Origin of the sequence: Pseudomonas caricapapayae (assembly GCF_001400735.1) — a bacterium.
GTDB lineage: Bacteria > Pseudomonadota > Gammaproteobacteria > Pseudomonadales > Pseudomonadaceae > Aquipseudomonas > Aquipseudomonas caricapapayae.
In genome coordinates, this window is record NZ_LJPW01000121.1 from 1 (window position 1) to 55,601 (window position 55,601).

Sequence of the window (55,601 nt, forward strand, 5' to 3'; positions counted from 1 at the left end):
AGTGCCGCACGGTGCTGAATATGCCGCTGCATGCGCCCGTTGCGCGGTTCGTAGGCACTGAATTCGATGCTCGCCAGAATCAGCCTCGGCCGTGGTTGCAAGTCATCGATCAGGCGTTCCGGCAGCTTCGGCTTTTGCTCGACAGGCTTTTCCATTTCCTGCTGGTGCGAAGCCAGCGCCGCTTGCAGCAGTGGCCGGTTCTGCGGGTCCTGCAGGAAATGCAGCGCGGCGACGCAATGTTTGCAGTCGTTGCGGACCGGGCAGGTGCATTTGCAGGTCAGGTAATTCTTGTAGCGATCCGGGTCCTTGAACAGCAGGGTCTGGGTATAGATTTCCAGATCCGAGCCACGGCATGCGGTACGGATGATCTGCGGGCTGGAGTCTTCCAGCACGATGCGTTTTTGCCGGGCGTAGTCAAGCCCTCGCTCAAGCGTTCGATCGTTGAATAAGTCTGTCCAGGCCGAGGCCAGGACTTTTTCGAGAATGGACGACAAGTTTTAAAAGGCCCTACGCCGCAGCGATGCTCAAAAGAAAGGGGGCGCCTTGGCGTCCCTTGCGTACGTAAAGATCAAAGAGGAGAAACTTTGATCAGCAACGCGAGGTTGCCATTGTCCAGATAAGTCAGCTCACCGTTTTTTACCCGGGCGGTCTGCTTCAATCGTTCACTGCTGATGACCACGCCATGCGGGTCCAGCTGGTTGACCCAGAATTGTGCACCAATATCGGTAAAGCGTGCCATCGCCAGACTCACGGTGCCCTCGATGGGGAAGTGGCCGAGCCGCTCTTCACCACTGGTAATGGCGACCTTGCCGGGCTCGGTGCCGATGGTCTGCTGCCAGGCGCGCTGCATCAGTACTTCATAGTTGCCGCTGCCTTGCAGCTTGCTGGCCAAGTCGTTGAGGGCAGGGCTTCGCTCATCGTTCGCGTCGATCTTCTGCGCGCCCTTGTCCCAGTTTTCCGGGACAAGCTGGCGGGTAGAGGCAGGTTCGCCGTTCTGGCGAAACAGCAGAATCTCGACCTGATAGACACCGTCCGCAAACGCAGTCGGCGCGATCAGCGTCAGCAGCAGGGTCAATGAACGAAGCAAACGCATGCGTGAATCCTTCAAGCAGTTTTCGGGGTCAGGCGCTGAAGCAGCGCTTCGATCGTGTTGAAGCGCTCTTCCGGGCGCTCCATGGGGACCAGGAATTTGAACAGCGTGGCACCTTCGAACTTGTAACGGTTGGGCTGGCTCTGGATCAGCTTGATCAGGGTCAGTGGGTCAACCGGCGTATCGGCCGCGAATTCGATACGGCCACCTTGTGGGCCACCGTCGATTTTCTTGATGCCCAGCTGTTCGGCGTGCAATTTGAGCAGCGTGATACGCACCAGGTTCTTGGTCGGCTCCGGCAACAGGCCGAAACGGTCGATCATTTCCACCTGAAGATCCTTCAAGGCCTCTTCGTCAGCCGCGTTGGCAATGCGCTTGTAGAGAATCAGGCGGGTGTGCACGTCGGGCAGGTAGTCTTCCGGGATCAGTGCCGGCACGCGCAGGTTGATTTCCGGTCCGCCGCCCAGCGGCTGATCGAGATTGGGCTGTTCGCCCTTGCGAATCGACTTGACCGCACGCTCGAGCATTTCCATATAGAGGGTGAAGCCCACCGCCTGGATCTGGCCGCTCTGGCCGTCGCCGAGCAACTCGCCCGCGCCACGGATCTCAAGGTCGTTGGTGGCAAGCACAAAGCCCGCACCAAGGTCCTGTGTGTTGGCAATCGCTTCCAGACGCTTTTCGGCGTCGGGAGTGATCTGTTTGCGTGGCGGGGTCAGCAGGTAGGCGTAGGCCTGATGGTGACTGCGCCCGACGCGCCCGCGCAGCTGGTGCAGCTGGGCCAGGCCGAATTTGTCGGCACGTTCGATGATGATGGTGTTGGCACTGGGTACGTCGATGCCGGTCTCGATGATGGTCGAAGCGATCAGCACGTTGAAGCGCTTGTGATAGAAGTCGCTCATCACCTGTTCGAGCTCTCGCTCGCGCATCTGCCCGTGGCCGATGCCGATACGGGCTTCCGGTACCAGCTCGGCCAGGTCCGCTGCGCATTTCTCGATGGTCTTGACGTCGTTGTGCAGGTAATAGACCTGCCCGCCGCGCAATAGCTCGCGCAGCAGGGCTTCCTTGATCGTGGGCTTGTTCTGCTCCATGACAAAGGTGCGCACCGACAGCCTGCGCGCCGGTGGCGTGGCGATGATCGACAGATCACGCATGCCCGACACCGCCATGTTAAGGGTACGCGGGATCGGCGTAGCGGTCAGGGTCAGAATATCGACCTCACTGCGCAGCGCCTTGAGCTGTTCTTTCTGACGTACGCCGAAACGGTGTTCTTCGTCGATGATTACCAGACCAAGATTCTTGATCTTGACGTCATCCTGCAGCAGTTTGTGCGTGCCGATGACAATGTCGATCTTGCCCTCGGCCAGATCGGCCACGGCGGCGTTGACTTCCTTGGCCGATTTGAAGCGGCTCATCACTTCTACCGTCACCGGCCAGTCGGCGAAGCGGTCGCGGAAGCTGTTGTAGTGCTGCTGGGCGAGCAGGGTGGTCGGCACCAGAATTGCGACCTGACGCCCGCCGTGCACGGCAATGAACGCGGCACGCATGGCCACTTCGGTCTTGCCGAAGCCCACGTCGCCACACACCAGGCGATCCATTGGCTTGGGTGCCAGCATGTCGGCGCGTACGGCTTCGATGGTGGTCTGCTGATCCGGCGTTTCCTCGAACGGGAAGCCCGCGCTGAAGGTGGCGTAGTCGGCTTTCGGGTCGGCAAAGGCATAACCCTCACGGGCTGCCCGGCGCGCGTAGATATCCAGCAGTTCGGCCGCCACGTCGCGAACCTGTTCGGCAGCCTTGCGCTTGGCTTTCTGCCAGGTTTCCGAACCCAGCCGGTGCAGCGGCGCGGTCTCGTCGTCGCTGCCGGTGTAGCGGGCGATCAGGTGCAGGTTGGCGACCGGGACGTACAGCTTGGCGTCCTCGGCGTAGGCCAGCATCAGAAATTCGGCGACCTGATTCTCGACTTCCAGCGTCGCCAGCCCCAGATAGCGACCGACGCCATGGTCGATGTGCACCACCGGCGCGCCTTCGCGCAGTTCGGTAAGGTTCTTGATGACGGCGTCGTTGTTGCCGCCATCAGTGCGTTTTTCGCGACGACGGCGCTGCATGACACGCTGGCCGAACAATGGGCTTTCAGCGATCAGCGCCAGCGCCGGTTGTTCCAGCAGCAAGCCTTCGTCGAGCGGCGCAATGGTGATTGCCAGTCTGTCCTTGCCGTCGACGAAGTCCAGCCAGCTGTCGACAGTCTTCGGCCGCAGCTTGAGGCGTTCCAGCAACTCCAGCAGCACTTCCCGGCGTCCGGCGGACTCGGCAGTGAACAGCACGCGACCGGGGAAATCATCGAGAAACCCAGACAATGCCGCCAATGGCTGACTGGCCTTGGCTTCAATGGACAGGTCCGGCAAGGTCTGCGCTGGAAAACGCTCGCGCCCGCCACCGGCGTCGACATCCTGTTGGCTGGCAACCACGCGCGGCCAGTTTTTCAGGCGCGCAAAACAGTCTTCCACCGGTAAAAACAGCTCGGCCGGTGGCAACAGTGGCCGGGCTGGATCGACTCGGCGTTCTTCGTAGCGGTTGCGCACGTCGTTCCAGAAGTTTTCTGCGGCCTGTTCGATACCAGGCAGGGAAAACACCTGGGTGTCCTGCGGCAGGTAATCGAACAGGGTCGAGGTTTCCTCGAAGAACAACGGAATGTAGTACTCGATGCCAGCTGGTGTGATACCGCTGCTCAAGTCCTGGAAAATCGGGCTGCGCCGAAAATCCACATCGAAGCGTTCGCGAAAGCGCGCCTTGAAGCGCGTGACTTCCTCTTTCTGCAGTGGAAATTCGCGGGCAGGCAACAGGCGTACCGACTCGACCTTGTCGATGGAGCGCTGCGTGTCCGGATCGAACGTGCGCAGCGTTTCGATTTCGTCGTCGAACAGATCGATGCGGAACGGCAGCTTGCTGCCCATCGGGAACAGATCAATCAGTGCGCCGCGTACGGTGAACTCGCCATGCTCGTAAACCGTATCCACATAGCGATAGCCGCTGGCTTCCAGGCGCGTACGCATCGCCTCCACATCGAGCTTCTGGCCGACATCCAGCACCAGACTGCTGCCAAGCAGGAATTTGGTCGGCGCAAGTCTGTGTAGGGCGGTCGTGATGGGAACTACCAAAACGCCATGTTCCAGCTCAGGCAGGCGATAGAGGCTGGCGATGCGCTGGGAAATAATGTCCTGGTGCGGCGAAAACAGATCGTAGGGCAGGGTTTCCCAGTCCGGGAAGTGCAGAACCGGCAGCGTGGGCGCAAAAAACTTCAGCTCCTGCTCCAGCCGCTCGGCGCTCTGGCTGTCGGCGGTCAAGAGCAGGGTGAAGCGCTTGGCTGCGCTGGCAGCCTCGGCAATGGCCAGGCTCAGTGCGGCACCGGGCAGATTGCCCCAGTGTTGTTTGCCTGCAGCGGCAGAAAGATGCGGTAGACGCAGAACTGGCACGGGAAGGTCGGGCTCCAGGCGTTGCAACAGGGGCGGCGATTGTAACGGGGGAAGGCGGTGGCTGTCAGTTTTCCAGAGTATTACCTCGTGTTTACGGGCGAAAATTATGTAGTGCCCGTCGATATGACAGTCGCGCATTGCTCATAAACAAAGGCGCGGTCATAATGTAGCCCCTTTTTTCAGCCCCTACATGTGGAAGGTTCCCGTGACTCAGAAGCCCGACCAGTGTCTTGGTGAATGGATCGATCGTGAAGCCCTCGCCGAAGCGATGATCCCGCTCATCGGTCAGCTCTACCGCAATAACAATGTGGTGAGTTCGATCTATGGCCGCAGCCTGATCAACCGTTCAGTGATCGCGATTCTCAAAGCTCACCGCTTTGCGCGTCATCGTCAGTCCGATGCAGTTGAGTTGTCCGTACATGAGACGTTTCCGCTTGTAAAAGCGATGAGCGAACTCAAGCTGGGTGCCGCTTCGGTGGACCTGGGCAAGCTGGCCGTGAAGTTCAAGACCGAAGGCAACGGCCGCACGCCAGAGCAGTTCGTACGTGAAGAACTGGCCACTGTAGTGGGGCAGCAGGGCACCAGCCCACGCAAGGGTACTGATGTCGTGCTTTACGGTTTCGGTCGTATCGGTCGCCTGCTGGCGCGGATCCTGATCGAGAAGACGGGTGGTGGCGACGGCCTGCGTCTGCGTGCCATCGTGGTCCGCAAAGGTGCGGAAAACGATCTGGTCAAGCGTGCCAGCCTGCTGCGCCGCGACTCGGTACATGGTCCGTTCGACGGCACCATCACTATTGATGAGGCCAACAGCACCATCACTGCCAATGGCAACCTGATTCAGGTCATCTATGCCAAGAACCCGTCCGAGGTGGATTACACCCAGTACGGTATCAAGGATGCTCTGCTGGTAGACAACACCGGTGTATGGCGTGATGCAGACGGCCTGGGCCAGCATCTGGCCTGCCCTGGCATCGACCGCGTCGTCCTGACCGCGCCGGGCAAAGGCAAGCTCAAGAACATCGTGCACGGCATCAACCACGGTGAAATCACCGCAGACGACAAGATCGTTTCCGCAGCATCCTGTACCACCAACGCCATCGTGCCGGTGCTCAAGGCTGTCAACGACAAGTTCGGCATCACCAACGGTCACGTCGAAACGGTTCACTCGTACACCAATGACCAGAACCTGATCGACAACTTCCACAAGGGCGATCGTCGTGGCCGCAGCGCCGCGTTGAACATGGTCATCACCGAAACCGGTGCAGCCACCGCTGCCGCGAAGGCACTGCCCGAACTGGCCGGCAAGCTGACCGGCAACGCGATCCGCGTTCCGACACCGAACGTGTCCATGGCCATTCTCAACCTCAACCTCGAGAAGCCGACCGCTCGTGAGGAAATGAACGAGTACCTGCGCTACATGGCGCTGCACTCGGACCTGCACAAGCAGATCGACTTCGTGAACTCGCAGGAAGTGGTCTCCACGGACTTCGTTGGCTCGCGTCACGCCGGTGTGGTGGATGCCGAAGCCACCATCGTCGACGATAACCGCGTTGTGCTGTACGTCTGGTACGACAACGAGTTCGGTTACAGCCACCAGGTGGTTCGCGTGATGGAAGACATGGCAGACGTCAATCCGCCAGCCTTTCCACAATAAGCGCTTGAATCGCCCGGCCTGACCGGGCAATCAATAAACGGGCCGAACCTTGCGCAAGCAGGCTTCGGCCCGTTTTGTTTTGAAGCGCGTCGTGAGAGTCTGTCAGTCCCAGCCCATTCCGATAACGGAGCAGTCAAGGATGAGCAGTTCAGCCATGGATGGTTTGCAGTCACCTGTTAAAAGCAGTTTGTTCTTGCTGTTTCTGACAATTTTCATCCCCTTTGGCCTGGGGCATTTCGTTTCCTACCTGTTTCGTACCGTCAATGCGGTGATCTACGTCGATCTGCAAACCGACCTGAGCTTGCCCGCCAGCAGTCTGGGTTTGCTGACCGGCGTGTACTTTCTCACCTTCGCAGCCGCGCAGATTCCGCTCGGGGTGATGCTCGACCGTTATGGCCCGCGCAGCGTGCAGGCGCCGATGCTGTTGTTCGCGGTCGCCGGTTCGGTCATTTTCAGTGTCTCCAGTACCGAGACCGGGCTGTTGATCGGGCGTGGTCTGATCGGCCTGGGGGTGGCGGGTTCGCTGATGAGTGCGATCAAGGCGTGTGCCATCTGGTTGCCGGTCGAGCGTTTGCCGCTGAGCACCGCTTGCCTGCTGTCGATTGGCGGGCTGGGCGCGATGGCGTCGACCACACCATTGCATGCGTTGCTGAGCTGGTTGACCTGGCGAGAAGCGTTTCTGGTTCTGGCGCTGCTGACCTTTTGTGTGGTTGTGGTCATACATTTCAGCGTTCCCAAAGCCTACGAGAGCAAAAATACTCGATACAGCGATATGTTTGCTGCGGTCGGCAAACTGTACTCGTCGTGGACGTTCTGGCGTCTGGCGTTGTACTCGGTGTTCGCACACGCCATCTACATGTCGGTGCTGTCATTGTGGATGGGGCCGTGGTTGCGCGACATGGCAGGTTTGAGTGATTCCGCTATGGCCAGTGTGCTGTTGTTCGGGGCCATCGCGATGGTGGCGGGGTCTCTGACGTTCGGCGCAATCACCGATTACCTGCGCAGGTACGGCGTACAGCCGATCATGATCTGTGGCACCGGGATGGTCATTTTTATCGGCTTCCAGGTGTTGATGGCCAGCGGCTTGCCGGTATCGCCTTATCTGATTGCCATGGGCTTCAGCTTCTTCGGCACCTCGACGACCATGAACTACGCCATCGTGGCGCAATCTGTGTCGCCAGAACTGGCGGGCAGGGTCAGTTCGTCGTTCAACCTGGTGGTGTTCGTGCTGGCGTTTTTTCTTCAGTGGCTGATGGGCGTGGTGCTCAATCTGTGGCCTGCGGCGCAGGGTGCCGGTCATCCGCTTGAGGCCTATCAGTGGTCGCTGGGCCTGATGGTGGCGTTGCAATTGCCCGGCGTGTTGCTCTGGCTTGGCTTCCGACCCTGGAAGCGCGCTGTCTGAAAAAGCAAAACCCCGGCCGAGTTTAACTCGTTCCGGGGTTTTCGTTCACCTGTGACAGATTACCGATGCCGTCCTTAATCAAGCGGTGGCAGTGGCTCCGGGGGCCTCAAGCTTTTGCCCGCCCTTGCGGAACAGCACCAGCGTCGCAACCAGACCCAACACAGCTGCACCGGTCAGCCAGATGCCTGGCGCTGCCTTGTTGCCCAGTTCGTGGATCAGGTACGTACAGGCTGCAGGCGTAAAGCCACCGAAGGTCGCGGTTGCCAGGCTGTACGCCAGCGAGAAGCCGGTGGTACGGACTTCGACCGGCATGATCTCGGTCAGCGCCACGACCATGGCACCGTTGTATGACCCGTACAGGAACGAGAACCACAGCTCGACCATCAACAGATGACTGAAGCTGGGGTGCTCTACCAGCCATGACAGCGCAGGATAGGCGGTGGCGATAGCCAGCACGGTTGCCGCGACCAGCAAAGGCTTGCGGCCGATACGGTCCGAGAAGGAACCCATGATCGGCAGCCAGATGAAGTTCGAGACGCCGACACAGACCGTCACCAGCAGGCTTTCCAGATCAGTCAGGTTCAGTTCGTTCTTGCCGAAGGTCGGGGTATAGGCCGTGATCAGGTAGAACGACACTGTCGTCATGACCACCAACGCCATGCCGCCCAGCACCAGGCCGAAGTTCTGGCTGATGGAGCGCACGACCTCACGCAATGTCGGGCGATGTGTGCGGGCTTCGAACTCGGGTGATTCTTCCAGCGAGCGGCGGATGATGAAAATCGCCGGCACGATCAGGCAGCCGATCAGGAACGGCACGCGCCAGCCCCATTCGCCCATCTGCTCAGGGCTCAGCCAGTGGTTAAGGCCGACGCCCAGCAGGCCGGCGAATACCACGGCCGCCTGTTGGCTGGCGGACTGCCAGCTGACGAAGAAACCTTTGCGACCCGGCGTCGAAATTTCGGCGAGATACACCGAAACGCCACCCAGCTCGACACCCGCCGAGAAGCCTTGCAGCAGGCGACCGAGCAGCACCAGCAAGGGTGCCACGACGCCCAGCGTGGCGTAACCCGGCACGCAGGCAATCAGCAAAGTGCCCATTGCCATCATTGCGAGGGTGATAATCAACCCTTTGCGACGTCCGTGACGGTCGATGTAGGCACCGAGAAAGATCGCGCCCAGCGGGCGCATCAGGAAGCCTGCGCCAAAGGTCGCCAAGGACAGCATCAACGAAGCGAATGCGCTGTCGGAGGGGAAGAAGGTCTTGGCAATGGCCGTGGCGTAAAAGCCGTAGACCATGAAATCGAACATCTCGAGGAAGTTACCGCTGACAACGCGAAAGATCGCTTTGCCCTTACTTGTTGTGGAGGCCATTTAGTTACTCGCTCAGGCTCGTCGGCTTGGAGTCCGTTGTCGTTGTTATCCCGTTTACATCGCCATTACGTGTGTGCGACTGGCGATGCACATTTGTAACAGTATGTGTAACAGGGCTCAAAGACAACCGTTTCGGCGATTTGCTATCAGTTAACAGACGCTTGACAGGTGAGAGGCTTGAGCGTCGTACGGCGTGTTGACTGGATGAAACCGGATGAGCAGACATGCTGCGCGGGAACCATAAGTGCGTCGTCGACCACTCAATATTTTGCTCTGCCTCGTATCGGGATGGTTGATCGATTATCCGGGCGGGCTTTCAGGGACAGTTTTCTGGCTTGACCGTTGATCACGGCAGGTCACTCGGAATGGTTTTTATAGTGCGGGGCATGGGTTTGCGTGGGTTTGGCAGGGTTACAGGATGCCTCGTGTTGCTGGTGTGCGGCGGTTGCGGCCAGGAGCGCAAGCTTGAAAGCTTCGGTGGGCCAGCGATGGGCAGCCACTATTCGGTGGTGTATGTGCGTGCCTCCGGGCAGCCTGAGCCTGCGGTCGTGCGCCCGGAGGTAGAGGCCATTCTGGCCGAAGTCGATCAACAGATGTCGCTCTGGCGCAGTGATTCGGACATCGAACTCTTTAATGCATTGCCTGCCAATAGCTGCCGGACCATGCCTGAAGCGGTTCTGAAACTGATTGATGTGGGCGAGCAGTTGTCGCGGGAAAGTCACGGAGCCTTTGACCTGACGGTCAAACCGCTGATGGACCTGTGGGGGTTGGGGGCTCATGCGCTGTTCGAACAAATGCCGCTGGTTCGCCAACTCTCACGAGCCCGGGCGATGGTGGGCTATCGCAGTCTGAGCATTGTCGGGCAACAGTTGTGCAAGAGCGCCGCTGTGCAAGTGGACCTCAACAGCATTGCCGCCGGTTATGCGGTCGATCGCATCAGCGAGCGCATGGAAGCGCTCGGTCTGCACGACTATCTGGTGCACGCCACAGGTGAGCTGAAAGTCAATGGACTCAAGCCCGATGGTTCGCCCTGGCGGGTGACCCTCGATGCGCCGCGCGATGATGGCAATGTCGCGCAAAAAGTATTCCCTCTGAATGGCTATGCGCTGTCTACCTCGGGGGATTACCGTCGCTATCTGGACGGTGAGGGCGGGCGCAGGCGTATTTCCGACACACTGGATGCCGTGACCGGCCAGCCCGTCCACCATGGCCTGGCATCGGTGACGGTAATTCACCCCTCGGCGCTGATGGCCGACGGCCTGTCATCGCTGTTGTTGATTCTCGGCCCGCAGCGGGGCTGGAATTATGCGCAAGAACATAAAATCCCTGCTTTTTTTGTGATTCGTGCCGATAAGCGCTTTATCATCCGCAGCAACGCGTCGTTTGATCGTCTGGCTGTGGAGCAGCCGCGGTAATTGAATCGCCCGGTTGCTCGCCCGATACAGACAAAAATTGGCCTTCGACGCGACCAAGGGTTAATGTTCGCCGCCTCGGTGCAGCGCTAGACTGCGCCGCGTGATTTAGCCAGAGATGCCAGAGTGGCGCCTCGGTCTGTTTAAAGGAGTACGCATGGCTGTCTACAACTACGACGTAGTGGTACTGGGTTCCGGCCCTGCCGGAGAAGGCGCGGCAATGAATGCCGCCAAGGCGGGGCGCAAGGTCGCCATGGTCGACAGCCGTCGGCAAGTGGGCGGCAACTGCACCCATTTGGGCACCATTCCGTCCAAGGCTCTGCGTCACTCGGTCAAGCAGATCATTCAGTTCAACACCAACCCGATGTTTCGTGCCATTGGCGAGCCGCGCTGGTTTTCGTTTCCGGATGTATTGAAAAACGCCGAGATGGTCATTTCCAAGCAAGTGGCCTCGCGCACCAGTTATTACGCCCGCAACCGGGTCGACGTTTTTTTCGGCACTGGCAGTTTCGCCGACGAGACCAGCATCAATGTGGTCTGCAGTAATGGCGTGGTGGAGAAGCTGGTTGCCAACCAGATCATCATCGCCACCGGTTCGCGCCCGTACCGGCCTGCCGACATTGATTTCAGTCACAAGCGTATCTACGACAGCGACACCATTCTCAGTCTGGGGCACACGCCGCGCAAGCTGATCATTTACGGTGCGGGCGTGATCGGCTGCGAATACGCTTCGATCTTCAGTGGTCTGGGCGTTCTGGTCGAACTGGTGGACAACCGTGACCAGTTGCTGAGCTTCCTGGATTCGGAAATCTCTCAGGCACTGAGTTATCACTTCAGCAACAACAACGTGATGGTTCGCCATAACGAAGAATACGAGAAGGTCGAAGGTCTGGACAACGGCGTTGTTCTGCACCTCAAGTCCGGCAAGAAAATCAAGGCGGACGCGTTGCTGTGGTGCAATGGCCGTACCGGTAACACCGACAAGCTGGGTCTGGAAAACATCGGTCTCAAGGCCAACGGTCGTGGCCAGATCGAGGTTGACGAGAACTACCGCACCAGCGTGTCCAACGTCTATGGTGCGGGTGACGTCATCGGCTGGCCAAGTCTGGCGAGCGCCGCCTACGATCAGGGCCGTTCGGCGGCTGGCAGCATGGTCGACAATGGCAGCTGGCGCTATGTCAACGACGTGCCGACCGGTATCTATACGATTCCGGAGATCAGTTCGATCGGCAAGAACGAACATGAGTTGACCCAGGCCAAGGTGCCGTATGAAGTAGGCAAGGCGTTCTTCAAAGGCATGGCCCGTGCGCAGATTTCCGGGGAGCGGGTCGGGATGCTTAAAATCCTGTTCCACCGCGAGACGCTCGAGGTGCTCGGTGTGCATTGCTTCGGGGACCAGGCGTCCGAGATCGTGCACATTGGCCAGGCGATTATGAGCCAGCCGGGTGAAGCGAACACGATGAAGTATTTCGTCAACACCACGTTCAACTACCCGACCATGGCCGAAGCCTATCGGGTTGCTGCATACGACGGCCTCAACCGGCTTTTTTAAGCGACTCCGGCCGGTGGCCTGAGCCGGCCGGGGAGACCGATTTCAGCGATTCCCGAGCGTGGCGGTGGCCAAACCGGGAAAGTCTGTAATCAGGCTGTCGACGCCGAAATCAGCCAGCCTGCGCATCAGTGCAGGCTCGTTGACTGTCCACACTGACACATGCAGGCCCTGACGCTGTGCTTTCTGCAGGCGCTCCGGGGTACACAGTGTCCAGTTCAATGCCAGAATTTCACAGCCGTAACTCTGCGCGACCTTCAAGGGATCGAGCCAGGCATATTCGGCCACCAGTCCTCGCGAGATGTCCGGCGTCAGGTCCAGGGCTGCGCGCAGCACTTCACGTGAGCTGGAAGTGATAGTGATCTTGTCCAGCAAGCCATGACGCTGGGCCATTTCACGAATCGCCAGCACGGTGTTGGCTGCGCGGGTACGGGATGCGCTTTTGACTTCCAGTTGCCAGTGCTCGAAATCACACCGCTCGAAGAGTTCTTCCAGACGCGGAACAGGGCAGGGCGAGACCCAGCCAGGTCCGCCCTTGCGTGCGTCATAGGTCACCAGATCGGCGGCAAGATGCTCATTGACCTTGCCGCGCCGGTCGGTAGTGCGTTTGAGGGTCGGGTCATGAATGACCATCAACTCGCCGTCCCTCGACAGGTGCAGGTCCAGTTCACAGCGGCGTACGCCATGCTTGAGGCATTCCTGAAAGCTGGTCAGGGTGTTTTCCGGTGCTTCGCCCTTGGCGCCGCGGTGGCCGTAGATAAGGGTCACGTTTACTCCTGGCCGTTAAGGCGCTCACTGCTGGTGTGTAGTGATGAGGTGAAACAGGGTATTTCGAGCGCTCAGTTGCCGGATGGCTGTCCTTGTTCAAGGGCTTGACGTCGATGCTGGGCCTGCCGCTGCAGCACATGGCGTGCGAGCAACTGGCGTTGAGCGTCCGGAAGGTGGACGAAATCGGTGCTGACGTCAAAACCGCCATCTGCGCGTGCGTCACACTGGCTGACCCTGGCACGCAACATCAGGCCTGCGGCCTGAGGCATCAGTACCATTTTGAGCGACAGTTGATCGCCCACGGCAAAACCTTGTTGCGAATTGAATTGAATGCCGCCTTCGGACAGCTTTACCGGCTGCGGAGCCCCCAGTTTGCCCAGCGCAGTGTGTGCGACCACTTCGCCCAGCAGGTCGATACGCTTGCTCAGCGATTTGAGAAAACTGTTCAGCACCCGGTCGCGCTCATCGAGCTGGCGCATCAAATGCTGTGATTCGAACTCGCTGACATGCAGCTCGCTGAGCAGGTCGAACAGCGTCGAAGTATCCTGCATGGCGTCCTGGCTTGCCTGGTCGGCACCGGACAGGGGGTGAATTTCCAGTGCGACGCTGTCGTCGATACGGTAGTATTCGCGGCGTCCTGCTTCATCTAATGTCGACATGGCGAACCCAAGCTAGCGGCGGTGGTCAGAGAGTTTCGAGTGTAAAGCTGCACGTCAAGGCCCGCCACATGGACGTCCTCATTCCTGCGAACAAATTCCTACATGTTCAGACCTCTTTTTGTATTTATAGGCACGCGCTACACACGTGCGAAGCGACGCAATCATTTTGTTTCCTTCATTTCCCTGACGTCCATGATCGGCCTCGCCCTTGGCGTTGTAGTGATGATAGTCGTGTTATCGGTGATGAATGGTTTCGATCACGAGATGCGTACCCGTGTGCTGGGCATGGTGCCCCACGCGACCATCGAATCCGCTGACCCGATCACCGACTGGCGTGGCCTGGCCGCGAGGGTTCAGGAGAGCCCCCAGGTGCTGGCCGTTGCGCCGTTCACCCAGATGCAGGGTTTGCTGACCCATGACGGCAAGGTCCAGAAGGTGTTGCTCAATGGCATCGATCCGACCGAAGAGCGCAAGGTATCGATCATTGACCACTTCATCAGGCAGGGCCAGCTGGACAGCCTCTCTCCGGGAAGTTTCGGCATCATGATCGGCGACAAGGCGGCTGCCAAACTGGGCGTCGTGGTAGGCGACAAACTGACCTTTGTTGCGCCTGAAGTCACTGTCACGCCGGCGGGCATGTTTCCGCGCATGAAACGTTTTGAAGTGACCGGCATCTTTCACGTTGGCGCCGGCGAAATCGATGGCTTTCTGGGATTGACCAATCTCGACGATCTGGCCCGCCTGCATCGATGGAAGCCCAATCAGGTGCAGGGCCTGCGCCTCAAGTTCGACGACCTGTTTGCGGCACCACGTACCTCATGGGAGATCGCCCGGAAACTGGGCGAGAACACCTTCTATTCCCGTGACTGGACGCGCACCCATGGCAACCTCTATCAGGCCATCCGCATGGAAAAAGCCATGATCGGTCTGTTGCTGCTGCTGATCGTGGCTGTCGCGGCGTTCAACATCATTTCCACGCTGGTCATGGTGGTCAATGACAAGAAAGGCGACATCGCCATCTTGCGTACACTGGGCGCTACACCACGGCAGATCATGGCTATCTTCATGGTGCAGGGCACGGTGATCGGTGTGGTCGGCACGCTGATCGGCGCGGCGCTGGGCATCCTCGCAGCGCTTAATGTCAGCGCTGCCATCTCCGCGCTTGAAGGGTTGATCGGCCACAAGTTTCTCAACGCCGATGTCTATTTCATCGATTACCTGCCTTCGCAACTGATGGCCCAGGACGTGTTCCAGGTCTGCGGTGCGGCGTTGGTCCTGAGTTTCCTCGCCACCCTGTATCCCGCCTGGCGTGCTGCGCGCACCCAGCCGGCGGAGGCGTTACGTTATGAGTGAGTCGGGCATGTCTGATAAAGCAGTATTGAGTTGCCGCAACCTGGGTAAATCCTACGAGGAAGGTCCGGAGTCGGTCGTGGTGCTGTCCGGCTTGCAGCTGGAGCTGCATCCTGGCGAGCGGGTCGCGATTGTCGGCAGTTCGGGCTCGGGCAAAAGTACCTTGCTCAATCTTCTGGGCGGTCTGGACACGCCCTCCGAAGGCAGTGTCTGGCTGGCAGGCGAAGAACTGTCGGCGCTGGGCGAAAAGGCCCGCGGCCTGCTGCGTAACCGGGCGCTGGGTTTTGTCTATCAGTTTCACCACCTGCTGCCCGAATTCACGGCACTGGAAAACGTCTGCATGCCCTTGCTGATCGGCAATACCGCAATTCCCGAGGCACGCAAACGTTCCACTGCATTGCTGGAACGTGTCGGTCTCGGCCATCGTCTGGCGCACAAGCCTTCGGAGCTTTCCGGTGGTGAGCGGCAGCGTGTGGCAATTGCCCGTGCCTTGATCAATCAGCCCGGCCTGGTAATGCTTGACGAGCCGACCGGCAACCTTGACCACCACACAGCCCAGGGTATTCAGGACCTGATGCGTGAATTGAGCACTTCATCGCGCACGGCGTTTCTGATCGTGACCCACGACATGAGCCTGGCCAGGCAAATGGACCGTGTCCTGCGTCTGGAAGACGGCCGCCTCGTCGAGGCCTGATTGACCGGCCCGGCGCACTTCATCGCCCCGGGTTCTACGTTTTTATACGGTTTTTTTCCCCACGGTGCTTCGCGAATGTTCAGACCGTTACCCATCTTCATCGGCATGCGCTACACCCGCGCCAAACGCCGTAAAAGCTTCATATCGTTCATTTCGATGACCTCGATGATCGGTCTGGCACTCGGTGTGCTGGCGATGATCGTGGTGCTGTCGGTCATGAATGGTTTTCAGCGGGAAATGAGCTCGCGGATTCTGGGCATGGTGCCGCACGCGGTCATCGCGGGTGCCACGCCGGTAGACGACTGGAAGCCGCTGGCCGACGCTGCGCTGAAAAATCCTGAAGTCACCGCCGCCGTGCCGTTCACCGACATGGAGGGCATGCTCTCCTACAAAGGCTCGATGCAGCCGATCCAGATCAGTGGTATCGACCCGGCGCTGGAGCATGAGGTGTCGATCGTCACTCGGCACATCACGCGCGGAAGCCTCGAAGACCTCAAGCCGGGCGAATTTGGCGTGGTACTTGGCGATATCACCGCGCGCCGCTTTCGCTTGAGCATCGGCGACAAGCTGACGCTGATCGTGCCCGAAGTCAGCAGCGCCCCTGGCGGCATCACACCGCGCATGCAGCGTCTGACCGTCGTAGGTATTTTCAAGGTGGGTGCCGAGCTGGACGGCTCGATGGGGTTGATCAACATTGCCGACGCGGCGCAGATGCAACGCTGGCAGCCCGATCAGGTTCAGGGCGTACGGCTGGCGCTCAAGGACCTGTACAAGGCACCTCAGGTGTCTGCGGCGATCGCTGGTGCACTGGGTGCCGGCTACCACGCCGACGACTGGACCCATACCCAGGGCAGTCTGTTCAGCGCCATGAAGATGGAAAAAACCATGATCGGTCTGCTGCTGTTGATGATCGTTGCAGTCGCTGCGTTCAACATCATTGCCACGTTGATCATGGTGGTCAACGACAAGGGCGCGGACATCGCCATTCTGCGCACTATCGGCGCTACACCACGGCAGATCATGGCCATTTTCATGGTCCAGGGCACCGTGATCGGTATCGTCGGCACCCTGATCGGCGGCGTGCTGGGCATCATTGCTGCGCTGAATGTCAGCAGTCTGGTGGGCTGGGTCGAGCGGGTAAGTGGCCAGCATATATTCAGTTCCGACGTCTACTTCATCAGCAACCTGCCTTCCGAGCTGCAGGGCGGTGATGTACTGCTGATCTGCAGCGCCGGTTTTATCCTGAGCTTTCTGGCCACCCTCTACCCGGCCTGGCGCGCCGCGCAGATCCAGCCTGCGCATGCGCTGCGTTATGAGTGATCAGGCCTGAATGGCGTTCGCCCGGGTTGCGTTGCGGCCTACGATGGCAGCGGGCTGAGGCGGATTTTCGCTGAAAGCCCGACGCAAACGCTATAAACTCGCCGCGTTAATTCATGATCCAGGTATCGCCATGCATCCCGCAGCCGAACACTCGCCGCTGGGCAAGTCCAGTGAGTACATCGCCACCTACACACCGTCTCTGCTGTTCCCTATCCCTCGTGCCGCAAAATGGGCCGAGCTAGGGCTGACGGCTCAGACGCTGCCTTATCAGGGTGTCGATTTCTGGAATTGCTACGAGCTGTCCTGGCTGCTGCCCTCCGGCAAGCCGGTGGTGGCCATCGGTGAATTCAGTATTCCGGCCGAATCGCCCAATATCATCGAATCGAAGTCGTTCAAGCTGTACCTCAATTCGCTGAATCAGACAGCTTTCGCGAGCGTCGAACAGCTGAAAACCACCCTTGAGCAGGATCTGTCGGCTGCTGCGGGCAAGCCGGTAGGCGTGCGTATTCGCAGTCTGGCGGCGATCGAGGAAGAAGGTGTCGCGGCGTTGCCGGGCATGTGTATCGACGACCTGGACATCTCTGTCAGCAGCTATGATCGGCCGCAGCCCGAGTTGCTGCGATGTGATGAGTCGCGCGTTGTCGAAGAGAGCGTGCACAGTCATTTGCTCAAATCCAACTGTCCGGTCACCAGTCAGCCTGACTGGGGCAGCGTGGTGGTCGAATACCGCGGCGCGGCGCTGGATCACAGCAGTCTGCTGGCGTATATCGTCAGCTTCCGCCAGCATTCGGATTTTCATGAGCAATGCGTGGAAAGAATCTTTCTCGACCTGCAGCGCTTGCTCAAGCCAGAGAAGCTCACCGTGTATGCGCGTTACGTGCGCCGCGGTGGGTTGGACATCAACCCGTACCGCAGCACTGAAACATTGGCCGTGGATAATCGCAGGCTGGCGCGCCAGTAGGATGTGTGGTCATCAGCGCCGGTGCAATGCGTCGGCGCCCACTGGCTGACGTTTCCAGGTTCAGGATTATTATTGTGCCGACGCTCCGCGTCGGCATGCCTTGAGTGACGCTCTACGTCACAACTCTGCGTTGCACCGCGCATCGGTGCCGAACGCAGAGCCGGCAGAACGGCATCTCCCAATCAGACCCCGATATTGCCCAGCGTCTGCACGATGTTGCGCAAGGTGCCAGCGATGGTCGGGTGCTCCAGCTCGAAACGCTCTACGGCCAGATTCACGCCATCAGCCAGGCTGCTGTCCTGTTCGTGAGTGGCCTGTTCCAGCTGAATTTTAGTTTCAATTTGTTGCATGAGCTCGTGCAGGTTCTCTCGCTCGGACTCTGACATCGGCGGATTATGCTCCAGTTGCTCGCGCAGGGTATCGAGTTGTTCTTGCAGTTCGCGGGCGGGCATGACGTGCTCCTTGATTGATAAGGCTGTCTCATGGACTTCGCCGGAGCGCTAAAGGTCCACGATCACTCAAGACTAATCCAGTCGGCAGCCTGCTGCATATGTATCAGGGCTTTTCACCTTTGCTGCGCCGCAGGGCGATATCGGCCAGGCAGGACTCCAGGTCGCCCAGGTGATCAATTACCGAGTGCACACCGAGTGAATAGAGTTTCAGTGTGGCCTGTGCGCGCCGTTGCTCGCGTTCGGCATTGCTCAGTGCGTGCCATTGTGAAGGCGAGAGCCCGCACAGTGGTCCGCAGGACGCCAGTCCGATGGTCCACAGGCCCGCGTTCAGCCCGGACTGCAACAAGCGCGGGTCGCCGCTGATCAACACGCAGCCGTCCAGTTGGCTGACTTTCAGTGCCATCAGTGCCATCCAGCAGGCATCCGGTGCTGGCCAGCCGGCGATTGGGCGAGGGGCGGGGATCATCCAGTCTTTCACCGGTGCAGCCAGTGTGGCACTGACGGCCTCAGGCAACTCATCAAGCCAGGCGCACGGCATACTCTGCTCACGAAGAGTCTGCAGAATATTCAGCGCACCGGGTGTGAGCTGCGCGTGCTCGTGCTCCGGGTTACGTGCGCTTGCGGCCTGTGCACCGAAGTCCACCAGGCAGCCGCTCAGGCCGAACAGCAGTGCGGGGAAGGTTGGCAGAGGCGTAATGACCGGCGCGAGCATGGGGATCTCTCTGAAATATCCAGAAACGCTACCGGTCTTTTGTGACACTTGGATGAATGTGCGATGACGAGGTTTATCCGAAACCCTTTGCTGACAGACCTGCCTTATTCGTGACAGAAGGCTTTATACTCCCTGTCCTAGCGTGTGGGGCGTAGCACCCGCGTCATTATTTCGATATCTCGATCAGGAGTGTCAGCTATGCCCGTGACTGGTGCAGGCTTTATCAAGCGTTTGGTGCAATTGTCCCTGTGTGCCGGCATGGCGCTGGTTCCGGTGGCCGTTCAGGCCGCCGAAGATGATCCGTGGGAAGGCATCAACCGTTCCATTTTCAGCTTCAACGATACGCTTGACGCTTACACGCTCAAGCCGCTGGCCAAGGGGTATCAGTACATCGCTCCGCAATTCGTCGAAGACGGCATCCATAATTTCTTCAACAACATCGGCGACGTCGGCAACCTGGCAAACAATGTGCTGCAGGCCAAACCTGAAGCGGCCGGTGTCGATACTGCGCGTCTGATCGTCAACACCACGTTCGGCCTGCTGGGTTTCATTGATGTGGGTACCCACATGGGCCTGCAGCGCAACGATGAAGATTTTGGCCAGACACTTGGCTATTGGGGTGTGCCTAGCGGTCCGTTTGTGGTGATTCCGCTGCTGGGTCCCAGCACCGTGCGTGACGCTATCGCCAAATATCCGGACACCTACACCTCTCCGTACCGTTACATCGATCATGTACCGACCCGCAATACGGCACTGGGCGTCAACCTGATCGATACGCGCGCCAGTCTGCTGTCTGCCGAGCGGATGGTCAGCGGTGATCGCTACACGTTCATCCGTAATGCCTACCTGCAGAACCGCGAGTTCAAGGTCAAGGACGGGAAGGTCGAAGACGATTTCTAATCGCTATTTTGTATCGGTATGAATCCATAAAGGCGACCCTGGGTCGCCTTTATTATTTTGTGAAAGTGTGAACCGGTTCCGCCCGTGGTCAGCTCATCGAGATGATCGAAAGCCCCAGTTTCTGTCCGCCGCCTTCTTCGTCATTCACCCACACAACCTCGGTTTCAGTCTCAAGGCCTTTGAGTGCCGGGTGGTCAGAGTCAATGCGCACGCTGAGTCTGTCTCCGACCTGGAACGAGCGTGGCGCCTGAACCTGCATGCCCGAGCTGGAAAGGTCAATGCATACGGCGGGAATCACCTGACCTGCGTGAATCAGATTGACGTCTGCATCGACGCGCATGCGGATGTAATCCCGTTTTTCCTCGTAGTCGCGATCATTTCGACTCATGTACAGTCCTTCGTTTTAGTTGCTGATTTGTGAGTTCTTATAACTCCGGGTGATTTGCGATGTAAAGAGCGCAAAGTGAGGGTAGGAGCATGCTTGAAACACCCGTCGGATGGGAGTACCGTCTGCGCCTTGAAGGGCACCTCTGAAACACGATAGGCACATTCAATTGTCGCGTGTTATTACAGAGAGGCTAGAAGCGAATCCAGTAAGCGGGTTCCGGTAATACCGGGCCGCCTACGCCAACCTGATCTGGCGCCGTTTGCCCCCATGCCAAAAACCAGTGCCAAGCTGCTGATTATCGATGACGACGATGTAGTGCGTGCAAGCCTCGCCGCCTACCTTGAAGACAGTGGCTTCAGCGTTCTGCAAGCGACTAATGGCTTGCAGGGAATTCAGATGTTCGAGCAAGAGAATCCCGACCTGGTGGTCTGCGATCTACGCATGCCGCAGATGGGCGGGCTTGAGCTGATCCGTCAGGTCACCTCCATCGCTCCGCAGACGCCTGTCATCGTTGTATCCGGTGCAGGCGTGATGAGCGATGCGGTTGAGGCGTTGCGCCTGGGCGCTGCCGATTACCTGATCAAGCCCCTCGAGGACCTTGCCGTATTGGAGCATTCAGTGCGCCGCGCACTGGATAGGGCTCGTTTGCTCACTGAAAACCAGGTTTATCGGGAAAAACTGGAAAAGGCCAATCGCGAGCTTGAAGCCAGTCTTCACCTCTTGCAGGAAGACCAGGATGCAGGTCGGCAAGTGCAGATGAACATGTTGCCGATTACGCCGTGGTCGATTGACGAGTTCAAGTTTGCTCACCAGATTATCCCGTCACTGTATCTTTCCGGCGATTTTGTCGATTATTTCAGGGTCGACGAACGGCGTGTCGCTTTCTACCTGGCAGATGTTTCAGGTCACGGTGCATCCTCGGCATTCATTACGGTGCTACTGAAGTTCATGACCACGCGCCTGCTGTTTGAGTCCAGGCGCGGTGGTACGCTTCCGGAATTCAAGCCGTCGGACGTGCTGGGGCACATCAACCGCGGACTCATCAGTTGCAAGCTGGGCAAGCATGTCACGATGGTCGGCGGTGTGATCGATGAAGAGTCAGGTAAACTGACGTACGCAGTGGGTGGTCATTTGCCATTGCCGGTGTTGTATTCCGAAGGGCAGGCACGCTATCTGGAAGGCCGTGGTCTTCCGGTCGGGCTGTTCAACGAAGCGACCTATCAGGATCACGAAATCGACCTGCCAGGGTCCTTCAGTCTGACCATGTTGTCTGATGGCATACTGGACCTCTTGCCCGGTGATACACTCAAAGAGAAAGAAGCCGTCCTTCCCGAGTTGGTCAAGACGGCTGGCGGCAGCCTGGATGGCTTGCAGCAGGTTTTTGAATTGGCAACGCTAGGGGAGATGCCGGATGATATCGCCTTGTTAGTGTTAAGCAGGAATCTTGAATGAGTACCGGTAGAATCCAGTTCGCCGAGCAGGAAGGCACCTTCGTTCTCAAGTTCGTGGGTGAAGTGCGGTTGACGCTGTGTTCGGCCCTGGATGCGACTATCGAGCGCATCTTCACTGCGTTGAATTTCTCGGCGGTGGTCATCGACCTTACCGAGACACGCAGCATTGACAGCACTACGCTTGGCTTGCTGGCCAAGCTGTCCATTTTGTCGCGTCAGAAGGTGGGGCTCTTGCCGACGCTAGTGACCACTCACGAGGACATCACGCGCCTGTTGCAGTCGATGGGCTTTGATCAGGTGTTCAACATCGTTGACCGGCCTCTGCCGCGTCCCGAGTCCCTTACCGACCTGCCTTCACAGGATCAGTGCGAAGAAGTGGTCAAGGCCAAGGTGCTTGAGGCGCACAAGATTCTCATGGGCCTCAACGACTCGAATCGTGAAGCGTTCCACGATCTGGTCAATGCGCTGGAAGGTCAACGCTAGACGTTCGTCGCGTCTGTCCCGTCGATCATTTCCTTGAACGACAGACAGCAAAAAGGGCGACACCCGTTAAGGTGTCGCCCTTTTTTATTTTCAGGCTTTTTTGGCGGAGAGCAGCGCTTCCAGTTTTTCCTGATCGCGAGCGAACTGACGAATGCCTTCAGCCAGTTTTTCAGTGGCCATTGCATCTTCGTTGGAAGCCCATCGGAACTGGCTCTCGTTCAGGCTCTGGCGGGCTTCACCGGCGTTGCCCGGAGCAAGCTTGCGTTCCAGCGTGCCGGTGTCCTCCGCCAGTTTGTTAAGCAGCTCTGTGCTGATCGTCAGGCGGTCGCAGCCTGCCAGCTGTTCGATCTGGTTCAGATTGCGGAAGCTGGCACCCATGACCACTGTCTTGAAATCATTGGCCTTGTAGTAGTTGTAGATGCGCGTCACCGACTGTACGCCTGGGTCTTGCGCGCCGGTGTAGTCGGTGCCTGAAGACTTTTTGTACCAGTCGTAGATACGACCCACAAACGGCGAGATCAGGAAGACGCCGGCTTCGGCACAAGCCACCGCCTGAGCGAAGGAGAACAGCAGGGTCAGGTTGGTCTGGATACCTTGTTTCTCGAGGTGTTCTGCGGCGCGTATGCCTTCCCAGGTAGCAGCGAGCTTGACCAGTACGCGGTCGCGGCTGATGCCTGCCTTGTCGTAAAGGCCCATCAAGCGCTCGCTGCGTTCGATCAGCGCGTCTTTATCGAAAGACAGTCGTGCATCCACCTCGGTGGAAACACGGCCTGGGACGACCTTGAGAATCTCCTGGCCGATGGCCACGGCGAAGCGGTCACAGGCCAGTCCAATGTCGCCTTTGCTGCCACTGAATGCCTCTTCGAGCATAGCCTTGTTGCTTGCGTTCGAGGCCGCCTTGAGCAGCAAGGAAGGGTTGGTAGTGGCGTCTTGCGGCTTGAGGCTTTCTATAGCGCCGAAGTCGCCGGTGTCAGCAACAACGGTAGTGAATTTCTTGAGTTGATCCAGCTTGGAAGTCATGAGCGTGCTCTGTCCTGTGCGGTTGGATGACATTACCCGAGCGCTGCCGACCACTCAAGGCCGCAGCGTTTCCTGCTGCCGATGATAGGCCCTGAGGGGCGGCATTGTCGTGAATACCTTTGTCTAGACTGTTTTTGAGCCTCGCGCGGACTGCTTGTTCCCTTGATATGCATTTAACGGTTATCAGGCAGCCTGCAGCCTGCGAGATTCAAAGCGACCACTTCAGCGAGACCATCAGGTTGCGCGGGTCACCGTATACGCCGCTGCCGGTGGCCGTAGGAATGCCTTGCCAGTATTTTTCGTCGAATACGTTGTTGAGATTGATCCGCGCATCCCAGTGCTCGTCGAAACGGTAGCCTGCCATCAGCCCCACAACAGCGTAGGCGTCCTGCGCGGAATGACCGTTGCCGACTCTGTTGTATGTATCGCTTTGCGCCAGGACGTCTGCGCCCACGCGCCAGTGATTCAAATTACCGGGCAGGTGATAAGAGGTCGCCGCCTTGAACAGATGCTTGGGCTGATTGGGTGCGAACAGGTCGCCCTTGTCATTGTTCCGGTCTTTGACGTACTGGCTCAGCACCAGCGTGTAGGAGGCTGATGCCTGCCAGTCCGGTGTCAACTGGCCAGTGATCTCGGCATCGACCCCCCTGCTGCGCACTTCGCCCGCCGCTTCGTAACAAGTGCGATTCTGCTGCTGGCAGGTGACTGGCGGATTGACGATGGCGTACGCGCGGTTTTCCTGAGTCATGTCGAACAGCGCCAACGATGCATTCAGACCACCGTCGAAGTACTCGCCTTTCAGGCCGATTTCGTAGCTTTCGCCCGTCATCGGCTCAAGCACGCCGCCTCCTGCGTCCAGCTGGTTCTGCGGCTTGAAGATTTCGGTGTAGCTGGCGTAGGCGGAATAGGTGTCGTTCAGGTCATAGACGATGCCGGCATAGGGCGTCACCTCCCGAATGACCTTGTAGTCGCCATTGCTGGCCGAACGGTTCTGGTAGTCGTACCAGCTAACGCGGCTGCCGACGATAACGTGCAACGGATCAATCGGGTTGAAGCGCGCGGCAGCGTAGACGCCTTCCTCGGTGGCTGTGTTCTGGTTGACGTAAGCAGTACGCGTGGCAGGGTCAGGTTTTGCAATCAGTTTGGGGTTGAAGTTATAGATGTCGACCGGCGTGGAGCCATAAAAACCACCTTTCTGGTCAAACTTTTCTTCGCGACGACTCACGCCGAGCATCAGCTCGTGTTGTCGGCCAAGTAGCTGGAATGGACCGGACAGTGAGCCGTCCAGGCTGGTCTGCACGTCTGTGGTGTCGTACTGACCGGCCGCCTGGCCATAACCGGTGCCAAGGGCGGTCAGGTAGTTGGAATACATATCGGACTCAGCCCAGATTCTGGTCGCTGCCAGCTTGCTGCTCCAGCCGTTGTCGAAACGATGGGTCAGGTCAGTGAAGATACTGACGTTATCCTTGTCCCAATACGCCCAGTCGTTACTGAGGAACGTGGAGCGCGGCAGATGAAGGTTCTCACCGTTAGGACCTGACGGCAGGCTGCCCCAGTCGGAGGTCGCGTCATCGCGTTGTTTCGAGGCTCCGATGGTCCAGGTCGTCGATTCGTTGAGGTCGGCTTCCAGAACGCCATAGAACGTCTGACGTTCTTTATCGCGCTCATCGACAAAACTGTTGCCTGTTTCATAGGCTGTCACCACGCGGCCGCGCAATGTTCGGGCATCGTTGAGCGCGTTTGATGCGTCTACCTCGGTCCGGTAGCGGTCCCAGCTTCCGGCGCTGGCGGTCACACTCACCTGGGGAGTCGCAGTCGGGCGCTTGCGGATCAGATTCAGCGTTGCCGACGGGCTGCCTGCACCGGTCATCAGCCCCGTCGCGCCGCGGACCACTTCGACGCGGTCGTACAACGCCAGATCAGCGCCGGAAATGGTGTCCAGTGTAAAGGTGCTGACAATCGTCGGCAGGCCGTCATACATCAGATTATCGATGGTAAAGCCGCGTGCCAGAAACTGCTGACGGTCCGAGCCGAATTTGCGCAGTGTCACGCCGGGTGCATATTTAACGACATCATTGAGGTCGTTCATGCCCTGATCTTCGATTCGCTGACGGGTGATCACGCTGACCGACTGTGGTGTCTCGCGAGCCGAAAGGGGCAGTCCGGTTGCGCTGTTCATCGAGCCCGTGGTGTACGAACCGCTGCCTTCTGTGGTGGCCATTCCGGCGATGCCGGTCTGGGCGCTGATGTCCACGTTGCCCAAGGTCATCGAGCCACCGCTGGCAGGCAGGAATACCTTCGCAGCATTGCCCTGTACCTGTGCATCAAGGCCGCTGCCCAGCAAAAGCTGATTCAATGCCTGAGCCGGTTCAAGGCTGCCTTTGAGGGCCGGTGCCTGCTTGCTCGCAAGCAACTGTTCATCAACCGATATCTGCATGCCGCCCGCCTGACTCAGTTGTGCGAGCGATCTGGAAAGCGGCTGTGCAGGCAGATCGAGTTGAACGGAACTGCCCAGGGCTGCGGCTGACAGGCCGAGTGCTACAAGGCCGGTCAACGAAGGTAGAAACGGACGAAGCATTAGGATCATTCCTGCTGAGACTGGGGCGTGACGGGAAAGCGGGTTGACGGTGCACTGCCTGATAAGTCGTGACGGGCCGCGGCGGAGGGCGAGGTTAACAAAATTTTCACAAAATAATAAATGCTAATCACTATCAGTTACATTCTCATACATATTTGTAGCGAAGGTTCGCTGGTGGCGTTGAGCAGTGCATTGGGGTAAAGATACGGTTCAACTCGCGATGATCTGAAGGAACCAGCATGCATTCACGACGCTTTCCCATCACTGCCGCTATCGGATTTTCCCTGCTCTGCATGGGGGCCAGCGCCGCCGAACCGTCATCCGGTCAGTTGCTGAAAAAAGCCCAGGCCGAACAAAAGCCCTACCTCGAAACCGTCCGGCAACTGGTGGATATCGATACCGGTACCGGCCAGGCAGCTGGTCTGAAAACCGTCAGCGCAATGCTGGTCGAGCGTCTCAAGGCGCTTGGTGCCCAAGTCACTACCTCGCCGGCAGATCCCTCAGCGGGTGACAACATCGTCGGCACGTTCAAAGGTAATGGCACCCGGTCTTTTCTGTTGATGGTCCACTACGACACGGTATTTGGACCGGGCACTGCCGCCAGACGTCCGTTCAGGCTCGACAGCGAACGCGCCTATGGTCCCGGAGTGGCAGATGCCAAGGGGGGCGTGGCGATGATTCTGCACTCGCTGCAATTGCTGCAGGACCAGAACTTCAAGGATTTCGGTACGATCACCGTGCTGTTCAATCCGGACGAGGAGACCGGCTCCAGCGGATCGAAAAAAGTCATCGCCGAACTCGCTCGCCAGCATGATTACGTGTTCTCGTACGAACCCCCTGATAAAGACGCCGTAACCGTCGCCACCAACGGCATCAATGGTCTGCTCCTCGATGTCAAAGGCAAATCGTCACACGCAGGTTCTGCTCCCGAAGCAGGGCGCAACGCGGCCATCGAGCTGGCGCATCAGTTGCTGCAACTCAAGGACCTTGGCGATCCGGGCAAGGGGACGACCGTCAACTGGACCCTGATCAAAGGCGGGGAGAAGCGCAATATCATTCCTTCCAGCGCTTCAGCCGAAGCAGATATGCGTTATTCCGATCTGAGCGAAAGCGACCGGGTGCTCGCTGACGGTCAGCGGATTGTGAAGAAGATACTCATCGACGGTACCGAAGTGACCTTGCGTATGGAAAAAGGCCGTCCGCCGCTCGCCAGGAACCCTGGTTCCGAACACCTGGCGAAAACTGCACAGGCGCTTTACGAGAAGATTGGTCGCACGATAGAGCCTATCGCCATGCGTTTTGGTACGGATGCGGGCTACGCCTATGTACCGGGTAGCGCAAAGCCTGCCGTGCTTGAAACAATGGGCGTGGTCGGCGCTGGCTTGCATGCCGATGATGAATACATCGAACTGTCGAGCATTGCGCCCAGGCTCTACCTGACAGTGGCATTGATTACGCAGCTGTCGGGAGGAGGTGAGGCACCTTGACAGTCAGCGAGCGATAGCCGTGCGCCCTGTCGAGTCCGCGCCATTGGTCGAAGCGTCAGGCATTCGAGATTGACCTGAAGCCTGATAAACGATTAACTGTATATGCATACAGCTAATCATAAAAGGCCCGTCTCATGAGTGTCACTTTCCTTGGCCCGTTGTCCGCAGGGGGCATCAAGCTCCCGCTGCTATCCCTGTCATCCGTTGGCTCCAGGTCGCCAGTGGTCGAGAAACATGTCTCTATCGCAGAGCTTTGTGAGGTCCGTGAGCCCCACGTCTATCTGGCCAGGGTCGAGGATGAGGGCATGCAAGGTGGCGGCATGCGCAGGGGGGACATGCTGGTTGTCGACCGCAGCCAGTATGCCGAGCACGGTGACGTCGTTGTCGCTTCACTCAACACGCGGCAGCTGTGCCGACGTTTGCACATGCGTGGCGATGTCGTGATCCTCAAGTCCGAAAACCCGGATTATCCGTCGCTGCATGTCACTGATCACGATGATCTGATCATTCTCGGCGTGGTGACTTACAGCCTGAAAAACCTTCTTGAAGGCCGCACCGCATCTTCAGCTCATCGATGAACAGGCGCCTGGCCTTGCATTGCAAGCGCTCGCGTGATCTGCTGCCGACCCTATGGTTTTTACCCGGAAATTGAGCGCATGCAGGAACTACTTGACCAGTTACGACTTCCCAAGGCTGTCCAGGGGGCTGTCAGTGATCTGGTAAGAGCGCTCGACGCAACCAGTACCCGCGCTGACGTGGAAGCCGAAGGGGCATTGCAGATCGAATACATTCACGGTCTTGAGACAAGCAAAAAGTTGCGACCTGCTGATGCCGAGGCGCTTTACATCATTTTTGACGACGCAGTTCAGGCGCGTTTGCAGGCGCTTGTCGATTGACTCGGGACTCGGCCAATCCTCCAGCCTGCGTGAAGTTTATCTAACAGAGTATTTCCGTCGTTTTGATCGGAATCAGTGTTTAACTCACCCCGTGAATCTGTAATTTGCGGGGATATTTCCAGGTTTGAATTGCTATGCGGTTATCGGGCTTTATCCTTGAGAATATCGAGCCTATCGTGCGGGAATGGACCGATTTTGCGCGCACCATGTCCGCGTTGAGCGAACCTCTGGATACCCGAGAGCTCAGGAATCACGTCGAGCGCATGCTCAGGGCCATTGCCACTGATCTGGGAACGGATCAGTCGTCGCAGCAACAGGTCGAAAAATCACAAGGTCAGGTGGTGTCGCAAGAAGACACCGCAGCGAAAAGCCACGCGATCACGCGACTGATGTCAGGCTTCACCATTGATCAGGTGGTCTCGGAATTCCGGGCACTACGGGCGAGCGTCATCAAGCAATGGATGACCCGAGAGACCTCGGACACTCAACAGCAGATCGAGGACATGATCCGCTTCAACGAAGCAATAGACCAGGCTCTCGCGGAATCCATCTCAAGTTACACCGGCGCGGTTCAGGCTTCGCGCAATATTTTCCTCGGGATCCTCGGACACGACCTGCGTACTCCGTTAAGCGCCATATTGCTGGGTGCGGATGTGCTGTTACGCACCAATGACCTTGGCGCGCGACCGACCAAGGTGGCGTCAAGGATCTATTCAAGCGTGAAAAGGGCCAACCAGATCGTCGGCGATCTGCTGGACTTCACACGCTCACAGATCGGTCCCGGCATACCGTTGAAAAAGACCCGGACGGATATCCAGCCGATTTGCGCTCGGATCGTTGACGAATCCCGTACGGTCAATCCAGAGGCGGATATCCACCTGACCTCTGACTATCCGGTTATAGGCAGCTTTGATGGTGATCGGCTGGAGCAGGTCTTTTCCAACCTTATCGGCAATGCCGTACAGCACGGCAACAGCCGCGATCCTGTCGAGGTAACGCTGGCAGTCTCCGAGGGTGCGCTGCAGTTCGTCGTGCACAACACGGGCAGTCCGATTGCCGAAGACGTGCTTCCGTTCATCTTCAACCCGATGGACCGCTACTCGCCCGAAAAGATGACAGACAACGGGCCTTATTCAAGCCTGGGACTGGGTTTGTTCATCGTCGCCAAGATCGTCGATGCTCATGGCGGGCATATCGACGTGACGTCAAAAGCGGACCTTGGCACTACGTTTGCCGTGTCTATTCCTCTGAATGCGGAGTGATGCTTTGTCAGTTTTGGTCTTGGCTTGAATCCAGGCGAGCCTGACTCAAGCTGAACCGCCGCTTTCGAACGAACCCTCTGCCGACAGCTCGCCAGATCGATGCCATGTCAGTTCGTCCAGAGGGCTCAGGTCCTCGTGCTACAGCGTTGGCGAGTACGGCACAACTGAGGGAGGGATGTTTGACGGCTGCAGATGATGGAACCTGCGGTCAGGCATTGGCCACTCATGCATATCCGGCGGCAGTCGACTTGATAGCCATGGCTATAACGTTGCGTGACGCAGATTGTTGATACGTTTGCCTCATAAATATTGAGATGTATCAGCCCTCAAGATGTTTCCTGTCGTTTAACCAAGGTGACCCTGCTTCTATGCCTTGGTGAAATAAATTTAAATAGTCTTGTAAAAACATCGGTTTACTATTGGGCGCTTTGGCTATTCGCTGCGTTACATCCACAAGACGGAGGTGAGCAAGCATGAAGATGCTGATGCTACTCGGGATTTTGCTGTCCGGTGTGCCGGCGTATGCCGCACAGTTGAACCTGGCTCTGGAGCCGGAGAGCAGCAGTAAAGTCTTGCAGAGCGAGGCATTGCTCAAGCATCCATTGGCACAGACCATTACCGTTCCTGATGACGTTTCCTATAAACGGGATATGGTCTATCGCGCAGTGCCCCTGGCATCGTTACTGACAGGCATAAAACCAGAGGATCACCTGCAAATTGTAGCGTTGGACGGCTTTGCGGCTGAGTTATCGGCGGCGCCGCTGCTCAGCGCCCAAGGGGCCCGTGCCTGGCTCGCCATCGAGGACCCGTCCGAACCCTGGCCTGCGCTGCCCGGACGCCAGCAGAGCGCTGGGCCCTTCTATGTGGTGTGGACCAATCCGCAGGCTGGCGGCGTGGGCCCTGAACAATGGCCATTTGAAGTGTCCAGTATCAAACGCATTGCCCTCTTGTCCGAGCGGTTTCCGGTCCTGCTGCCGAGCCCCGAGCTAACGGCAGACGACCCCGTTAACAAGGGGTTTGCATTGTTTCAAAAGAACTGCCTTGCCTGCCATCGAATCAACGGTGCGGGCGATGCTCAGGTCGGACCGGACTTGAACATCCCGTACAGCCCAATCGAATACTTTGGCGTAGACGTTCTCAAGCGCTACATTCGTAACCCGCAAAGCCTGCGCCAATGGCCACAGGCAAAAATGCCCGGATTTTCGTCAGACGTGCTGCCGGATGAAGACCTTGACCTGCTGTTGAGTTACCTAAAACATATGTCAGGCCGAAAGGTTCAGCCGTAATAGATGATTGGGTGTCAGCGCCACTCATATCACCTATTGACCGGGTGGCGGGACCAGCCATCAACCTGCTGCGGATCGAGGAAAACCTCCGCAGCTGGCAGCGTTTGACAGGTACGTACGTGGAAAGCCTGCCGTGGCTTGAGTGCGACTAACGCTACGACCGGCGTCACACCTTCCATCAATGGACCGGCCTTGCTTGCAGATGGCCGGGTACGGTGTGGATTTCCCATTCGAGAATTATGGGCGGATGGCGTGATTTCATGCGACGTTGCAAGGCAAGGTGATGATGACCATCTCTAACTCATCAAAACATCGGTCGATCACCTGCTTGATGCTGACGCTTTTGCGAGTTATGTGTTTCATTGCACCGCGCGTTGTTAGCTCGGCTTCACGTCGTTTCATCCAGGCCTGACCAACCTGCTTGCGGTCGAAGGTTTGGGTTTCCTGATAAACTCGCTGGCCGCTTCGATTAAACCGTATCCTCGTGCAGTAAGCAGTACTGTTACCCCTGCGTTTACGTGGTGTGGTTGTGCCCGTTTCGAATGGGTACGTTTCTGATTTTGGTTTGTATACCCTGCCATCCACTTTCAGAAAACAAGCAAAAATGACCATAAACCGCTGTATAAAAAATCAGTATTGATGAGCACCGAAAAAACAGAAAGCCCAGTAAATACTGGCAAATCAAGCCCTGTACTATCCCGACGCTTCTCCGTTGCGCCGATGATGGACTGGACTGATCATCACTGTCGCTACTTCCTGCGCCTGCTGTCCAGGCACGCATTGTTGTACACCGAAATGGTCACTACCGGTGCCTTGCTCCACGGCGACCGTGAGCGGTTCTTGCGTCATGACGAGACCGAGCACCCGTTGGCGTTGCAGTTGGGCGGTAGCACGGCGGCGGACTTGGCGGCGTGTGCGCGGCTGGCTGAGGAGGCGGGTTATGACGAGGTCAATCTGAACGTCGGATGTCCGAGTGATCGGGTGCAGAACAACATGATTGGCGCGTGCCTGATGGCGCATCCGGAGTTGGTCGCTGATTGCGTGAAGGCCATGCGCGATGCGGTGGCTATTCCGGTTACGGTCAAGCACCGTATCGGTATCAATGGTCGTGACAGCTACGCCGAACTGTGTGATTTCGTCGGCAAGGTCCATGAGGCGGGGTGTGAGAGTTTTACGGTTCACGCGCGCATCGCGATTCTGGAAGGGCTGTCACCCAAGGAGAATCGCGATATTCCGCCGCTGCGCTACGACGTGGTTGCGCAGTTGAAGTCTGATTTTCCCGATCTGGAGATTGTGCTCAACGGCGGCATCAAGACGCTTGAGCAGTGCAATGATCATTTAAAGACGTTTGATGGCGTCATGCTGGGCCGTGAGGCCTATCACAACCCCTATCTGCTGGCCCACGTCGATCAGCAATTGTTTGGCAGCACAGCACCGGTCATAAGCCGCCATGCTGCGCTGGAGGCGATGCGGCCTTACATCGCGGCGCATATTGCAAGCGGCGGTAACATGCACCACGTCACCCGGCATATGCTCGGGCTCGGCCTGGGGTTCCCCGGCGCACGACGTTTTCGTCAGTTGCTGTCGGTTGATATCCACAAGGCGGAAAATCCGATGATATTGCTGGATCAGGCCGCGGCGTTTCTCGAGGGGCATTAGTCTGAACAAACGCGTTGAACGGGTGGCTTTGGCAGGCTGATCTATGCTCAGGTCTACTGTCCATAAGGCCGCCCTCCACCATGTTGAATCGACGAAACTTTCTCGAGTTTTCTTCGATATCTGCTCTGTTGTTCGTATCAGGTATCCCTTCTTCCTCACAGGCCGACGAGCGGTTGAAAATGGGTGATGTCGAGCCCTTTTCTTTTGATTTGTTGGTACAGCGCGCACGCGAAGCGGCCTCTCAACCGTACATTGTCCCGTCCAGCCCCTCGGCGGACGTGCTGGCGAAACTGGACTATGACGCTCACGGCAAGATCCACTTCAAGCCTGAGTACGCTTTGTTTGCAAAGGGGCCGGGGCAATTCCCGGTGACCTTTTTTCATTCGGGTAAATTCTTCCCCAAACCGGTACGGCTCTATGTAGTCGATAAAGGTGCTGCCAAAGAAATTCTCTACGATCAGGCCTATTTCGATATGCCTGACGACAGCCCTGCGCAGCAGTTGGCGAACGGGGGCGGTTTCGCTGGCTTTCGCTTTCAGGAAAGCCGCACGGTGGGCCAGCAAAAGCTCGATTGGCGCGACAACGACTGGGTCGCGTTTCTCGGTGCCGCCTACTTTCGTGCCATAGGCGAGCTGTATCAATACGGTCTTTCCGCGCGAGGTATCGCGCTGGATGTTGCGCAGGCCGAGCGTCCGGAAGAGTTTCCCGACTTCACCCACTTCTGGTTTGAAACGCCGGACAGCGAAAAATCCGATGCCGTTGTTGTGTATGCGCTGCTCTATGGGCCAAGTATCTGTGGGGCCTATCGCTTTGTCATACAGCGTGGCAAAGGGGTCGTCATGGATGTCGAGGCAGTGCTGTTCATGCGCAGTGAAGTGCAGAGGTTCGGCATCGCGCCGATCAGTTCGATGTACTGGTTCAGTGAGCAGTTAAAGAAGACCGCCGTTGACTGGCGGCCCGAGGTCCACGACTCCGATGGCCTGGCGATCTGGACCGGATCGGGTGAGCGTATATGGCGACCGCTGAACAACCCGCCGAGAACCATGGCATCGGCGTTCAGCGACAATAATCCGCGCGGCTTTGGTCTCCTGCAGCGGGATCGCAATTTCGATCATTATATGGATGGCGTGCATTACGAGCGGCGGCCGAGTCTGTGGGTCGAACCGCTGGGCGATTGGGGGGAGGGTGCCGTGCAGTTGGTTGAAATCCCTACCGACGATGAGATTCACGACAATATCGTTGCCATGTGGGTGCCCAAAAAGCCGGCAGGTCCTGGGACAGATTATCGCCTGCGTTATCGTCTGCACTGGCTGGCCGATGAGCCATACCCCGGCGAATTGGCGCATTGTGTGGCGACGCGTCTCGGTAATGGCGGTCAGCCCGGACAGCCCCGGCCGCAAGGCGTGCGCAAGTTCATGGTTGAATTCCTCGGCCGCTCTCTGGAGCAACTGCCGTCCGGTGTTTTTCCGGAAGCGGTGTTGTCCAGCTCACGAGGCCGTTTTTCCTATATTTACACCGAGGCAATATCCGACGGTCTGGCAGGGCATTGGCGGGCACAGTTCGACCTGATCGTAGAGGGTACAGACGCGGTGGACATGCGCCTGTATCTGCGTCTGGGTGATCAGACACTGTCCGAGACCTGGTTATACCAATACCATCCTTTCTGATGGCGTGGGTCAGGCAGGTCAGCTCGATGTATTGAGCGTTGCAGCAGGTGGACACCTATTGTCCTGAATCAACAAGCTGCCGTTCAGCAGTGGTTGCCTGCCAGCCAACGGATTATATTGATCGCACACCTCATCAAGGAAAACGCACATGCACAAAGTCCTGGTTCCTTTCGACGGCTCCGAGCACGCCATGCGCGCTCTGGGCTATGTCATCGAGCTGTCTGGCGACCTCACCAAGGCGCTTGAGGTGCATGTGCTGAACGTGCAAGCCAGCCCCATTGATTACAGCCTTTATCTGGCGCCGGACATGATCGATGGCGTGAAGGTCGGGCTGACCAATGAGGGCAAACGGGTGCTGGATGATGCGATAGCGCTGCTGACCGCTGCGGGCGTGCCGTTCCAGGCCCACGTCGATCTGGGCAACGTTGCCGAGCAGGTTGAAGCCGAAGTTCAGCGGCTTGGTTGCGATGCAGTGGTCATGGGCACTCGCGGGCTTGGCAACTTCGGTGGTCTGTTGCTGGGCTCGGTGGCCACGCGCGTTATCCACGAGGTGTCAGTGCCAGTGACGCTCATCAAATAAACCCTGCGCCTCACGGCTGCGCGGGCACCCGTGTCTGGCGCAGCAACTCGATGTTTTCCGGCGGCACCAGCTTGCGCAGCGATTTGTACAGCGCGCGGGTTTCCAGCAGGTTCCAGATGCGCAGCATGGTTTCGAGTGCATCCAGCGGTTTGCTGATGAAGTCGCGTGCGCCCAGTGCCAGGGCGCGCAGGCGGGTATCGCGTGTTGCATCGGCGGTCAGGACCATGATCGGCAGGTAGTCATTGGTCGGGATGCGCCGGTTGAGTTGTTCCAGAACCGCAAAACCGTCGAATTCGGGCATGTGCAGGTCGAGCACCACAAGGTCGGGCTCGAAGCTGTTGAACAGGTCCAGTGTGCGCAAGGGCTCTGTGCTGCTCAGCACGTTGGTCAGCCCCTCGCGGGCAAGCAGCTGCTCCATCAGATCAAGATTGGGCCGCTGGTCGTCGATGATCAGAATGCGGAAGTCTCCGGTCATGTGGGCTCCGGTAAATACTGGTCCAGGAGGGCGAGAAACACCGGCACCTGAATGGGTTTGGTCAGAATGGCCGTTGCACCGGCTCGCTTCAGTTCGCAGCAGGCCTTGTCGCTGTTGTCGGCAGTAATCATCAGCACCGGCGTATGGGCAGTCGCTGGCAAGCGCCGCAGACGTAGCAACACCTCAAGCCCTTTGATGTCCGGCAGGTTCAGGTCGAGCAGGATAAGCTGTGGCGCATGCTGGCGGGCCAGATCCAGCCCCAGCTGACCCTGCATGCTCGACAGCAGCTGGATACCGGGCCTGCGTTGCAGCAGCGTCTCGATCAACGCCATGCTTGACAGGTTGTCTTCGATGCACAGCAGCTTGCCATGATAGGCGGGGCGAGCAGGCGGGCGGACGGCAGGTGCGGTGTCGGGAGGCATGTCAGTCTGACGTGGCGGCGCAGCGGCGGGAGCTTGTACCAGCGCAAGCGGCAGCTCCAGTATGAACCGGCAGCCTTCATCCGGTGTGTTGTGCACTGACAGGGAGCCCTGCATCATTTCCAGCATGCTCTTGCTCAGCGCCAGCCCCAGCCCGGTGCCTTCGACACTCGGGTTGGCGTCCAGTCTCTCGAACGGCTTGAACAGCTGGCCGATACGCTCTGGCGCGATTCCGTAGCCGGTGTCCACTACGCTTACAGTAACCTGCTGTTCCGAATGCTCGATTTCAATCCGCACCTCACCATGGGGACGGTTGTATTTGATGGCATTGGACAGCAGGTTGAGCAGCACCTGAATCAAACGCTGGCGGTCAGCCACCACACCAAGCGCGTCAGGCAACGGCGGTAACGCCTTCAATTCGATGTTGGCGTCGGCGGCCATCGGCGAGACCAGCACCAGTGCCTCCTCAAGTACGCCGGACAGCGAGACCGGTTCCAGAATCAGGGAAACATGTCCAGCTTCGATTCTGGCGATATCCAGCACTTCATTGATCAGCTTCAGCAGGTGTTGGCCAGCTCGCAGGATATGGCCGATGTGCGGCCGCTGGCTCGCAGGCGAATCCATGTCCAGCAGTTGGGCAAATCCCAGAATCGAGTTCAGTGGCGTGCGCAATTCATGGCTCATGCGCGACAGGAATTCGCTTTTCGCCCGGCTGGCACGCTCGGCTTCCTCGCGCGCGGTACCCAAGGCAATTTCGGCGACACGGCGATCACTGATGTCGCGGGTGATCTTGGAAAAACCGCGCAGTTCGTCATGGCTGTCATATTGAGCGGTGATTACCACACTGGCCCAGAAGCGACTGCCATCCTTGCGTCTGCGCCAGCTTTCTTCCGTATACCGGCCATTGACCGTAGCTTCACGCAGCGCCATGTCAGGATGTTGCGGACATTCCTCCGGCAGGTAGAAAACAGAAAAGTGCTTGCCGATGATTTCTTGTTCTGTGTACCCCTTGATACGCTCGGCACCCGCGTTCCAGGTGATGACATAGCCATCGCGGTCCAGTGCGAATATGCCGTAGTCCTTCACGCCCTCGATGATCAAGCGCAAACGCTCTTCGTTGTCGCGCAGCGCTCGTTCGCGTTCTGCCAGCAACTGGCCGGCTTCGACCAGTCGGGTGCCGAGCTGGCCGATCTCGTCCTTTTCCGGTGGTTGGGGCAGCAACGGGTGTCCAAGTGCCAGGCGCTGGGCATTGCGTTGCACCTGATGCACCCTGGCGACGATGCCTTTGGACAGCATCAGCACGGCGAGAATGGCACCGAAGATTCCGCAGGCGGCTGCCAGCAGGGTGGACAGCAGCAGACGCTCGCGGGTAGCCGCCGCAGCCTCGGTACGCTCGGCCAGCAGTGCATCTTCGCGTTCGCGCATGATGCCGATCCGTTCGCGCAACTGGTCGAGAACGTACTTGTTTTCGACCAGAATACGGGCAACGGTTTGTTGATCCTCCATGCTCATCGAGCGCAGTTTTTCCAGACCGTCGACCTTGGTGTTGATCAGCGGCTCGATGGCTTTGAGGTGTTCACGCATCTGCTCGTCGCGCACATTGGTGTTGAGTCGGGTCAATGCCGCCTCGATGAGCGGTTGCGCGTTGAGGTAGCCGGGCAGAAAGTCTTCCTGATGGGTCAGCAGGTAGCCGCGTACGCTGGCCGCGCCTTCTGCGATCTGGGTGTGAAGGGTCTGGATATCGCCTTGCACGAGCAGCACCCGCCGTACATCTTCCTCTGCCTGAGCGGTCTGGCGTTCGGCGATGTAGATGAGCACGAGGGAAAACATGAGAATCGCCAGCGGCAGAGAAATCGCCACCAGCGCCTTGCCGCGTAGAGGAAGGTCTTCCCAGCGGCTGCTGCCGGTTGCCGTCATCGCCAGTCGCTCGTCGACTGGCTGACCAGGCCCAGCGCCACACCACGCACTGCCGCCTGGGTACGGTCCGAGGCCCCCAGTTTGCCGATGACTTTTTCCACGTGTGCCTTGGCGGTGCCGGTCGTAATACCGAGTTTCTCGCCGATTTCCCGATTGCTGAAGCCGCCCGCCACCAGTCCGAGCACCTGACGTTCCCGAGGGGTGAGGGCTTCCGGCAGGGTTGCGCCGTTGGTATTGCGCTCAGTCATGCGCCGCAGCAGGCGCGCACTCACAGCGCTGTTCAAGGCTTCTTCGCCACGCGCCACACGTTGCAGACCGGCGATCACTTCGTCGCGGCTGGCGTCCTTGAGCAGGTATCCCACCGCACCTGCGCTGATCGCGGCCTCCAGGTGATCGGTGCTGTCGTCCATGGTGAAAATCACCACTTTCAGGTCCGGCATGCGCTGCTGAAGAATCCGCGCCGCGCCCAGCCCGTTGAGCACCGGCATGCGAATATCGAGAATCGCGATGTCCGGTTGCAGTTCCAGGCACAGATCGATGGCTTGCTGGCCGTCGGCGGCCTGGCCGACCACATCGAATTCCGGATGCCCCGCCAACAGCGAGACGAAACCGGTGCGGGTCACCTCGTGGTCGTCCGCCAAAACCAGTCGCACAGTGTCAGTCATGTCATTGCCTTGTCTGCGGTAAAAGGGACGATTGCGCGTAGCCGGGTGCCGCGTTCCAGACGGCTGATGCAGGTCAGGCGGCCGCCCAGAAGGCTGGCGCGCTCCTGCATCGCAACCAGCCCGAGCTTTTGAACGCCACTGCCGTTGCGCGGCTTCTCGGTGATGAAACCCCGGCCGTTGTCTTCCAGGCTGAGTGAGACAGTGTCGTTATTCAGTTCCAGCGCCAGTTCCACGCGGCTGGCGCTGGCGTGTTTGAACACATTGTTGATGCCTTCCTGAGCGATACGGAACAACGCAATTTCCAAGTGACTGGGCAGACGCGTCTGAGAGCGCGACGTCCACTGCACGGCGATTCCGGCTTCACGCAGCCGGTCGGCCTCTTTGTCGACTGCCTGTAACAGACCGAAATCGTCCAGGACGCTCGGACGCAGACCGCTGATCAACTGTCGGCCTTCGCCGACGCAGTGCTGCGCCAGCTTGAGAATGGCTTGCAAGTCGGCGTCCAGCGGTTCGGGCAGTTCCGGGCAGCGACCGGCAAAACCCTGCAGCCTCTGATGCAGACCGGCGAGCGTCTGGGCCAGCCCGTCATGCAGGTCGTAAGCCATGCGCTTGCGTTCGTCTTCCTGCGCGGTGAACAACTGGCGAACCAGTTCGGACATGGTCCGCTCTCTGACGACCAGCGCTTCAAGCAACCGATTGTTTTCCAGGTGTGCCGCCAGCAACGTCGCCAACAGTTGCAGCGACTCGATGTCCTCGTTGTCCGGCGCATTGATGCTCACGCTGTTGGCCAGCAGCAAGGTGCCAAAGCAGCCTTCGTCGGCACCGCGCAAAGGCAACAGCAACACACAAGGCAGGTCGCGACCGCTGCGTTCCAGCCATTGCGGGCCGATGGCCAGCGGGTCCGCAGCGGTTTCGAGCGTACTCAGGCGTTCCGCACTGCCATGGCTGGCGGTGCTTTGCACGCTGTTGTCGATCCCCCATTCCAGCAGCAGCCCATGGTCCATGGCCACGAATGCGCAAGCGCGCTGCAGCACCCGACGGCGCATGGCTTCGGGTGGCAGCTGGGTCAGTTCCTGGCCGGTATCCACCAGCAGGCGAAGGCGTGCGGCGCGGCTTTGCGACTGGCGATACTGGTTGCGGATGGCCAGTGCGCTTGCCGGGTCATGGGGAGGGCTTTGCATGGGAAGCTCCAGCGAGGGTGGATGCCCGCGCGGGCATAACAGAAGTGACGCTATTAGAACTGTAACAGGAGATAAAGCCTATCTGCCGATTGGCATACACACTTAACCCCGGTTGGCCGATGGCGCGCAGTGGCGGGGAGGGCAAAGTGGCACTCACTGAATCCCTGAACAGATCCCCCGTAGGAGAGTAGCGATGAAAATGAAATTGACCGCCCTGGCCCTGTTGATTGCTGTGAGTGCGCCGATGGTTCAGGCCGCTGCCGAGCCGTCCGGCTACACCTACCGCATGGTCGCCGAGCAGCCAAGCAATGTGAACGACAAGGAGATTGCCGGTCTGTTTGATCGCTGGAACAAGGCCCTGAAGACCGGGAACTCGCAGACGGTGGTTTCTCTTTATGCGCCGGACGCGGTCCTGCAGCCTACGGTCTCGAACAAGGTGCGTGCGACCCCGGCGGAGATCAAGGACTACTTCGATCACTTCCTGGCGCTCAAGCCGGCAGGTGAGATCAACTACCGCGAGATTCGTCGTCTGGGGCCCGATGCGGCAGTGGACAGTGGTGTCTACACCTTTACCCTGACGGCTGCTGATGGCAAGAAGAGCACGGTGCAGGCGCGTTACACCTTTCTGTACCACCGCGTCGGCAACGAGTGGAAGATCCTCAACCACCACTCTTCGGCCATGCCGGAAGTGCAGCCTGAATATCAGGTCAGCCGCTGATCTGTCGTCCACCAGGCTGAAACGAAAAATCCGGAGCCACTGCTCCGGATTTTTTGTCTCGACCGCTTGCCGTCAGGCCTCGGCGTTGGCGCCGTTGACCTTGCGGCAATGAATCAGTGCATCGCGGATCATGAAGTTGACCAGCGTCGGTGAGACCCCCAGCTCCTTGGCGATGTCCTTTTGCGGGACGCCGTGCAGGCGGTACATCTCGAACGCGTAGCGTGTGCGCGGCGGCAGTTCGGTCAGGGCATCGGCAATTTTCTCCAGGCTGGAGAAATTGATGTGCGAGGTTTCCGGCGATGCACCCTGAATCACCACATTCAGCCCCTCGGCCTCGGGGCCGGTGTATTTCTGTTCCAGCGCCTGTTTGCGGTAATGATCGATGGCCAGATTGCGCACGATTTGAAACAGGTAACTGAGCTGGGCCTTGAACGTCAGCGTCGCCTGAGGTGCCGAGCGCAGTCTGAAGAAGGCGTCCTGCACCACGTCCTCGGCCCGCGACCGGCAACCCACGATGCGCGCCGCAATCTTGACCAGCAGCAGGTAGTTGTCGACGAATGCCTGGAGTAATGGTGAGTCGCACTTACTTGTGATTACGTGTTCCGTCATGGAATTCACCTTGCTGCTTGAACAATGGAGGGGGAGGGCCGCAGAAGAGGCGGCACTGTCACATGGGGCAACAAATTAGCCTTAATGATAATTATTGTCAAATGCGAAAGCCAATCAGCGCACTTTAAAAGTGCGGTCTTGCTACATACGCTCCCGAGGGGCGCATCCCCGCCTAATTATTTGCAGACGCCATCCGTTCTCATTGGTGACAGGCCCGACCACGGTTGCGGTCAGGGAACACCCCAGGAGAACCCCATGCGTTTCGATCATGCGCATCGCCGCTTTTACATCCGCGCCCACCGACGGACGGTTCCGACATGAGCACGCCGGTGAGCCTGACGCTGTTCTGCCTGCCTTATTCCGGTGCCAGCGCAATGTTCTACAGCCCCTGGCGTCGTAAATTGCCGGAGTGGCTGAATGTACGACCTCTGGAACTTCCTGGTCGCGGCATGCGCATGGAAGAGCCGTTGCAGACGGACATCGTGCAACTGGCCAGTCACCTGGCCGACGAAATCAGCGCTGACCTCGACAAGCCCTATGCGTTGTTCGGCCATAGCCTTGGCGGTCTGTTGGCCTTTGAGCTGGCGCATGCATTGGGTGAGCGAGGGCTGCCTGCGCCGCTGGCGCTTTTCGCATCGGCTACAGCCGGCCCGGTGCGCCGCGATGTCAGCGAATACGCCCAGGCCAAGACCGATGAGCAACTGATTGCCCGGCTGCGCACGCTCAAGGGCACCAGTGAAAACGTCATCGCCAATGATGAACTCATGCAATTGATGCTGCCGATCCTGCGCGCCGATTTTCTGCTCTGCGGCAGCTTCGTCTACGGCCAGCGCGAGCCGCTGAACCTGCCGATCCATGTTTTCGGCGGCAAGCAGGACAGTGTCAGCGTCGAGCAACTGCTCGACTGGCAGGAAGAGACCTGCACCGGCTTTTCCCTGGACATGTTCGAGGGGCATCACTTCTATCTGGTCGATGAGCAAATACAGCTGCTCCGGCACCTGCGGCGTTATTGCGAGCTGCACCTGGCGCGCTGGCGCAACAGCACGTCACGGCAACTGAACCGGGCAACCGGTTGAGCGTTTTTGGCTCTTTTGCCTTGCGCGCGACGCCCTTCGCGGGCGCGCGCCTTTTTTTGAAATTCAGATCTTATCCGGCACGCCGAATCTAGCAGGAACCCCATCATGGATGCGTTTGAACTCCCCGACACTCTGGCTCAGGCTCTTCAGCGTCGCGCCTTGCACACGCCGGATCGGCTGGCCCTGCGTTTTCTCTTCGACGAGAACGATCAGGGTCTGGTGTTGACCTACCGTGATCTGGACCTGCGTGCGCGGACCATCGCGGCTGCGTTGCATCGTCAGGCCGTGCCCGGGGATCGGGCGATTCTGCTATTCCATAGCGGGCCGGACTACGTGGCAGCGTTCTTCGGCTGTCTGTATGCCGGGATCATCGCAGTGCCGGCCTATCCGCCGGAGTCCAATCGCCGTCATCATCAGGAGCGGCTGCTGTCGATCATCGCCGATGCCGAGCCACGGCTGGTGCTGACCGGTTCCGACTTGCAGCCCGCCTTGCTGCAGATGGGTGAGTTGGCCGCTGCCGACGCGCCGCAACTGCTCTGCGTCGACAGGCTGGACAGCGCGTCGGCCGAAGGCTGGCAAGGGCCGTCATTGCATGCCGATGACATCGCATTTCTGCAATACACATCGGGTTCTACCGCGCTGCCCAAGGGCGTGCAGGTCACGCAAGGCAATCTGGTCGCCAATGAACTGTTGATCCGTCATGGCTTCGGCATCGACGTCAACCCGGACGACGTCATTGTCAGCTGGCTTCCGCTGTACCACGACATGGGTTTGATCGGCGGCTTGCTGCAACCGATTTTCAGCGGCGTGCCTTGCATATTGATGGCACCGGCATACTTCCTGACGCGTCCTCTGCGTTGGCTTGAAGCGATCAGCGAGTACGGCGGCACCATCAGCGGCGGGCCTGATTTTGCCTATCAGTTGTGCAGTGCTCGGGTCAGTGACTCGGCGCTGGAGCGTCTGGAACTCAGCCGCTGGCGTGTCGCGTACTCGGGTTCCGAGCCGATCCGCGAGGACAGCCTGACTGCGTTCGCCGAAAAATTCGCCAGCTGCGGCTTCACGCCGGACAGCTACATGGCGTCCTACGGGCTTGCCGAAGCGACGCTGTATGTCGCCGGTGGCAAGCGCGGCAAGGGTATCCCGTCGTTGCGTCTGGACGCACAGGCGCTGGCGCGCAATGTGGCTGAGCCTGGCGACGGGCAGCCGGTCATGAGTTGCGGCACTGGCCAGCCAGGGCATGGCGTATTGATCGCCGATCCCGTCACTCTGCAGGTGCTGGACGAGAATCGTATAGGCGAAGTCTGGGCCAGCGGCCCCAGCATCGCCCACGGCTACTGGCGCAATCCGGAAGCGACCGCCAAGGCTTTTGTCGAACACGATGGCCAGACCTGGCTGCGTACCGGCGACCTGGGTTTTCAGCGCCACGGCGAGCTGTACATCACCGGTCGTTTGAAAGACATGCTGATCGTCCGTGGCCACAATCTGTACCCGCAGGACATCGAAAAAGTCGTCGAGTGCGAAGTCGATGTGGTGCGCAAAGGCCGTGTCGCGGCCTTCGCGGTCAATCAGGACGGTAGCGAAGGCATCGGTATCGCCGCTGAAGTCAGCCGCAGCGTGCAGAAAATCCTCTCCCCAGAGGCGCTGATAAAGGTCATTCGTCAGTCTGTTGCCGAAGCGTTTCAGGAAGCGCCGAGTGTTGTGGTGCTGCTCAATCCGGGCGCGCTGCCCAAGACGTCCAGCGGCAAGTTGCAACGCTCGGCGTGCCGCACGCGTCTGGCCGATGGCAGCCTTGACAGCTACGCGGTGTTCCCCGCAACCGATACGGCGTCCCAAAACGATGTCCCTGACGCGGGTTCGGACCTGCAAGCGCAGATCGCCAGTATCTGGTGCGAGCAATTGCAGCGTGAGCACATAAGCGCCGACGACCACTTCTTCCTGCTGGGCGGCAACTCCATCGTCGCGACCCGGGTGGTGGCAAGGCTGCGCGAGACGCTGGGCATCGATCTGAACCTGCGCATGCTCTTTGAAGCGCCGACGCTGGCGGCTTTTGCGGCACAGGTCGAAGCGCTGCAGGGCACCGCACTGCAGGGTGACAGCCCGTCCCGGAACACTATCGTCAGGCTGCCCGGCAACGCGCATTTGCCGCAATCCATGGCCCAGAACCGCCTCTGGTTCCTCTGGCAGCTCGACCCGCAAAGCAGTGCCTACAACATTCCCGGCGGGCTTTACCTGCGTGGCGAACTCGACGTCACGGCGTTGCATGCCAGCTTCCAGCGCCTCATCGAGCGCCATGAATCGCTGCGTACACGCTTCTACGAGCTGGATGGCGTGGCGCTGCAACGTATTGATACGCCCATTCAGTTCCATCTCGACGCCATCGATATCAGCGACCTGCCCGGCGAGGAGCGTCAGGCGCGCGCCGTTGCCGTTCGCGAAGAGCAGGCGCGTCGGCCATTCGATCTGCAAAACGGCCCACTGCTGCGTGTCACGTTGCTGAAACTGGACGAAGAAGAGCATCAATTACTGGTCACGTTGCATCACATCATTGCCGATGGCTGGTCGCTGAATGTGCTGATCGACGAGTTCTCGCGGCTCTATGCGTCGGCTGTTCAGGGCCAGATCCTGGAACTGGCACCTTTACCGCTGCGTTACGCCGACTACGGCCAGTGGCAGCGGGAATGGCTGGCGAACGGCGAGGCCGAGCGACAGCTGGCGTACTGGAAGCAGCAACTGGGCGACGAGCAGCCGACCCTGATGCTGAACACCGATCATCCGCGTTCGTTACATCAGCAACACAGCGCTTCACGTTACAGCCTGCGCCTGAGTGCCGAGCTGAGCGCGGCCGTACGCAACACTGCGCACGCCTGGCAGTCGACGTCTTTCATGTTCTTGCTGGCGGGGTTCCAGACCTTGCTGCATCGCTACAGCGGGCAGACCGACATTCGCATCGGGGTGCCCGGTGCCAACCGTCCGCGCCATGAGACCCAAGGCCTGATCGGCTTCTTCATCAACACATTGGTGCTGCGTGCACAGCTGGACCCGCGCCTGCCGTTCTCGACGTTGCTGGCCCAGACCCGCCAGGCCGCACTGGAAGCCCAGGCCCATCAGGACGTGCCGTTCGAACAACTGGTCGAAGCCTTCCCGCAGGCGCGTGAGCACGGGCTGTTTCAAGTGATGTTCAACCATCAGCAACGCGACCTCGGTGCACTGCGTCGCCTGCCGGGGTTGCTGGCCGAAGAGCTGCCGTGGCACAGCCGCGAGGCTAAGTTCGATTTACAGCTGCACAGCGAGGAGGATCGCAATGGTCGACTCAACCTGTCCTTCGATTATGCCGATGAGCTGTTTGATCGCGACACCATCGTCGCGATGGCCCGGCACTACGTATGCTTGCTGACCCAGGTCAGCCAGCACGCGCAGGTTGCACTGGGAGAGGTGCAACTGCTCGGCGTCGATGAGCAGGACGAGCAGGCGCAATGGAGCGCCGCGCCTTGCACTCCGGCCCGGCTCTGGTTGCCGGAACTGCTGGATCGTCAGGTTCGCCAGACTCCGGAACGTACCGCGCTGATATGGGACGGCGGCAGCCTCGACTATGCCAGTCTGCATGCGCAGTCCAACCGTCTGGCACATTACCTGCGCGACAAGGGTGTAGGCCCGGACGTCAAGGTGGCGATTGCCGCCGAGCGTTCCCCGCAGCTGTTGATCGGTCTGCTGGCGATCCTCAAGGCCGGGGGCGCTTACGTGCCGCTGGACCCGGATTATCCGATTGAGCGACTGGCTTACATGCTGGAAGACAGCGGGGTCGAGCTGCTGTTGACCCAGAGCCACCTGCTGGGCGACCTGCCGAGCGCGGAAGGGGTCTGCACGGTCGCGATGGACACGCTGCACCTGGACAACTGGCCTGTCAGCGCGCCGGGCCTGCATCTGCACGGCGACAACCTGGCGTATGTGATCTACACCTCCGGCTCGACCGGCCAGCCCAAGGGCGTCGGCAACACCCACGCCGCTCTGGCCGAGCGCCTGCAATGGATGCAGCATACCTACGCGCTGGATGAAAGCGACGTGCTGATGCAGAAAGCGCCTATCAGCTTCGATGTCTCGGTGTGGGAATGCTTCTGGCCGTTGATTACCGGTTGCCGCCTGCTGCTGGCAGGTCCCGGTGAACACCGCGATCCGCATCGCATCGCGCAGCTTGTCGATGCATACGCGGTGACCACGCTGCACTTCGTGCCGCCGCTGCTGCAACTGTTCATCGATGAGCCGCTGGCGCAGCGATGCGCCAGCCTGCGTCGGCTGTTTTCCGGTGGCGAAGCGTTACCGGGCGAGCTGCGCAATCGGGTGCTGGAACAACTGCCCGGCGTGCAGTTGCACAACCGTTATGGCCCGACCGAAGCTGCGATCAACGTTACTCACTGGCAATGTCAGGTTACCGATGGGCTGCGCTCGCCGATCGGCCGCCCGCTGGGCAATGTACTGTGCCGCGTGCTGGACAGCGAACTGAACCTGCTGCCACGCGGGGTGGCCGGAGAACTGTGTATCGGCGGCATCGGCCTGGCGCGTGGTTATCTGAATCGTCCGGGGCTGACCGCAGAGCGCTTTATCGCCGATCCGCTGGGCCAGCCGGGTGAACGCCTTTACCGCACCGGCGATCTGGTGCGTTGGGCTGCCGACGGCGCACTGGAATACCTTGGGCGTCTGGATCAGCAGGTCAAACTGCGCGGCTTCCGTGTCGAGCCGCAGGAAATCGAAGCCCGGCTGCTGGCCCAGGCGGGCGTTGGTCATGCTGCCGTGCTGGTACGTGAAACCGCTGCGGGTCCGCAGTTGATTGGCTACTACACTGCCGAAGCCGGGCAGGACGTTCAGGCCGAGCGGATCAAGTCGGCTTTGGCACTGGAGCTGCCGGACTACATGGTCCCGGCGCAATTGGTACGCCTCGACAGCATGCCCCTCGGCCCGAGCGGCAAGCTGGACCGCCGCGCCTTGCCCGAACCGCAGTGGCAGACCCGAGAGCATGTCGAGCCGCAGACCGACCTGGAAAAACAGATCGCCGCTATCTGGCGCCAGGTGCTGGGTGTGCCGCGTGTCGGCTTGCGTGATGATTTCTTCGAACTGGGCGGGCACTCGCTGCTGGCGACCCAGATCATTTCCCGTGTGCGGCAGGCCTGCGACATCGACCTGCCACTGCGTGCGCTGTTCGAAGCCAGCGAGCTGGGCGCGTTTGCCGAGCAAGTTGAGGCCATTCAACAATCGGGTGAGCGCAGCAGCCTGCAACCGATTGCCCGTGTCGACCGCAGCCAGCCGGTGCCGTTGTCCTACTCACAGCAGCGCATGTGGTTCCTGTGGCAGATGGAACCGGACAGCCCGGCCTACAACGTTGGCGGCATGGCACGTCTGACAGGCGTATTGAACATCGAGCGTTTCGAGGCCGCATTGCAAGCCTTGATCCTGCGCCACGAAACCTTGCGCACCACTTTCCCCAGCGTCAATGGCGTTGCCTGCCAGAAGGTCAGCGAACACACCGGCCTGCGCGTGCAATGGCAGGATTACTCGGCGCTGCCCGCCCAGGTCCGTGAGCAGCGTATTCAGGCGCTGGCCGACAGCGAGGCGCATCAGCCCTTCGATCTGGAAACCGGTCCGCTGCTGCGCGCCTGTCTGGTCAAGGCTGCCGATCTCGAGCATTACTTTGTCCTGACCCTGCACCACATCGTCACCGAAGGCTGGGCAATGGACATTTTTGCCCGCGAACTGGGCCAGCTCTATGAAGCATTTCTTGAGGGCAAGCTGTCTCCGCTGGAGCCACTGGCGGTGCAATACCTCGATTACAGCGTCTGGCAGCGCCAGTGGATGGAGGCGGGCGAACGTCAGCGCCAGCTCGATTACTGGACTGCTCAACTGGGCAGCGAGCACCCGCTGCTGGAGCTTCCCGCGGACCGGCCACGTCCTTCGGTACAAAGCCATCAGGGCGAACTGTACCGCTTCGATCTGAACAGCGAACTGGCGGCGAAGGTTCGTGCTTTCAACGCCCGCAACGGCTTGACCCTGTTCATGACCATGACGGCCACGCTGGCGGTGCTGCTTTACCGCTACAGCGGCCAGAATGACCTGCGCATCGGCGCGCCGGTGGCCAACCGCATTCGCCCGGAAAGCGAGGGCCTGATCGGCGCGTTCCTCAACACCCAGGTACTGCGCGTGCAGCTCGACGGGCAGATGAGCGTTGCACAGCTGTTCGAGCAGGTTCGCCACACGGTCATCGAAGGTCAGTCACATCAGGACTTGCCGTTCGATCATCTGGTCGAAGCGTTGCAGCCACCACGCAGCGCGGCCTACAACCCGCTGTTTCAGGTGATGTGCAATGTGCAACGCTGGGAGTTCCAGCAAAGCCGCGAATTGGCAGGCATGAACGTCGAGTATCTGGTCAACGATGCGCGTGCCACCAAGTTCGACCTCAATCTGGAAGTCACCGAACTCGATCACCGCCTGGGTTGCTGCCTGACCTACAGCACCGATCTGTTCGACGAGCCGCGCATCGCGCAGATGGCCGAACACTGGCTGAACCTGCTGCAAGCGCTGCTCGTCGATCCGCAACAGCGTCTGAGTGAGTTACCTCTGTTGCAGGATGCCGAGCGTCAGCACTTGCTTGACAGCCTGGGCGTCGAAGCGGGCGAACAACGGCTCGATCAGTGCATTCACAGCCTGTTCGCCGAGCAGGCCCGGCTGCGTGCAGAGGCGCCGGCATTGACCTTTGCGGGCGAAACCCTGAGCTACGCCGAGCTCGATGCACGGGCCAACCAGCTTGCCTGGATGCTGCGCGAGCGTGGTGTCGGCCCGCAGGTTCGCGTCGGCCTGGCGCTGCCGCGTTCGCTGGACATGGTCGTCGGCCTGCTGGCGATCCTCAAGGCTGGCGGTGCCTACGTTCCGCTCGACCCGGAATACCCGCTGGAGCGTCTGCACTACATGATCGAAGACAGCGGCGTCGGCCTGCTGCTGAGCGACCGCGCATTGTTTGCAGCCCTCGGTGAATTGCCTGCCACTGTTGCCCGCTGGTGCCTGGAAGACGATCAGCCACTGCTGGCTTCCTGCCCGACCCATGAGCTGCCTTTCATCAGCCTGCCGCAGCATCAGGCGTACCTTATTTACACCTCTGGTTCGACCGGTAAACCCAAAGGCGTGGTGGTGTCCCATGGTGAGATCGCCATGCATTGTCAGGCGGTGATTCGTCGCTTCGACATGCAGCCCGATGACTGCGAACTGCATTTCTATTCAATCAACTTCGATGCTGCCACCGAGCGCCTGCTGGTGCCGTTGCTCAGCGGCGCGCGTGTGGTGCTGCGCGCTCAGGGGCAATGGGACGCTGAAGAAATCTGCACGCTGATTCGTCAGCAGCAAGTCAATGTGCTTGGCTTCACGCCCAGTTATGGCAGCCAGTTGGCCCAGTGGCTGGCGACTCAGGGCCAGACCCTGCCGATACGCATGTGCATCACGGGCGGCGAAGCGCTGACCGGCGAGCACCTGCAACGCATCCGTGCAGTTTTCCAGCCGGAGCTGTTTTTCAACGCCTACGGGCCGACCGAAACCGTGGTCATGCCGCTGGCCAGCCTGGCCCCGCACCACCTGCAGGAGGGGGAAGCCAGCGTACCGATCGGTCGTGTGGTCGGCGCGCGCGTTGCCTATATTCTCGACGCCGATCTGGCGCTGGTGCCGCAGGGCGCGAACGGCGAACTGTATATCGGCGGTGCAGGTCTGGCGCAGGGCTATCATCAGCGTCCCGGCATGACTGCCGAGCGCTTCGTCGCCGACCCGTTTGCCGACAACGGCGGACGTCTGTATCGCACCGGCGACCTGGTGCGCCAGCGCGCGGACGGGCTGGTGGAATACATGGGGCGTATCGACCATCAGGTAAAGATTCGCGGCTTCCGTATCGAACTGGGCGAGATCGAAACCCGTCTGTTGGAGCACCAAGCCATCCGCGAAGCCATCGTGCTGGCGCTGGACACACCGTCAGGCAAGCAACTGACGGGTTATCTGGTCAGTGATGTGGCCGGGCAGGGCGATGCACAGCAGGCCCGACTGCGCGAATCGCTCAAATTGCACCTCAAGGCGCAATTGCCGGACTACATGGTGCCGACCCACCTGATTCTGCTCGACAGCATGCCGCTGACCGCCAACGGCAAACTTGATCGCCGCGCCTTGCCGGCGCCGGACCCTGAACTCAATCGTCAACATTACGTGGCACCGGCCAGTGAACTGGAGCAGCAGCTGGCGGCGATCTGGTGTGCAGTGCTAAATGTGGAAAAAGTCGGCCTCAACGACAACTTCTTCGAACTGGGCGGCGATTCGATTCTGTCGATTCAGGTGGTCAGCCGGGCACGTCAGGTGGGCATTCATTTCAGCCCGCGTGACCTGTTCCAGCACCAGACCGTGCAGACCCTGGCTGCCGTGGCGACCGCCAGTGAACTGATTCAGGCCGAACAGGGCCTGCTGCAGGGCCTGTCCGGTCTGACGCCGATTCAGCACTGGTTCTTCGACACCCCCATCCCCGAGCGTCAGCACTGGAACCAGTCGCTGGTGCTGGAGCCACTCAGCACCCTCGATCCGCGTCTGCTGGAGCAGGCGTTGCGTGCGGTGCTCGAACAGCATGACGCCCTGCGCCTGAGTTTCACCGAGCACAATGGCCAGTGGCAGGCCGAACACCGCGCAGTGACGGCCGAAAGCCTGCTGATTCAGGCGCGTGTCGCAGACATGGCCGAATGTGCGGCTTTGTATGCCGATACCCAGCGCAGTCTTGATCTGCAAGACGGCCCACTGTTGCGCGCCTTGCTGGTCGACGGGCCGCAGGACCGGCAACGCCTGCTGTTAGTCATTCATCATCTGGTCGTCGATGGCGTGTCATGGCGTGTGCTGCTGGACGATCTGCAAAGCGCTTATCGTCAATCAAGCGAGGTAATGCCGGTGCGCTTCGCGGCCAAGACCAGTGCCTTGCGCGACTGGGCTGCACGCTTGCAGGCCTATGCGGGTAACGAATCGTTACGTGAAGAGCTGCAGGTGTGGCAACGCCAGCTTGGCGGTCCTGCGGCACAACTGCCGTGTCATAACCCGTCGGGTGGTCAGCAGAATCGCCATGCGCAAACGGTCAGCGTGCGGCTGGATGCGGAACGTACCCGACAACTGCTGCAACAGGCCCCCAGCGCCTACCGCACCCAGGTCAACGACCTGCTGCTGACCGCATTGGCGGACGTGATCTGCCGCTGGAGCGGGCAGCCGTCGACGCTGGTCCAGCTGGAAGGCCACGGCCGTGAAACCCTGTTTGACGAGATCGACCTGACTCGTACCGTAGGCTGGTTCACCAGCGCCTATCCGTTACGCCTCACCCCGGCGCTGGCTGCCGACGCAACGCCGGGCGACTCGATCAAGGCGATCAAGGAGCAACTGCGCCAAGTGCCACACAAAGGGCTGGGCTACGGCGTGCTGCGCTATCTGGCCGACAGCGCCAGCAGGGCTGCCATGCAGGCACTGCCGGTGGCACCGATCACCTTCAACTACCTTGGCCAGTTCGATCAGAGTTTTGCCAGCGACGCGTTGTTCCATCCGTTGGAAGAGTCGCCGGGTGCGGCCCACGATCCGCACGCGCCGTTGCCCAATGAACTGAGCATCGACAGCCAGGTGTATGGTGGCGAACTGTTGTTGCGTTGGACCTTCAGTGCCGAGCGCTATCAACCTGGCGCTATCGAAGCATTGGCGCAGGATTATCTGGCCCGGTTGCAGGCACTGGTTGCCCATTGCCTGGCCGATGGCAGCGGCGGTCTGACGCCTTCGGACTTCCCGCTGGCCGATCTGGATCAGGCGCAGCTGGATGCATTGCCGGTCCCGGCGAGCCACATCGAGGACGTCTATCCGTTGACGCCGATGCAGGAGGGCATGCTGCTGCACACGCTGCTGGAGCCGGGCACCGGCCTGTATTACATGCAGGACCGCTACCGCATCAACAGCGCGCTGGACCCGCAACGCTTCGCTCAAGCCTGGCAAGCGGTCATCGCCCGTCACGAAGCCCTGCGTGCCTCGTTCTGCTGGGATATCGGTGAAACCATGCTGCAGGTCATTCACAAGCCGGGCAGCACGCCGATCGATTACCTGGATTGGCGAGACGTGCCCGAGGACCAGCAGGAGCCGCGTTTGCAGGCTTTGCTCAAGTCCGAGCGCGAGGCCGGTTTCAATCTGCTCGATCAGCCGCCGTTCCACCTGCGTTTGATCCGTGTCGACGAGGCACGCTACTGGTTCATGATGAGCAACCACCACATCCTGATCGATGCCTGGTGTCGCTCGCTGCTGATGAACGACTTCTTCGACATTTACACCGCGCTGGGCGAAGGCCGCGATGCGCAACTGACGCCCGCGCCGCGTTATCGCGACTATATCGGCTGGCTGCAACGTCGTGGTCTGGCCCAGGCGCGTGACTGGTGGCAGCACAACCTTCGCGGCTTCGAGCGGCCTACGCCGATACCCAGCGACCGGCCGTTCCTGCGTGAACATGCGGGTGACAGTGGTGGCATGGTGGTCGGCGACTGCTACACCCGTCTCGATGAACGCGACGGCGCGCACCTGCGTGAACTGGCGCAGCAGCATCAGTTGACCGTCAACACTTTCGCCCAGGCGGCCTGGGCGCTGACCTTGCGGCGCATGAGTGGTGATCGCGACGTGGTGTTCGGCGTCACGGTGGCCGGTCGTCCGGTGGAACTGCCGCAAATGCAGCGCACGGTCGGGCTGTTCATCAACACCATCGCTCTGCGTATCGGCATGCCGGCTGACGACCAGCGTTGCAGCGTTCGTCAGTGGCTTAGCCAGTTGCTGGACAGCAACATGCAACTGCGCGAGTACGAATACCTGCCATTGGTGACCATTCAGGAAAACAGTGAGCTGCCCAAGGGCCAGCCGCTGTTCGACAGCCTGTTCGTGTTCGAAAACGCGCCGGTGGAGGTCTCGGTGCTCGACCGGGCACAAAGCCTGAATGCCACTTCGGACTCCGGCCGCACCCACACTAACTACCCGTTGACGGCCGTTTGCTATCCGGGCGATGACCTCGGCCTGCACCTGTCCTACGATCAGCGTTACTTCGACGAATCCACCGTGCAGAACATGCTCGCCGAGTTCAAACGCCTCCTGCTGGCGCTGATCGAGGGCTTCCACGGCGATATGGCCGAGCTGGCGCTGGTCAGCGATCAGGAACGCAGTTTCCTGATCGAGGGCTGCAACCAGAGCGAGCACGCTTACCCGCTGGATAAAAGCTACGTCGAGCTGTTCGAGGCACAGGTTGAGGCGCATCCGCAGCGGACAGCGGTCAGTTGCCTGGATCGCCAGCTCAGCTATGCCGAACTGAATATCGCCAGCAACCGTCTGGGCCATGTGCTGATCAAAGCCGGTATCGGTTTCGATCAGCCGGTTGCCGTGCTGGCCGAACGCGGGCCCGAATTGCTGGGCATGATCATCGGCAGCTTCAAGGCCGGTGCCGGTTACTTGCCGCTGGACCCGGCGCTGCCTGATTCACGCCTGAGCGGCATCATCGGCCAGAGCGGTACTCCGGTGCTGGTTTGCAGCGTGCAATGTATCGAGCAGGGCAAAGCGTTGCTCGATGCGTTGCCTGAAGCGCACCGTCCGCTGCTGCTGGTCTGGGAGCACGTGCAGCAGAACGACTCTGCACAGCACAATCCGGGCCGCTACAGTACGCCGGACAACCTCGCTTACGTCATCTTTACGTCCGGCTCTACCGGGCTACCGAAAGGCGTGATTGTCGAGCAGCGTGGCATGCTCAATAACCAGTTGAGTAAAGTGCCTTATCTGAGCCTTAGCGACAGCGACGTGATCGCTCAGACGGCCTCGCAGAGCTTCGATATCTCGGTCTGGCAGTTCCTTGCCGCACCGCTGTTCGGCGCTCGGGTGGACATCGTGCCGAACGACATTGCCCGCGATCCGCAGGCCTTGTTGGCGCACGTGCAAGCGCAGCGCATCAGCGTGCTGGAAAGCGTGCCTTCGCTGATAACCGGTCTGCTCGCCGAGGAGCAGGCAGTGCTCGACAGCCTGCGCTGGATGCTGCCGACCGGCGAAGCCATGCCGCCGGAGCTGGCCAGTCAGTGGCTGCAACGCTACCCGGGTATCGGGCTGGTGAATGCTTATGGGCCGGCTGAGTGTTCCGACGACGTGGCGTTCTTCCGGGTCGATGCGGATTCCACCCGCAGTGCTTATCTGCCGATCGGTTCGCCGACCGACAACAATCGTCTGTACCTGCTCGACGATACGCTGGACCTCGTGCCGCTGGGCGCAGTCGGCGAACTGTGCGTGGCCGGGGCCGGGGTCGGGCGCGGTTACGTCGCAGATCCACTGCGCACTGTTCCGGTGTTCGTACCGCATCCGTTCGGCGCGCCGGGCGAACGTCTGTATCGCACCGGAGATCTGGCGCGGCGACGCAAGGACGGGGTGCTGGAGTACGTTGGCCGGGTCGATCATCAGGTGAAAATTCGTGGTTATCGCATCGAGTTGGGCGAAATCGAAAGCCGCTTGCAGGAGCATCCGGCGCTTCGCGAGTCGGTAGTGCTGGATGTCGACGGCCCGCTGGGCAAAGTGCTGGCGGCTTATCTGGTGCCACGCTCTGCAATTCAGGATCACGATGCCCTGCGCGATGAGCTGAAAGCCCATCTCAAGGCCAGCCTGCCGGACTACATGGTGCCTGCGCATCTGGTGATTCTGGAGGCCATGCCACTGACCCCGAACGGCAAACTGGACCGCAAGGCCCTGCCTGCCCCGGACGTCAGTCAGGTGCAGCAGGATTATCAGGCACCGCAGACTGAAATGGAGCAGCAACTGGCGACGATCTGGGCCGATGTGCTCAAGGTCGATCGGGTCGGCATCACCGATAACTTCTTTGAGTTGGGTGGGCATTCGTTGCTCGCGACCCAGGTCGTTACACGTGCGCAGAAGCTGCTGCAGCGCAACGTGCCGTTGCGGGCGATGTTCGAATTCAACACCGTACAGGCGTTGGCCGCGCATCTGGAAAGCCTGGGCGGAGCGCAGGTCGACGAGCAGAAGTTTGATCGTCTGGCTGACTTGATGGCGGAACTGGAAGGGCTCTGATCAGCCTCTCGTCGGGGCGCTGGCGCTGCGGATAAAAAACTCGTTACCGGGTGTAAATCCGCAGCTCGCTGGCGCGTTTTCAAAGGAACGAACAAACGCCTGAACCGGCATGCGCCAAGGCTCGTGTCTCAGGTCATCAACGGTCTCGCTTATCGCAGCGTATTGAGGGTTGCACAGATGTCAGTCGCTACCAGGCTTATCGATGAACAGTTGACTCGGGTTGCCCCGGCAGCGGCTGAAACGCTCTACCAGTTCGATGAATCGCCATTGCTGGCCCGGCAGAGCCGCCAGGAATCCAATGCGCGCAGCTACCCGCGGCGGATTCCGCTGGCACTCAAGCGGGCCAAGGGCATCCATGTCGAGGACGTCGAAGGAAGGCGCTTTATCGATTGCCTGGCCGGTGCCGGTACGCTGGCCCTGGGGCATAACCATCCAGTGGTGATCGAAGCGATCCAGCAAATCATTGCCGATGAATTGCCGCTGCATACCCTGGACCTCACCACGCCGGTGAAAGACCAGTTCGTTCAGGACCTGTTCGGCCTTCTGCCGCAGGCACTGGCCAATGACGCGAAGATTCAGTTCTGTGGCCCGACCGGCACCGATGCGGTGGAAGCCGCCTTGAAGCTGGTACGCACCGCTACCGGGCGCAGCACAGTGCTGTCGTTTCAGGGCGGCTATCACGGCATGAGCCAGGGCGCGTTGAGCCTGATGGGCAGCCTGGGGCCTAAAAAGCCCCTCGGTGCCTTGCTCGGCACAGGCGTGCAGTTTCTGCCGTACCCCTACGATTACCGCTGCCCGTTCGGACTTGGCGGCGAACAGGGTGTGCGCGCCAATCTGCATTATCTGGAGAACCTGCTCAACGACCCGGAAGCGGGCGTACAACTGCCTGCGGCGGTCATTCTAGAGG

General features: G+C 59.5%; 40 protein-coding genes and 1 pseudogene. 24 read left to right on the top strand and 17 right to left on the bottom strand.

Annotated elements, in window-relative coordinates; all coding sequences use genetic code 11:
- The 3 genes from ALO80_RS16885 to mfd form a co-directional block, all read right to left on the bottom strand.
- A partial coding sequence (locus ALO80_RS16885; protein ID WP_408003284.1) for an SWIM zinc finger family protein occupies positions 1-494 on the bottom strand: 494 nt, incomplete at its 3' end.
- A gap of 74 nt (positions 495-568) precedes the next feature.
- Positions 569-1,093 (bottom strand): CsiV family protein, encoded by a 525-nt coding sequence (locus tag ALO80_RS16890; protein ID WP_054984991.1) that lies wholly within the window; start codon positions 1,091-1,093, stop codon positions 569-571.
- 11 nt (positions 1,094-1,104) lie between these two features.
- Complete coding sequence (gene mfd / locus ALO80_RS16895; RefSeq protein ID WP_055009819.1) at positions 1,105-4,557, bottom strand: transcription-repair coupling factor; 3,453 nt, start codon at positions 4,555-4,557, stop codon at positions 1,105-1,107.
- Positions 4,558-4,747: 190 nt separating this feature from the next.
- Between mfd and ALO80_RS16900 the strand changes: the two genes are divergently transcribed.
- Positions 4,748-6,211 (top strand): glyceraldehyde-3-phosphate dehydrogenase, encoded by a 1,464-nt coding sequence (locus tag ALO80_RS16900; protein WP_055009820.1) that lies wholly within the window; start codon positions 4,748-4,750, stop codon positions 6,209-6,211.
- A gap of 139 nt (positions 6,212-6,350) precedes the next feature.
- Positions 6,351-7,613 carry an MFS transporter gene (locus ALO80_RS16905; protein ID WP_055009821.1) on the top strand — a complete coding sequence of 421 codons (1,263 nt, stop codon included), beginning with the start codon at positions 6,351-6,353 and terminating at the stop codon, positions 7,611-7,613.
- Positions 7,614-7,691: 78 nt separating this feature from the next.
- On the opposite strand, the gene tcuC is transcribed toward ALO80_RS16905, so the two are convergent.
- Complete coding sequence (gene tcuC / locus ALO80_RS16910) at positions 7,692-8,984, bottom strand: MFS transporter (protein ID WP_055009822.1); 1,293 nt, start codon at positions 8,982-8,984, stop codon at positions 7,692-7,694.
- A 425-nt stretch (positions 8,985-9,409) separates the two neighbouring features.
- On the opposite strand from tcuC, the gene ALO80_RS16915 reads away from it, so the two are divergent.
- Entirely contained in the window at positions 9,410-10,399 is a 990-nt protein-coding gene (locus tag ALO80_RS16915) for an FAD:protein FMN transferase (RefSeq protein ID WP_055009823.1), read from the top strand.
- Between the two features lie 154 nt (positions 10,400-10,553).
- Positions 10,554-11,948, top strand: coding sequence for a Si-specific NAD(P)(+) transhydrogenase (gene sthA / locus ALO80_RS16920; protein ID WP_055006540.1), 1,395 nt, complete (start codon positions 10,554-10,556; stop codon positions 11,946-11,948).
- A gap of 42 nt (positions 11,949-11,990) precedes the next feature.
- On the opposite strand, the gene ALO80_RS16925 is transcribed toward sthA, so the two are convergent.
- Together ALO80_RS16925 and ALO80_RS16930 are read right to left on the bottom strand one after the other, a co-directional pair.
- On the bottom strand, positions 11,991-12,713 hold the full coding sequence (locus ALO80_RS16925) for a glycerophosphodiester phosphodiesterase (protein WP_054984976.1): 723 nt from the start codon (positions 12,711-12,713) through the stop codon (positions 11,991-11,993).
- Positions 12,714-12,784: 71 nt separating this feature from the next.
- Positions 12,785-13,372, bottom strand: a complete 588-nt coding sequence (locus ALO80_RS16930) for a PilZ domain-containing protein (protein WP_055009824.1) — start codon at positions 13,370-13,372, stop codon at positions 12,785-12,787.
- Positions 13,373-13,474: 102 nt separating this feature from the next.
- On the opposite strand from ALO80_RS16930, the gene ALO80_RS16935 reads away from it, so the two are divergent.
- The 4 genes from ALO80_RS16935 (at position 13,475) to queF (ending at position 17,697) form a co-directional block, all read left to right on the top strand.
- The gene (locus ALO80_RS16935; protein ID WP_055009825.1) at positions 13,475-14,725 is read left to right on the top strand and encodes a lipoprotein-releasing ABC transporter permease subunit; all 1,251 of its coding nucleotides are present in this window, start codon (positions 13,475-13,477) and stop codon (positions 14,723-14,725) included.
- Between the two features lie 7 nt (positions 14,726-14,732).
- Positions 14,733-15,416, top strand: a complete 684-nt coding sequence (lolD, locus tag ALO80_RS16940; protein WP_174518960.1) for a lipoprotein-releasing ABC transporter ATP-binding protein LolD — start codon at positions 14,733-14,735, stop codon at positions 15,414-15,416.
- Positions 15,417-15,491: 75 nt separating this feature from the next.
- The gene (locus ALO80_RS16945) at positions 15,492-16,736 is read left to right on the top strand and encodes a lipoprotein-releasing ABC transporter permease subunit (protein WP_054984972.1); all 1,245 of its coding nucleotides are present in this window, start codon (positions 15,492-15,494) and stop codon (positions 16,734-16,736) included.
- Between the two features lie 130 nt (positions 16,737-16,866).
- Positions 16,867-17,697, top strand: a complete 831-nt coding sequence (gene queF, locus ALO80_RS16950; RefSeq protein WP_055009827.1) for an NADPH-dependent 7-cyano-7-deazaguanine reductase QueF — start codon at positions 16,867-16,869, stop codon at positions 17,695-17,697.
- 182 nt (positions 17,698-17,879) lie between these two features.
- On the opposite strand, the gene ALO80_RS16955 is transcribed toward queF, so the two are convergent.
- Both ALO80_RS16955 and ALO80_RS16960 read right to left on the bottom strand, forming a co-directional pair.
- The gene (locus tag ALO80_RS16955) at positions 17,880-18,149 is read right to left on the bottom strand and encodes a DUF4404 family protein (protein WP_055006534.1); all 270 of its coding nucleotides are present in this window, start codon (positions 18,147-18,149) and stop codon (positions 17,880-17,882) included.
- A 103-nt stretch (positions 18,150-18,252) separates the two neighbouring features.
- On the bottom strand, positions 18,253-18,861 hold the full coding sequence (locus tag ALO80_RS16960; RefSeq protein ID WP_055009828.1) for a hypothetical protein: 609 nt from the start codon (positions 18,859-18,861) through the stop codon (positions 18,253-18,255).
- 198 nt (positions 18,862-19,059) lie between these two features.
- On the opposite strand from ALO80_RS16960, the gene ALO80_RS16965 reads away from it, so the two are divergent.
- A complete protein-coding gene (locus ALO80_RS16965) occupies positions 19,060-19,761 on the top strand; it encodes an MlaA family lipoprotein (RefSeq protein WP_054984968.1) in 702 nt (233 codons plus the stop codon).
- 88 nt (positions 19,762-19,849) lie between these two features.
- Here ALO80_RS16965 and ALO80_RS16970 read toward each other — a convergent pair whose 3' ends face one another.
- Positions 19,850-20,149 carry a PilZ domain-containing protein gene (locus ALO80_RS16970; RefSeq protein WP_055009829.1) on the bottom strand — a complete coding sequence of 100 codons (300 nt, stop codon included), beginning with the start codon at positions 20,147-20,149 and terminating at the stop codon, positions 19,850-19,852.
- Positions 20,150-20,416: 267 nt separating this feature from the next.
- On the opposite strand from ALO80_RS16970, the gene rssB reads away from it, so the two are divergent.
- Positions 20,417-21,601: a two-component system response regulator RssB gene (gene rssB, locus ALO80_RS16975; protein ID WP_055009830.1), complete on the top strand. Its 1,185-nt coding sequence runs from the start codon at positions 20,417-20,419 to the stop codon at positions 21,599-21,601.
- Positions 21,598-22,083: an anti-sigma factor antagonist RssC gene (gene rssC, locus ALO80_RS16980; protein WP_002552898.1), complete on the top strand. Its 486-nt coding sequence runs from the start codon at positions 21,598-21,600 to the stop codon at positions 22,081-22,083. Before rssB ends, rssC begins: the two co-directional genes overlap by 4 nt.
- A 90-nt stretch (positions 22,084-22,173) precedes the next feature.
- Here rssC and tal read toward each other — a convergent pair whose 3' ends face one another.
- A complete protein-coding gene (tal, locus tag ALO80_RS16985; RefSeq protein WP_055009831.1) occupies positions 22,174-23,103 on the bottom strand; it encodes a transaldolase in 930 nt (309 codons plus the stop codon).
- Positions 23,104-23,311: 208 nt separating this feature from the next.
- Positions 23,312-25,681: a TonB-dependent siderophore receptor gene (locus ALO80_RS16990; RefSeq protein WP_055009832.1), complete on the bottom strand. Its 2,370-nt coding sequence runs from the start codon at positions 25,679-25,681 to the stop codon at positions 23,312-23,314.
- Positions 25,682-25,920: 239 nt separating this feature from the next.
- Here ALO80_RS16990 and ALO80_RS16995 point away from each other — a divergent pair, with 239 nt between their 5' ends.
- The 6 genes and pseudogenes from ALO80_RS16995 to ALO80_RS31770 all read left to right on the top strand — a co-directional run.
- Positions 25,921-27,168, top strand: a complete 1,248-nt coding sequence (locus ALO80_RS16995) for a M20/M25/M40 family metallo-hydrolase (RefSeq protein ID WP_055009833.1) — start codon at positions 25,921-25,923, stop codon at positions 27,166-27,168.
- A 134-nt stretch (positions 27,169-27,302) separates the two neighbouring features.
- Entirely contained in the window at positions 27,303-27,746 is a 444-nt protein-coding gene (locus ALO80_RS17000; RefSeq protein ID WP_055009834.1) for a S24 family peptidase, read from the top strand.
- Positions 27,747-27,824: 78 nt separating this feature from the next.
- Positions 27,825-28,064 carry a hypothetical protein gene (locus ALO80_RS17005; RefSeq protein ID WP_055009835.1) on the top strand — a complete coding sequence of 80 codons (240 nt, stop codon included), beginning with the start codon at positions 27,825-27,827 and terminating at the stop codon, positions 28,062-28,064.
- A 134-nt stretch (positions 28,065-28,198) separates the two neighbouring features.
- On the top strand, positions 28,199-29,326 hold the full coding sequence (locus ALO80_RS17010) for a sensor histidine kinase (protein WP_055009836.1): 1,128 nt from the start codon (positions 28,199-28,201) through the stop codon (positions 29,324-29,326).
- A gap of 473 nt (positions 29,327-29,799) precedes the next feature.
- Positions 29,800-30,612: a c-type cytochrome gene (locus ALO80_RS17015; RefSeq protein WP_055009837.1), complete on the top strand. Its 813-nt coding sequence runs from the start codon at positions 29,800-29,802 to the stop codon at positions 30,610-30,612.
- A gap of 50 nt (positions 30,613-30,662) precedes the next feature.
- Positions 30,663-30,893 (top strand): annotated as a pseudogene (locus ALO80_RS31770) (DNA adenine methylase); the annotation flags it as partial.
- On the opposite strand, the gene ALO80_RS30885 reads toward ALO80_RS31770, so the two are convergent.
- Positions 30,871-31,224, bottom strand: a complete 354-nt coding sequence (locus ALO80_RS30885) for a chorismate mutase (RefSeq protein WP_144434232.1) — start codon at positions 31,222-31,224, stop codon at positions 30,871-30,873. The pseudogene ALO80_RS31770 and the gene ALO80_RS30885 overlap by 23 nt on opposite strands.
- Positions 31,225-31,251: 27 nt before the next feature.
- Here ALO80_RS30885 and dusA point away from each other — a divergent pair, with 27 nt between their 5' ends.
- The 3 genes from dusA (at position 31,252) to ALO80_RS17030 (ending at position 34,518) form a co-directional block, all read left to right on the top strand.
- On the top strand, positions 31,252-32,271 hold the full coding sequence (gene dusA / locus ALO80_RS17020) for a tRNA dihydrouridine(20/20a) synthase DusA (protein ID WP_055009838.1): 1,020 nt from the start codon (positions 31,252-31,254) through the stop codon (positions 32,269-32,271).
- A gap of 179 nt (positions 32,272-32,450) precedes the next feature.
- Entirely contained in the window at positions 32,451-33,938 is a 1,488-nt protein-coding gene (locus ALO80_RS17025) for a glucan biosynthesis protein (protein ID WP_055009839.1), read from the top strand.
- A 148-nt stretch (positions 33,939-34,086) separates the two neighbouring features.
- The gene (locus tag ALO80_RS17030; protein WP_054986281.1) at positions 34,087-34,518 is read left to right on the top strand and encodes a universal stress protein; all 432 of its coding nucleotides are present in this window, start codon (positions 34,087-34,089) and stop codon (positions 34,516-34,518) included.
- Positions 34,519-34,528: 10 nt separating this feature from the next.
- Here the strand turns inward: ALO80_RS17030 and ALO80_RS17035 are convergent, their stop codons facing one another.
- Genes ALO80_RS17035 through ALO80_RS17050 form a run of 4 tightly spaced genes read right to left on the bottom strand, consistent with a single transcriptional unit; the run spans position 34,529 to position 39,175 of the window.
- Positions 34,529-34,993 carry a response regulator gene (locus ALO80_RS17035; RefSeq protein ID WP_054986282.1) on the bottom strand — a complete coding sequence of 155 codons (465 nt, stop codon included), beginning with the start codon at positions 34,991-34,993 and terminating at the stop codon, positions 34,529-34,531.
- Positions 34,990-37,329 carry an ATP-binding protein gene (locus tag ALO80_RS17040; protein WP_055009840.1) on the bottom strand — a complete coding sequence of 780 codons (2,340 nt, stop codon included), beginning with the start codon at positions 37,327-37,329 and terminating at the stop codon, positions 34,990-34,992. Before ALO80_RS17040 ends, ALO80_RS17035 begins: the two co-directional genes overlap by 4 nt.
- Positions 37,326-37,994, bottom strand: a complete 669-nt coding sequence (locus ALO80_RS17045) for a response regulator (protein WP_054986284.1) — start codon at positions 37,992-37,994, stop codon at positions 37,326-37,328. Before ALO80_RS17045 ends, ALO80_RS17040 begins: the two co-directional genes overlap by 4 nt.
- A complete protein-coding gene (locus ALO80_RS17050; RefSeq protein WP_055009841.1) occupies positions 37,991-39,175 on the bottom strand; it encodes a sensor histidine kinase in 1,185 nt (394 codons plus the stop codon). Before ALO80_RS17050 ends, ALO80_RS17045 begins: the two co-directional genes overlap by 4 nt.
- 193 nt (positions 39,176-39,368) lie before the next feature.
- Here ALO80_RS17050 and ALO80_RS17055 point away from each other — a divergent pair, with 193 nt between their 5' ends.
- Positions 39,369-39,893 carry an SgcJ/EcaC family oxidoreductase gene (locus ALO80_RS17055; RefSeq protein ID WP_055009842.1) on the top strand — a complete coding sequence of 175 codons (525 nt, stop codon included), beginning with the start codon at positions 39,369-39,371 and terminating at the stop codon, positions 39,891-39,893.
- Positions 39,894-39,965: 72 nt separating this feature from the next.
- Here the strand turns inward: ALO80_RS17055 and ALO80_RS17060 are convergent, their stop codons facing one another.
- Entirely contained in the window at positions 39,966-40,502 is a 537-nt protein-coding gene (locus ALO80_RS17060; RefSeq protein ID WP_054986287.1) for an RNA polymerase factor sigma-70, read from the bottom strand.
- Between the two features lie 317 nt (positions 40,503-40,819).
- On the opposite strand from ALO80_RS17060, the gene ALO80_RS17065 reads away from it, so the two are divergent.
- From ALO80_RS17065 to ALO80_RS17075, 3 genes are all read left to right on the top strand, one after another.
- Positions 40,820-41,578 (top strand): thioesterase II family protein, encoded by a 759-nt coding sequence (locus ALO80_RS17065; protein ID WP_055009843.1) that lies wholly within the window; start codon positions 40,820-40,822, stop codon positions 41,576-41,578.
- A gap of 105 nt (positions 41,579-41,683) precedes the next feature.
- Entirely contained in the window at positions 41,684-54,694 is a 13,011-nt protein-coding gene (locus tag ALO80_RS17070; RefSeq protein ID WP_055009844.1) for a non-ribosomal peptide synthetase, read from the top strand.
- A gap of 177 nt (positions 54,695-54,871) precedes the next feature.
- A partial coding sequence (locus ALO80_RS17075) for an aminotransferase class III-fold pyridoxal phosphate-dependent enzyme (protein WP_144434233.1) occupies positions 54,872-55,601 on the top strand: 730 nt, incomplete at its 3' end.

What these genes read in the sequence shown, in the direction of transcription:
- dusA (WP_055009838.1), top strand. Translation starts at nt 31,252, where the DNA reads ATGAGCACCGAAAAAACAGAAAGCCCAGTAAATACTGGCAAATCAAGC.
- ALO80_RS16930 (WP_055009824.1), bottom strand. Translation starts at nt 13,372, where the DNA reads ATGTCGACATTAGATGAAGCAGGACGCCGCGAATACTACCGTATCGAC.
- ALO80_RS17050 (WP_055009841.1), bottom strand. Translation starts at nt 39,175, where the DNA reads ATGCAAAGCCCTCCCCATGACCCGGCAAGCGCACTGGCCATCCGCAAC.
- tcuC (WP_055009822.1), bottom strand. Translation starts at nt 8,984, where the DNA reads ATGGCCTCCACAACAAGTAAGGGCAAAGCGATCTTTCGCGTTGTCAGC.
- ALO80_RS17000 (WP_055009834.1), top strand. Translation starts at nt 27,303, where the DNA reads ATGAGTGTCACTTTCCTTGGCCCGTTGTCCGCAGGGGGCATCAAGCTC.
- ALO80_RS17005 (WP_055009835.1), top strand. Translation starts at nt 27,825, where the DNA reads ATGCAGGAACTACTTGACCAGTTACGACTTCCCAAGGCTGTCCAGGGG.
- ALO80_RS17055 (WP_055009842.1), top strand. Translation starts at nt 39,369, where the DNA reads ATGAAAATGAAATTGACCGCCCTGGCCCTGTTGATTGCTGTGAGTGCG.
- ALO80_RS16945 (WP_054984972.1), top strand. Translation starts at nt 15,492, where the DNA reads ATGTTCAGACCGTTACCCATCTTCATCGGCATGCGCTACACCCGCGCC.
- ALO80_RS17010 (WP_055009836.1), top strand. Translation starts at nt 28,199, where the DNA reads ATGCGGTTATCGGGCTTTATCCTTGAGAATATCGAGCCTATCGTGCGG.
- ALO80_RS16990 (WP_055009832.1), bottom strand. Translation starts at nt 25,681, where the DNA reads ATGCTTCGTCCGTTTCTACCTTCGTTGACCGGCCTTGTAGCACTCGGC.
- ALO80_RS16935 (WP_055009825.1), top strand. Translation starts at nt 13,475, where the DNA reads ATGTTCAGACCTCTTTTTGTATTTATAGGCACGCGCTACACACGTGCG.
- queF (WP_055009827.1), top strand. Translation starts at nt 16,867, where the DNA reads ATGCATCCCGCAGCCGAACACTCGCCGCTGGGCAAGTCCAGTGAGTAC.
- ALO80_RS30885 (WP_144434232.1), bottom strand. Translation starts at nt 31,224, where the DNA reads ATGGTCATTTTTGCTTGTTTTCTGAAAGTGGATGGCAGGGTATACAAA.
- ALO80_RS16965 (WP_054984968.1), top strand. Translation starts at nt 19,060, where the DNA reads ATGCCCGTGACTGGTGCAGGCTTTATCAAGCGTTTGGTGCAATTGTCC.
- ALO80_RS17025 (WP_055009839.1), top strand. Translation starts at nt 32,451, where the DNA reads ATGGGTGATGTCGAGCCCTTTTCTTTTGATTTGTTGGTACAGCGCGCA.
- ALO80_RS17030 (WP_054986281.1), top strand. Translation starts at nt 34,087, where the DNA reads ATGCACAAAGTCCTGGTTCCTTTCGACGGCTCCGAGCACGCCATGCGC.
- ALO80_RS17035 (WP_054986282.1), bottom strand. Translation starts at nt 34,993, where the DNA reads ATGACCGGAGACTTCCGCATTCTGATCATCGACGACCAGCGGCCCAAT.
- ALO80_RS16890 (WP_054984991.1), bottom strand. Translation starts at nt 1,093, where the DNA reads ATGCGTTTGCTTCGTTCATTGACCCTGCTGCTGACGCTGATCGCGCCG.
- ALO80_RS17045 (WP_054986284.1), bottom strand. Translation starts at nt 37,994, where the DNA reads ATGACTGACACTGTGCGACTGGTTTTGGCGGACGACCACGAGGTGACC.
- rssC (WP_002552898.1), top strand. Translation starts at nt 21,598, where the DNA reads ATGAGTACCGGTAGAATCCAGTTCGCCGAGCAGGAAGGCACCTTCGTT.
- sthA (WP_055006540.1), top strand. Translation starts at nt 10,554, where the DNA reads ATGGCTGTCTACAACTACGACGTAGTGGTACTGGGTTCCGGCCCTGCC.
- lolD (WP_174518960.1), top strand. Translation starts at nt 14,733, where the DNA reads ATGTCTGATAAAGCAGTATTGAGTTGCCGCAACCTGGGTAAATCCTAC.
- ALO80_RS16900 (WP_055009820.1), top strand. Translation starts at nt 4,748, where the DNA reads ATGTGGAAGGTTCCCGTGACTCAGAAGCCCGACCAGTGTCTTGGTGAA.
- ALO80_RS17060 (WP_054986287.1), bottom strand. Translation starts at nt 40,502, where the DNA reads ATGACGGAACACGTAATCACAAGTAAGTGCGACTCACCATTACTCCAG.
- ALO80_RS17070 (WP_055009844.1), top strand. Translation starts at nt 41,684, where the DNA reads ATGGATGCGTTTGAACTCCCCGACACTCTGGCTCAGGCTCTTCAGCGT.
- ALO80_RS16970 (WP_055009829.1), bottom strand. Translation starts at nt 20,149, where the DNA reads ATGAGTCGAAATGATCGCGACTACGAGGAAAAACGGGATTACATCCGC.
- ALO80_RS16960 (WP_055009828.1), bottom strand. Translation starts at nt 18,861, where the DNA reads ATGCTCGCGCCGGTCATTACGCCTCTGCCAACCTTCCCCGCACTGCTG.
- rssB (WP_055009830.1), top strand. Translation starts at nt 20,417, where the DNA reads ATGCCAAAAACCAGTGCCAAGCTGCTGATTATCGATGACGACGATGTA.
- ALO80_RS16905 (WP_055009821.1), top strand. Translation starts at nt 6,351, where the DNA reads ATGAGCAGTTCAGCCATGGATGGTTTGCAGTCACCTGTTAAAAGCAGT.
- ALO80_RS16955 (WP_055006534.1), bottom strand. Translation starts at nt 18,149, where the DNA reads ATGCCCGCCCGCGAACTGCAAGAACAACTCGATACCCTGCGCGAGCAA.
- ALO80_RS17065 (WP_055009843.1), top strand. Translation starts at nt 40,820, where the DNA reads ATGAGCACGCCGGTGAGCCTGACGCTGTTCTGCCTGCCTTATTCCGGT.
- ALO80_RS17015 (WP_055009837.1), top strand. Translation starts at nt 29,800, where the DNA reads ATGAAGATGCTGATGCTACTCGGGATTTTGCTGTCCGGTGTGCCGGCG.
- ALO80_RS17040 (WP_055009840.1), bottom strand. Translation starts at nt 37,329, where the DNA reads ATGACGGCAACCGGCAGCAGCCGCTGGGAAGACCTTCCTCTACGCGGC.
- ALO80_RS16995 (WP_055009833.1), top strand. Translation starts at nt 25,921, where the DNA reads ATGCATTCACGACGCTTTCCCATCACTGCCGCTATCGGATTTTCCCTG.
- tal (WP_055009831.1), bottom strand. Translation starts at nt 23,103, where the DNA reads ATGACTTCCAAGCTGGATCAACTCAAGAAATTCACTACCGTTGTTGCT.